Below are 55,636 nucleotides of genomic sequence, written 5' to 3' on the forward strand. Positions count from 1 at the left end.
TTGTGGGCAACTGTTCCGCCAGGGCGGAACGGATGGGCACAACCCCCGGAGACCACCACCGCGCACCAGGACCGGCCCGCCCCGGAGCGTCGCGCGGAACTCGGGGGCGGTCACGCCCCGGGGGCCCGCCGCCCCGGAGGGGGCGGGTGTCTCGGGGGCGGCCCGCCCCCGGAGTGTGGACCGGCTACGCGAGGAAGTCCCGGGCCAGGGACTCCGCCGCGCGTTCCAGCAGCGGCCCCGCCTGCGCCATCGACCGCGCCGGGTCCGGCTCCAGCGCCGAGAGCGCGTACGCGCGGCGGATCCCCGCCCGCCCCAGCGCCTCCGCCGGCAGCGCCAGCCGGCCGCAGACCGCCACGACCTCGATCCCCCGCGCCCGCGCCGCCGCCGCCACGCCGGCCGGCGCCTTCCCGTGCAGCGTCTGCTCGTCGAGCGAGCCCTCCCCCGTGATCACCAGCGTCGCCCGGTCCAGCGCCGCCTCGAAGCCCAGCACATCGAGCATCACCTCGATCCCGGGCCGGAAGCGCGCGCCGAGCGCCACGAGTGCCCCGTAACCGATGCCGCCCGCCGCGCCCGCCCCGGGCGCCTCCGCGAGCTCGGGTCCCAGCAGTGACGCGTAGTGCGCCAGCGCCTCGTCCAGCACCGCCACGTCGTCCTCGGTCGCGCCCTTCTGCGGCCCGTAGACCGCCGGTGCGCCCTTCGGCCCGGTGAGCGGGTTGTCGACGTCGCTGGCGAGCACCAGGTCCACGTCACCGAAGCGCGCGTCGATCCCGGAGAGGTCCGCCGTGGCCAGCGCGCGCAGCCCGCCGCCGCCCGGCGGCACCGGCTCGCCGTCCGCGTCCAGCAGCCGCGCCCCCAGCGCCGCGAGCATCCCCGCGCCGCCGTCGTTGGTCGCGCTGCCGCCGACGCCGAAGACGATCGTGCGCGCGCCCGCGTCCAGCGCCGCTCGCAGCAGTTCCCCGGTGCCGTACGTCGTGGCCGTGAGCGGGGCGAACACGCCGTCCGGCAGGTGCTGGAGCCCGGACGCCTCGGCCATCTCCACGACCGCCGTGCCGTCCCGCAACGCGTACGCCGCGGTGACGGGCTCGCCCAGCGGCCCCCGCACCCGCAGCTCGCGCCGCTCGAAGCCCGCGGCGACCGCCGCCGCGACCGTGCCGTCGCCGCCGTCGGCGACGGGCAGGGTGTCGACCTCCAGGCCGGGGACGACCCGCCGGAGCCCGGCCGTGACCCGCTCGGCGACCTCCACGGCCGTGAGCGAGCCCTTGAACTTGTCTGCCGCCACGAGCACCCGCGCCGGCTGAGTAACTGCGCCGTCCGTCACCTTGCATCCCTTGCTATCGAACAGGCAGTCGCGCCGTCCCCGACCCTATCCGCACCCCCGAGGCGCGGCCACCCCGCGTTCGCACAGCCCGCGCGCTCGCCGCCCGGCGATTCCGCCAGGCCCCGGCCGCCCCGGCGGACCCGCACGCCACGCCGAGACGCGCGGGCGCACCCGGCATCCGGTTCCGCTGACCGACCATCAGCTCATCGGCCCGCCCCCGGGCGGCCCGCCCCTCACGCGTCCTCCGGAGGCCCCATGCACTGGCACGCGCGCCGGCTCACCGCGGCGGCGACGGCACTGTCCGCCGCCCTCCTCGCCCTGACGGCGGCCACCGCCCGCGCGGCCCCCGCGCCCGACCCCGGCCCCGCCGCAACCCCCACCACCGCCGAACCACCACTCCCCGCCGTGATCGACGGCGGTGCCTGGCGCTCCGGGCACCTCCAGGGCACCGCCCTGGACCCGGAGGGCGGCTTCGTCTACTTCTCGTTCACGAACATGCTGGTCAAGACCGATCTCGACGGCCGTGTCCTCGGCTCGGTCACCGGCTTCACCGGCCACCTGGGCGATGTGGACGTCAACCCCGACGACGGCCGGGTCTACGGCTCGCTGGAGTACAAGGCCGCGAACGCCTTCCACATCGCGATCGTGGACGGGGCCCGCGTCGACCGGCTGAACCTGGACGCCGGGACGAGCGGTGTGGTGACCACGGTCCACCTCCAGGAGGTCGCCGAGGACTACACCGCCGACATGGACGGCGACGGCGTCTTCGACGGCAACACCGCCCGGACCGCCGACCACCGCTACGGGTGCAGCGGCATCGACGGCCTCGCCTTCGGCCCCGCGTTCGGCCGCCGGGACGGGCCGCTTCGCCTGACCGTCGCGTACGGCGTCTACGCCAACGCCGACCGCCGGGACAACGACCACCAGGTGCTCCTCCAGTACGACATCGGCGCCTGGCGCGCCCTGGAACGCCCGCCGCCCGAGTCCGCCCCGCACCTGAGCGGCCCAAGGGAGCCGGTCGGGAAGTTCTTCGTGTACACGGGCAACACCACGTACGGGGTGCAGAACCTGGAGTACGACGCGCACCGCGGCGACTGGCTGATGGCCGTCTACCGGGGCACCAAGCCCGCGTTCCCCAACCACTCGCTGTACGTGGTGGACGGCACCGCACCGCCCGTCCGGGGCCCCCTCCGGGGTCAGCCGCGCCCGGAGACGGGGCTGCTGCTGCCGCTGCGCGCCGAGGGGCTGCACCACGAGGCGACGGGCGTGTACGGCTGGGAGTCCCCCGGCCAGTACGGCCTGACCTCCCTCGACGACGGCCGCTTCTATCTGGCGGAGGCGTCGAGGACGGACGACGGCGGGGTGCTGAAGGAGACCGGCCGGACCGTCCTGCACCGCTGGACGGGCACGGTCCCCACCCCGTTCACGCGCGTCAGCGAGCCCTGAGACCGGGCGCACGGGCGGGGGCGCGGACGGGCGGGCCGGGGCCGGCGGAAACCGGTCGCCCCGGCCCGCCGGCCCTGCGTACGCTCGCGGTATGACTCTCGTCGCGATCCTCAGCGGCGCCGGTGTGTCCACCGACTCCGGCATCCCCGACTACCGCGGACCGAACGGCCTGTGGCGGCGCGACCCCGAGGCGGAGAAGCTCGTCACCTACGACTACTACATGTCCGATCCGGACATCCGGCGCCGGTCCTGGCAGATGCGCCGGACCAGCGCCACCTGGAACGCCGAGCCGAACGCGGCACACCGGGCGGTCGCGGCGCTGGACCGGCGCCCGGGCGTCGCGGTGCGGGTGATCACCCAGAACGTGGACGGGCTGCACCAGCTCGGCGGCATGCCCGCCCGCAAGGTCCTCGAACTGCACGGCACCGCGCGGACGGTGGTGTGCACCCGCTGCGACGCCCGCTCCCCCATGGCCGAGGCGCTGGCCCGGGTGGAGGCCGGCGAGGACGATCCGGCGTGCCTGGCCTGCGGCGGCATCCTGAAGTCGGCGACGGTCATGTTCGGCGAGCGTCTGGACCCGGGGGTGCTGGGCGAGGCGATGTCCGTGGCGAAGGCGTGCGAGGTGTTCGTCGCCGTGGGCACGACCCTCCAGGTGCAGCCCGCCGCCTCCCTCGCCGGGATCGCGGCGGAGCACGGCGCCCGTCTCCTGGTGGTGAACGCGGAGCCGACGCCGTACGACGAACTCGCGGACGAGGTGGTCCGCGAGCCCATCGGCACCGCGCTGCCGGCCGTGCTGGACCGGCTGGCCGAGGGCGCCGACGCGTCCTGAGCGGACGTCAGAAGAGGGCGCCCGTCCCGCCGTCGGCGCGCCCGCTCTCGAAGGCGAGCAGCCGCTGCTTGCGGTCGAGTCCGCCGCCGTAGCCGACCAGGCCGCCGGTGGAGCCGACCACCCGGTGGCAGGGGACGACGATGCCGACGGGGTTCCTCCCGTTGGCGAGGCCGACGGCCCGGGACGCGCCCCGGTTGCCGAGGAGTCCGGCGAGTTCGCCGTAGGTGCGGGTCTCGCCGTAGGGGATGCGGAGGAGTTCCGTCCAGACTCGGCGCTGGAACGGGGTGCCGGCGAGGTGGAGCGGGAGGTCGAAGGCGGTGAGTTCGCGGGCGAAGTAGGCGTCGAGCTGCCGGGCGGTCTCCGCGAAGGGGCGCGCGTCCGGGTCGTCGCGGTCGCCGAAGGTCTCCTCGGCGGGCCGGTGGCGCTGCGCCGTCATGTAGAGGCCGCTCAGGCAGCCGTCCGTGGCGACGAGGGTGAGGAGGCCGTAGGGGCTGTCGACGACGGTGTGCCGCCGGGTGCCCGGGGTCGCGGTGGTGGTCATGGCGGGGGTCCTCACGTGGGCAGGTGGTTGATCGGGTGGTCGTCGGTGGCCCAGAGGTACTGGACCGCGTAGGACCGCCAGGGCCGCCAGGCCGCGGCGCGGGCGGTGAGCGCCGCGGGGGTGGACGGGAGGTCCAGGGCCGCGGCGGCGCGGCGGATGCCGAGGTCGGTGGGGAGGAAGGCGTCGGGGTCGCCGAGGGCGCGCATGGCGATGACCTCGGTGGTCCAGGGGCCGAACCCGGGCAGCTCGGCGAGGACCGCGCGGGCCCGTTCCCAGTCGCTGCCGGGGTCCAGGCGCAGTGCGCCGTCGGCCAGCGCGGCGACCAGCCGGGTCAGAGTGGTGCGGCGGCTGCGGGGCAGGGCCAGGGTCTCCGGGTCGAGGGCGGCCAGGGCCCCGGGGGCGGGGAAGAGGTGGGTCAGGCCGCCCTCGGGGTCGTCCACCGGGGTGCCGTGGGCGGTGACGAGCCGGGCCGCGTGGGTGCGGGCGGCGGCGGTGGAGACCTGCTGGCCGAGGACCGCGCGGACGGCGAACTCGGCGGCGTCCACGGTGCGCGGCACCCGCCGCCCGGGGGCCTTGTCGACGAGGGGCGCGAGGTGCGGGTCGGCGCGGAGCTGGTCGTCCACGGCCACGGGGTCGGCGTCGAGGTCGAGCAGCCACCGGCAGCGGCTGATGGCGATGGTGAGGTCGCGCAGGTCGGTGAGGAAGAGCCGGCAGGCGATGTGGTCGGACCGGGGGGCGAGGGAGACGATGCCGTGGCCGTACGGCAGGGCGAGGGTGCGCCGGTAGGCCCCGTCCCGCCACTCCTCGACCCCCGGGACGGCGGTCGCCGCGAGGTGGCCGAAGAGGTTGCCGGGCTCCAGTGGGGCACGGTACGGGAGCCGCAGGACGGTGACGCCGGGGCTCGGGGAGGCGGTGGTGCGTGGGGAGCGGGCCGCGCGGGCGCGGAGTTCGCCGGGCGGCAGGGCGAAGACCTCGCGCACGGTCTCGTTGAAGGTGCGCACGGAGGAGAAGCCGGCGGCGAAAGCGATGCCGGCCATCGGCAGGGTGGTGGTCTCGATCAGCAGCCGCGCGGTCTGGGCGCGCTGGGCGCGGGCCAGGGCGAGCGGTCCGGCGCCGAGTTCGGCGAGGAGCTGGCGTTCGATCTGGCGGGTCGAGTAGCCGAGGCGGGCGGCGAGGCCGGGGACGCCTTCGCGGTCGACGACGCCGTCGCCGATGAGGCGCATGGCGCGGGCCACCGAGTCGGCGCGGGTGTTCCACGCAGGGGAGCCGGGGGTGGTGTCGGGGCGGCAGCGCTTGCAGGCCCGGAAGCCGGCCTGCTGGCAGGCGGCCGCGCTCGGGTAGAAGGTCATGTTCTCGGCCTTCGGCGACACGGCCGGGCAGCTCGGGCGGCAGTAGATGCGGGTGGTCAGCACGGCGGTGAAGAACCAGCCGTCGAACCGCGCGTCCTTGGAGCGGACGGCGCGGACACAGCGCTCGGTGTCGGTGTGCATGCCTCCAGGATGCTGCACCGGACCGGGCGGGTCTGGCGGAAATCCGACAGTGATGTTCCGCTGCCTGGGGCGGGACGCGCCCCGGGAGCCCCCGGCGCCGGTCAGCCCGCCGCGGCGATGGCGACCTCGACGTCCTTCACCGGCGGCTGCCCTCGGCTTGGGGGTCCGCCCGGTGCTCCAGCCGGTCGTCACCGTTCGGGGAGGCGCTCACGGCTCTCGTCCACGGCTCTCGTCCTCTCGCCGCCGGATGCACGCCGCCGGGCTGGTGGAGCCGGGCCTCCGGGCCGGGCCGGGCGGGCGGGCTCAGCGCCCGTAGCGGGTGGGCGGGCTCAGCGCTCGCCGCCGGGCCTCCGGTCCGGGCCGGGCGGGCGGGCTCAGCGCCCGTAGCGGGTGGGCGGGAACGCGTCCCGCTCCCTGCGGGTGACTCCGGTGGCCATCTCACCTGCCCGTACCTGCCGTTCGACCTCGGCCCGTGCGTCGCGGTACACGGTGTCGGGGTCCTCGGGCGCCGCGGCGGGCAGGCCCATCTCCCGCCGGTCCCGGAGCGTCCGCCGCTCCAGCTCGCCCTCGTCGGGCCGCCGGGGCATGCCCCGGCCGTGGGCGGCCAGCGGGTCGCCCTCGACCGCGCGGTTGGGCTTGTGGTGGTGCGCCATACGTACCGCTCTCCTCGCGTAGGCGCCCGGGCGCGTCGCCGGCTCCGGGCGCGGCTGTGGTGTCAGGTGAGGAATCCCTCCGGCTTCTCGTCCGCGGAGCCCCCCGCCGCCGCTGCCGCCGGCTCCGCCTCGCCGCCGGGCAGCAGGGAGGGCGGGGACGACTTTGGCGACATGCCCAAGAACTTGTTCAGCATGCCGCTGAAGGGGTCGGACGAACCGAATCCGAACGAGGACATCGACATGGGCGCTCCCGGTGGGACGGCGGGGCCCGTCGCCGGCGGAGGAGATCACTGTCGGGTGCTCGTCCCGGACGACGGATCCCTACAACTCAAACGCGATGCCGACCGCCCCGCAAGTGGAGCGGATTCCAGGGGACGGCATTACGACGCCGCAACAAATCGCCTTTCCACAGGGCGAGTTGGGCGGCCGACCCGTCGCGCGGACGGCGCGCGGATCGCGGGCCGTCCCGAACTTCCGGTCACCGTGCGGAACGGGCCGGGCACAGAGTGGTGAGCAGTCGTCGCGACCCGGTCCACAGGGCCGGGGCGCGACGGGGACGAAGGCCGGTGGGGTCACGGCGATCCGGGCCCGCACCCCGGACCCCACATCGGCCGCGAGGCCGTCGCCCACACCGGCAGCGGCACCGGGGCCCACGGCTCCGGAGAGCCGGGGAACGGCGTTGAGCGGCCGAACGCTCGTGCACCACCACGGTAGTCGTGCCGCCACCGATCGGCCCGGCGGGGCGGGTGCCCCTGCGGGGCCGGGCCGGCGTGGGGTCCCGTCAGGCAGCGGCCCGGGCCGCGAACGCCTCGTACGCGGCCTCGTCGAAGAGCACGAACCGGACCTCCGCCACGTCCGTGTCCGCCTCCCGGACCGTGGTCACGGCGATCCGCGCCGCGTCGTCCATCGGCCAGCCGTAGATCCCGGCGGAGATCGCCGGGAACGCGACCGTCCGCGCGCCGAGTTCGTCGGCGACCCGCAGGGACTCGCGGTAGCAGGAGGCCAGCAGCTCGGAGCGGTCCTCGGAGGCGGAGTGGACCGGGCCGACCGTGTGGATGACGTGGCCCGCCCTGAGCCGGCCCGCCGTCGTGGCGACGGCCTGGCCCGTCGGCAGACCCTTGCCGTAGTGCCCGGCGCGCAGCTCCCGGCAGGCCGCCAGGATCTCCGGGCCGCCTCTGCGGTGGATGGCGCCGTCGACCCCTCCACCGCCCAGCAGGGAGGAGTTGGCCGCGTTGACGACGGCGTCGGTGTCCTGGTCGGTGATGTCGCCGCGCACAAGAGTGATCGTCGGTGTGCTGCTCATCCCTCCATCATGCGCGCCGCAGCGCGACGACGGCGCCGTGCCGTCACGCGCGCAGGGCGCGCCACACCGCCTTGGCCGCGTGGTGGCCGGACATCCCGTGCACGCCGGGGCCGGGCGGGGTGGCCGATGAGCAGAGGAACACGGCCGGATGGGTCGTCGCGTAGGGGACGCGGGCGAGGCGCGGCCGCAGCACGGTCTGGAGCCCGGCGAAGGCCCCGCAGGCGATGTCGCCGCCCACGTAGTTGGCGTTCCGCGCGGCCAGTCGGGGCGGTCCAGCGACGGCGCGGGCCAGCACCAGATCCCGGAACCCGGGTGCGAAGCGCTCGATCTGACGCTCGATCACCTCGGTGGCATCCCCCTCCCAGCCGGCCGGCACATGGCCGTACGCCCACAGGACGTGCTTGCCCTCGGGGGCGCGCGTGGGGTCGATCAGGCTGGGCTGGGCGGTGATCAGGAACGGCACGTCCGGGTCGCGGCCCTCGACGGCGGCGCGCAGGGCGGCGTCGATCTCGCCGGCCGTGGGGCCGATGTGCACGGTGCCGGCGGCCCGGGCCTCCTCGGCCGTCCACGGCACCGGCCCGGACAGGGCGTAGTCGACCTTGAACGCGGCGGCCCCGTACCGGTAGCGCCAGTACGCCTGGCCGAGACCGGCGATCCGGGCGAGGGCGGTGGGCGAGGTGTCGAAGACGTACGCCCGGGCCGGCGGCAGCTCGTCCAGCCGCCGCACCTCGACGCCGGTGTGGATCGTGCCGCCCAGCTCCCGGACGTACCCGGCCAGCGCGTCGGAGATCGCCTGCGAACCGCCGCGCGGCACGGGCCAGCCGACCTCGTGCGCGGCGAGGGCGAACATCAGCGCGATGCCGCCGGTGGCGACGCCGCTGGTGGGCGCGATCGCGTGGGCGGCCAGCCCGGCGAGCAGCGCCCGGCCCTTCTCGCCCCGGAAGCGGCGGGCCAGCCAGGACGCGGGCCGGATCGCGTCCAGTCCGAAGCGGGCGAAGCGGTACGGGTCGCGGGGCAGCCCGTCCCAGGGGGTGCGCAGGAAGTCGGCGGCGAGGGTGTCCCAGCGGCCCGCGTACGGCGCGAGGAGGCGGCGGTACGCGCCCGCGTCGGCGGCGCCGAGGGACATCGCCGTCTCGCCGATGGAGCGGGCGAGGACGGCGGCGGTGCCGTCCGGGAAGGGGTGCGCGAGGGGCAGTTCGGGGTGGATCCACTCCAGGCCGTGGCGGGCGAGCGGCATCCGCGCGAACGCCGGGGAGCCGACGCCGAGCGGGTGGACGGCGGAGCAGGGGTCGTGGCGGAAGCCGGGGAGGGTCAGCTCCTCGGTCCGCGCGCCGCCGCCGACGGTGTCCAGCGCCTCGAACACGGCGATGGAGAAGCCCCGGCGGGCCAGTTCGGCCGCGGCCGTCAGGCCGTTGGGGCCTGCCCCCACGACGACGGCATCGAGCATCGACGGCACCTTCGGACTCCTTTGTCAGCCGACGGCCAGGACCACCCAGGATATTCGGCGGCACCGACAGCCCGGTCCCGGGGCGTCGGACCCGGGGGCCGACGCCCCGGGACCGGGGCGCGTCAGGTCAGCAGGTCGCGGACGCGGCGCGCCGTCGCCTCGTCCCGGGCGGCGGTGAACGGCAGGGCGTTCCCGCCGGCGACGCCGAACGGGACGCCCGCCACCGTGACCTGGCAGCCGCCCGCCTCGGTGACGAGCAGCAGCCCGGCCGCGTGGTCCCAGGCGTACTCCCAGCTGAACGCCGTCGCGTCCAGCTCACCGCGCGCCACGCGCAGGTACTCCAGACCGGCCGAGCCGCAGGGCCGGGTCTCGACGCCGTCCGTGGCGAGTCCGAGGAGCAGGCGCTTCTCCTCGGGGGAGGAGAAGTCGGGGTGCGACATCGCGATCCGCAGCGGCGCTCCCGGCTCCGGTGAACCGGCGCGCAGGGCCGCCCCGTTCAGCCGCGCGCCCTCGCCTCGCACGGCGACGGCCATCTCGTCGGCGACGGGCGCGTACGTCCAGGAGGCGAGGAGTTCACCGTGGTGCGCGAGCGCGACGAGGGTGCAGAAGCCGTCGTCGCCGCGCACGAACTCCCGGGTGCCGTCGACCGGATCGACGATCCATACGGGCGCCTCCCCGCGCAGCGCGTCGTACACGGCCGGGTCCGCGTGGACGGACTCCTCCCCCACGACCACCGACCCGGGCAGCAGCGCGGTCAGCGACGCGGTCAGATGCTTCTCTGCGAGCCGGTCCGCGTCGGTCACCAGATCGTGCGGCCCGCGCTTCTCCACGACCTCGTGCGACGCCAGCCGCCGGAACCGCGGCATGACCTCGGCCTCGACCGCGGCCCGCACGGCCTCCTCGACAGCACCCGCTCCCCCGCCCACCATTCCATCGATCATGCCCCCACCCAACCACGCCCCACCGACACCCCGGCAGTCACCCAGGTCAACGGGGGGTGTGGGGCGGGTGACGGGTGGGGGGCGGGGAGGGGCCCCGCGCGGGCGGGGAGCAGGCTCGGCGAGCTGCGGTTTTGTCACGCGGGAGGGCTGGTTTCACACGCTTTCGCAGAATGCGACATACGCGACCTCCGTGACGAACGACCGGACCCCCCGCAGCTCATCGCGGCCCGGCGGGAGCCGACGGGCCCGTCAGCCTGCTCGTGAGCGCATCGGGCGCAGCCCCCGCCACGGCTAGAGTGCCCGTGCGCAGCACGACGACAGGAGGGGACCCGGTGGCCGAGGTCAGTGTCAGGCTGGATGCCGAGCTGGTGGTGGAGGTGATGGTCCTCGCCGGGATCAATTCGCCGCAGGACGCGGTGGAGGCTGTGGTGCGGGACTACATCGCGCGCGGGCACCGCACCGAGGCGCGAACCGAGCTCAAGGACGGGCGGCCGCGGGAGCGGGACGTGCGGCCGCAGGAGCCGCAGGGCTGAGCCGCGAGAGGTGACCGGCACCCGCTCAGGTGCCGTCCGCCGAGAAGTGCTGGTAGTCCGGGGGTGACCAGTGGCCGCCCCACGTCCAGCCCGCGTCCTCGATCGCGCCGGTGATCGCGTCGCCGTCCGTGAGCATGCCAGGGGCTGGCGGGTCGCGGTCCAGGGCAGCCTCCGTGCCCGGGGGGTGGACCTCGCCCGAGCGGTCGACGTACGGGTTCTCGCGCGGGTTGACGTCGACCGCGTCGCCGTAGGAGTGGCGCGAGAGGTGCCGGTCGTCACCCGTCACCCGTCGGCAGTTGAACGCGGAGGTGTTGTCGGCCGCCATGGCGCGCGCGTCGCTGCCCTCGAACGCCGCCATCGTCTCCATCCGCCGGATCGGGAAGCGGTCGTCGAAGGCCGCTCCGAAGATGCGCAGCACCGGGCGGACGGCGTCCTCGTGGACGACGAGTCCGCCCCGGTGGACGCGGCCGTCGAAGCCCCAGTGGTTCATCCGGATCAGCCGCAGGTCCTCGGGCGGGACGGGGCAGCCCGGGCGGTGGCTGGCGCCCAGGTCGGCGCGGGTGACCCCGCTGACTGTGGGCGAGAGGCGCGGGGCCGCGGCGGCGGGCTGCGGCACCGTCCCGAGGACGAGGCCCAGTGCCAGGCCCAGGACGGGTGCGGCGACGGCGGCCCGCCGTACGGTCCTCACCCGTTCAGGTTAAGGAGAGGCCCCCGGGGACGCATCAGCGGACGTCGGGAGCGGGCGGCCGGCACCCGCCCCCGTCGCGCCCCGCGCGAGCAGCAGCAGCGCGTCGACCAGGTCCTCGGCCGGGCCGCCGGTGGCCAGGCGGCGGAGCTGGAGGCCCATGACGAGGGCGACGGTGGCGCCCGCGTGCCGTTCGGCGTCCGGGACGCCCAGGCCGGTGAGTATCTGCGCCGCGAGGCGGTCGTACGCGGCGAACGCCTCCGACGCGGCCTCGCGCAGCCGCTCGTCCCGGCCCGCCTGGACGTAGAGCTCGAAGGGCGCGATGTGCTCGCTGTCGAAGCCGATGCCGCCGGCGACCTCGCCCGCGAGGGCCGCCGCGCCGGCGATGTCCACGTCGCCGGCGCGGCGGTGGGCCTCGGAGAGGTCGGTGAAGCGGCGGGTCTCGTCACGCACGAAGTGGAGCAGCGCCTCGCGCAGCAGCTCGTGCTGGGTGGCGAAGTGGTACGTGACCGAGCCGAGGGAGACGCCCGCCTCCGCCGCGATCCGCCGGTTGGTGACCGCCGCGACGCCGTCGCTGCCGATGATCCGCAGCACCGCGCCGATGATGCGCTGCCGGGTGGGCACGGAACGCCCGGACGAGGCAGGCCCGGTGGGCGCGGACCGCCCGGGCGGGACCGACCCGGCGGGTGCGGGTTCGCCGGACGTGGGTTCGCCGGTCGTGGGTTCGCCGGTCGTGGGGCGGTCGGTGGCGGAGGGGCCGGCGGTGGACATGGCGGTCATTCTCCCACCGGCGCGCTCCCTTCCACGACCGGCCCGGAGGGAGCGGACACACCGGGCGGCCCGGACGGAAGAGGCACCGCTTCCGGCGGACGCCGCTCGTACCACCGCAGTTCCGCCTCCAGTTGGGCCGCGAGCGAGATCAGCCGCTCCTCCGCGCCCTCCGGGCCGAGGAGCTGGGCGCCGACCGGCAGGCCGTCCGAGGTGAGCCCGGCGGGGACGCCGACGCCCGGCCAGCCCAGGACGTTCCACGGCCACGCGTACGGGCAGGCGGCGGCGATGCCGATGTCCGTACGCCCGGAGGACAGCCCGTCGAAGGCCCCGATCCGCGGCGGCGGCGCGGCCGTCGTCGGCGTCAGCAGGACGTCGTAGCGGTCGAAGAAGCCGCCGAGGCGGCGGTGCTGGGCGGACTCGCGGGCGCGGGCGGCGCGGACGATCCGGCCGCCGAGGCGGTGTCCGGACCGGGCGGCGGCCCGGGTGCGGGGGTCGAGCAGGACCGGATCGGGGTGGCGGCCGGCGTACTGGGCGATGCCGTTCGCGGCGCGGGGCAGGAAGCTCAGGCCGATGAGCCCGTAGCGCGGGCGGGCCTCCTCGACCTCGTGGCCGAGCCGCGCCAGGGTCTCGGCGAGGGAGGTGACCGCGCGTCGGACCTCGGGGTGGGGGCGGGCCCCGGTCAGGGTGAGCGGCGGGCGCAGCGCGAGGGCGATCCGCAGCCGCCCCGGCTCCCGGCGGGCCGCGGCGGAGGCGTCGACCGGGGCGGGCCGGAACCGCTCGCGGGGGTGCGCGCCGGCCGCGGCGTCCAGGAGGAGGGCCGCGTCGGCGACCGTCCGGGCGAGCGGCCCGTTCACGGTCAGGCCCTGGAAGCAGTCGTCGTACGGGTGGACGGAGACCCGCCCGCGCTGCGGCTTGATGCCGACGAGGTGGGTCCAGGCGGCGGGGATGCGGATGGACCCGGCACCGTCGGAGCCGAGCGCGGCGGGGACCAGCCCGGCGGCGACGGCGGCCGCCGAACCGCCCGAGGAGCCGCCGGGCGTGTGGGCGGGGGACCACGGGTTACGGGTCGCGCCGAAGGCCGGGCCCTCGGTGAACGGCCACTGGCCCAGTTCGCAGGAGTTGGTCTTGCCGACGATCACGGCCCCGGCGGCGCGCAGCCGGCGGACGGCCTCCCCGTCCTCGGCGGCGGGCGGGAGCTCGCCCGCGCAGCCGAAGTACGTGGGGACGCCGGCCACGTCGGTGTCGTCCTTGACCGCGACCGGGACGCCGAGCAGCGGCAGCCGCTCCCCCGCGGCCAGCCGCCGGTCGGCCTCGCGAGCCTCGGCGAGGGCGGCCTGCCCGCGTACGGTCCGGAAGGCGTTGAGTGTGCCCTGGGTCGCCTCGATCCGGGCCAACGCGCCGGCCACCAGGTCCTCGGACGTGGACGCGCCGGACGTGAGCGCCCGGATGTGCTCGGCCAGCCCGCCGGCCGAAGCTCCGGCACCGGTTGCGTCTGTGGACACGAAGCCCCGCCTCCTCCTTGTTCGTTCGAACGAACAGAACTGGAGAGTAACCAGCGGTACGAGGCCGGGGCAACCGCCCACGCGGGCCGAATCCCCGCGCGGGCGGGCCCGGTTGACCCGGATCGCCCCGCCGTGGACGGCCTGGGTGCCGGAGGCCACCCGCACCGACAGCAGGGCGAAAGCGCCGACAGCGGGGCGAAGAGGGTCACCGTGGTCGGCGGGCAGACCGCGCGTCCGGCCCCGCACCCGGGCGCGCGGGTCAGGAGAACGCGGGGATGATCTCCGCGCCGTACGCGTCGATCGTCGCTTCCTTCGCGTCGTGCATGTCGTACACGGCGAACTGGTCGACGCCCAGCTCCCGCAGGGCCGTGAGCTTCTCGATGTGGGCCGCGGGCGGGCCGAGGAGGCAGAAGCGGTCGACGATCTCGTCGGGGACGAAGTCGGTGGACGGGTTCCCGGCGCGGCCGTGGTGGCTGTAGTCGTAGCCGTGCCGCTCCTTGATGTACGCGGTCAGCGCCTCGGGAACCATCGCGGAGTGCTCGCCGTAGCGGGAGACCAGGTCGGCGACGTGGTTGCCCACCATCCCGCCGAACCAGCGGCACTGCTCCCGCGCGTGGGCGAGGGCCGCGTCCGAGGCGTCCTCGGTCACGTAGGCGGGGGCGGCGACGCAGATGGTGACGGCGGCGGGGTCGCGGCCCGCGTCGGCGGCGGCCTGCCGGACGGCCTTGATCATCCACTCGGTGAGGAAGGGGTCGGCGAGCTGGAGGATGAAGCCGTCCGCCTTCTCCCCGGCGAGGGCGAGGGCCTTGGGCCCGTACGCGGCCATCCAGACGGGCAGCTTCCCCTCGCGCACCCACGGCAGGCGCAGGGTCTGCCCGTCGACCTCGGCCTCCCGGCCCTCGGCGAGGTCGCGGATGACGCCGATCGCCTCGCCGAGCCGGGCGAGGGTGTTGGGCTTGCGCCCGGCGACGCGCATGGCGGAGTCGCCGCGTCCGATGCCGCACACCGTGCGGTTGCCGTACATCTCGTTGAGGGTGGCGAAGGTGGAGGCGGTGACCTCCCAGGTGCGGGTGCCCGGGTTGGTGACCATCGGCCCCACGACGAGCCCGGTGGTGTGCTCCAGGATGCGGCTGTAGATGACGAACGGCTCCTGCCAGAGCACGGCGGAGTCGAAGGTCCAGCCGTAGCGGAAGCCGTTGCGCTCCGCGCGCCGCATCAGCCCGACGACTTCCGAGGCCGGCGGGTCCGTCTGCAGGACGAGTCCGAAGTCCACGCGGCGTCCCTTCAGTTCAGGCCACTCGGGCCGGTGCGGTTCAGCCCAGGTACTGGCAGGTGGACCGGGGGGTGTAGACACCGTGCCCGGCGCGGCCGGTGTAGGTGCGCCGGTCGATGACGACCTCGCCGCGCGAGAGGACCGTCTCCACCTGGCCCGCGACCTTGCGGCCCTCGTAGGCCGAGTAGTCGACGTTCATGTGATGGGTCTCGGCGGAGAGGATCTGCTCGGCGTGCGGGTCGTAGACCACCACGTCGGCGTCCGAACCGGGGGCGAGGGTGCCCTTCTTCGGGTAGAGGCCGAACATCCGGGCCGGGGTGGCGCAGGCGATCTCGATCCAGCGGCGGCGGGAGATGTGCCCGTCGACCACGGCCTGGTGGAGGAGGTCCATCCGGTTCTCCACGCCGGGCAGACCGTTGGGGATCTTCGAGAAGTCGCCGCGGCCGAGGTCCTTCTGCCCGGTGAAGCAGAACGGGCAGTGGTCGGTGGAGACCACCTGGAGGTCGTTGGTGCGCAGCCCGCGCCACAGGGCGGCCTGGTGCTCCCGGGGCCGCAGCGGGGTGGAGCAGACGTACTTGGCGCCCTGGAAGTCCGGCTCGGCGAGGTTGTCGGTGGAGAGGAACAGGTACTGGGGGCAGGTCTCGCCGAAGACGGGCAGGCCCTTGTCGCGGGCGGCGGCGAGTTCGGCGACGGCCTCCTCGGCGGAGACGTGCACCACGTACAGCGGGGCCCCGGCGACCCGGGCGAGCTGGATGGCGCGGTGGGTGGCCTCGGCCTCCAGCAGGACCTTGCGGACCTCCCCGTGGTAGCGGGGGTCGGTCTCGCCCCGGGCGAGGGCCTGTTCGACGAGGACGTCGATGGCGATGCCGTTCTCCGCGTGCATCATGATCAGGCCGCCGTTGCCGGCGGAGCGCTGCATGGCGCGCAGGATCTGCCCGTCGTCGCTGTAGAAGACGCCCGGGTAGGCCATGAACAGCTTGAAGCTGGTGACGCCCTCCTCGACCAGGCGGTCCAGTTCCTTGAGCGAGGACTCGTTGACGTCGGCGAGGATCATGTGGAACGCGTAGTCGATGGCGCAGTTGCCGTCCGCCTTGGCGTACCAGGCGTCCAGGCCCTCGCGCAGGGAGCGGCCGACGGACTGGACGGCGAAGTCCACGATGGTGGTGGTGCCGCCCCAGGCGGCGGCCCGGGTGCCGGTCTCGAAGGTGTCGGAGGCGAAGGTGCCGCCGAACGGCAGTTCCATGTGGGTGTGCGCGTCGACACCGCCCGGGATGACGTACTTGCCGGTGGCGTCGATGGTGCGCCGGGCGGTCCAGGACTCGGCGGCGGCCGTGCCGTGGGCGGCGAGCGCGGCGATCCGGCCGTCGTCGATCAGCACATCGGCGTGGATCTCGTCGGCCGCGGTGACGACGAGACCGCCGCGGATCAGGGTGCGGGTGCTCATGGTCGGTCCCTCACATGTCCCTCACGTGCGGTCGGGTTCTCCGGTCACAGGGCGCGCAGGGCGCGTTCGAGGACGCCGGCGCCCTCCTCGGCCTCGGCGACGGTCAGGGTGAGCGGCGGGGCGATGCGCAGCACGCTGGTGCTGTGGCCCCCGCCCTTGCCGATGAGCAGCCCGGCCTCCCGGGTCGCCTCCAGGACCTGGGCGGCCGCCTTGGGGTCGGCCTCGTCGGTGCCGGGCCGGACCAGTTCGATGCCGATCATCAGGCCCCGGCCGCGGACCTCGCGGACGGCCGCGACCCCGGCGCCCACGGCGCGCAGCCGCTCCAGCAGCAGCCCGCCGACGCGCCGCGCGTTGCCCTGGAGGTCGTGCTCCAGGACGTAGCCGAGGTTGGCGAGGGAGGCGGCCATGGTGACGGGCGAACCGCCGAAGGTGGAGATGGAGTTGGCGTCCAGGCAGTTCATCACCTCGGCGCGGGCGACGACCCCGCCGACGGACATGCCGTTGCCGATGCCCTTGGCGAAGGTGAGGATGTCCGGCGGGCCGTTCTCGGCGTGTGCCTGCCAGCCCCAGAAGTGGTCGCCGGTGCGGCCCCAGCCGGTCTGCACCTCGTCGGAGATCCACAGCACCCCGTGCCGGTCCAGGACTTCGCGGAAGGCGGCGAACAGTCCGTCCGGCGGGGAGGTGAAGCCGCCGACGCCCTGCACGGGTTCGGCGATCAGCGCGGCGGGCGCACGGGTGTGGCCGAGCAGGTCCTCCAGGTCCGCGACGCAGGCGGCGGTGAACTCGGCGTCGGACAGGTGCGCGTAGGGGCCGCGGGTGCGGACCCCGCCGTGTACGTACAGGGTCTGGAGCGGCGAGAGGCCGGTCGGGGACCAGGCGCTGTTGCCGGTGACGGAGACGGTGGAGAAGGAGCGCCCGTGGTAGCTGTTGCGCATCGCCAGGACCTGGTGGGAGCGGCGGTACGCGGTGGCCAGCAGCAGAGCCGTGTCGTTGGCCTCGGTGCCGGAGGTGGTGAAGAAGACCCGGGCGTCCGGGATGCCGGAGAGGGCGGCGATCCGTTCGGCGAGTTCGACCATGGGGCGGTCGAGGTAGAGGGTCGAGGAGTGGATGATCCGCCCGGCCTGCTCGGCGACGGCCTTGGTCACCTCGGGGAGGGCGTGGGCGGTCATCGTGGTGAGGATGCCGCCGAAGAAGTCCAGGTAGCGGTTGCCGTCCGCGTCCCAGACGTGGCGGCCCTCGCCGTGGGTCAGCTCGACCGGGCGGTCGTAGTAGAGGGCGAGCCAGTCGGGCAGCACGGCCCGGTGCCGGCTGTGGAGGTCGCTCACGGGCGCACCAGCCCCTCGTAGGCGTCGGGGCGGCGGTCCCGGTAGAAGGCCCACTGCCGGCGGACGGTGTCGATGAGGTCGAAGTCCAGGTCGCGGACGAGGAGTTCCTCCTCCTTGTCGCTGGCCGGCTCCCCGACGAACTGGCCGCGCGGGTCCACGAAGTAGCTGGTGCCGTAGAAGTCGTTGTCGCCGTACTCCTCGATGCCGACGCGGTTGATGGCGGCGACGAAGTACTCGTTGGCGACGGCGGCGGCGGGCTGCTCCAGCTGCCAGAGGTAGGAGGAGAGGCCGCGGTGGGTGGCGGAGGGGTTGTAGACGAGCTGCGCCCCGCCGAGGCCGAGTTGGCGCCAGCCCTCGGGGAAGTGCCGGTCGTAGCAGATGTAGACGCCGACCTTGCCGACGGCGGTGTCGAAGACCGGCCAGCCGGCGTTGCCCGGGCGGAAGTAGTACTTCTCCCAGAAGCCCTTGACCTGCGGGATGTGGTGCTTGCGGTACTTGCCGAGGTAGCTGCCGTCGGCGTCGATCACGGCGGCGGTGTTGTAGTAGAAGCCGGCGCCCTCGATCTCGAAGACCGGGACCACGATCACCATGCCGGTCTCGCGGGCGAGGTCCTGCATCCGGCGGACGGTGGGCCCGTCCGGGACGGGCTCGGCCCAGCGGTAGTGCTCCGGTTCCTGCACCTGGCAGAAGTACGGGGCGTTGAAGACCTCCTGGAACCCGATCACCCCGGCGCCCTGCCGGGCGGCCTCGCGGGCGTGCTCCTCATGCTTGGCGATCATGGATTCCGTGTCGCCGGTCCAGGTCGCCTGGACGAGGGCGGCGCGTACGACTTGGGCCATGAGCTGCTCCTTCGACGGGACGCCAGAGAGCCTCTACGCACGTAGACGCGATACGCAGATGGAGAACGTAAGCCACGTCACACAGCGGGGCAAGACCATCGTCGTCAACCCGCGGAGTCGATCATGTTTCGCACCCGAGCGGTCGATTTCAGAAGGATTTCCGGGCGGGACCGGGCGCGCGGGCGCCGCGACGGGGGTGCCGGAGAGGGCCTCCCGGGGCCGCGGGGCGGCCGGTCAGGTACCGAGGTGGCCGGCGACGCGCAGGGCGTGCACCAGGTCGCGTTCCCGGGACGCGGAGACCTCGCGGGCCGCGTCCAGCAGCCGGGGCACCAGCCGCCCGGGGGCCCGCGCGCCGAGCCGGGCCGCGTCCTCCGCGCTGCGGGCGCGGACGTACGCGGCGAGCAGGGCGGCGGCACGGGACGGGCGGCCGTCGTCGTCCAGGGCCAGGACGGCGTCGGCGATCTCCTCCGCCGGGCGCACCACGCCCTGGTGCAGCAGTTGCCGGGCGTCCTCGGCGCGGCCGGAGGCGTCCAGGAGTTCCGCCGCCGCGGCGAGCCGGGTCGCGGGTTGCGAGGCGACCTCCCAGAGCAGGGTGGACCGATCGGCGGCGAGCCCGGCGCGGTCCAGCTCGTCCGCGAGCGGGGGCAGCCAGTCGGCGGGACGGGCGGCGGCCTCGCAGAGCACGACATGCGCCTCCCCGCCGAGCCCGGCGGACCGCAGGCTGCGCAGCGCGGCGACGGTCTCCCGGGCGGCGCGCAGCGCGACGTCCGGCGGCCCGGGGCTGGGCGCTGCCTCGGCGGGCCCGGCCGCGGCACCGCCGTAGCGCGCGCCCCGGGGCACGTCCCCGGCCTCCGGGACCGGCAGCACGGGCACGCCCGGCACGCCGTCCGCCGCACCCCCGTCGTCCTCCACCCCGGCGAACCGGGCCCCACCACGGCGGCGGCGCTTCTTCGGCGGCGGGGGCGGGGACGGGGTGGTGTCTGCGGCCGCCGTGGCGGCCGGGGCGGGGCGGTCTGCGTAGATGGGGGACGCGTGACTTGGGCCGGAGGCGTCCTGCGGCCGGCTGCGCCCGGGGGCGTCCCGCGCGGGGTCGTCACCGGGGACGTCCGGTGCGTGGCCGTACCCGGAGCCGTCCGGTGCGTGGCCGCGTGCGGGGGCGGCCGGTGCGTGGCCGCGTGCGGGGGCGGCCGGTGCGTGGCCGCGTGCGGGGGCGGCCGGTGCGGGGTGATCTGCTCCTCCGGGGCGCGCGTCTGACGGCGTGGCCGGGTCGGCGACCGGATCTCCGGTCCACGCGCCGCCGCCGGGCCGTCCGGCCTGCTCGGACGCCGACGCGGAGCGGGACTCGTCCCCGGACCGGGCGGGGTACCCCGCCGGGTCAGCCGGTGAACCGGCGGTGTCCTCCCCCGCCCAGGACCTGCAGGGGTCCGGCGCGGAACCGCTTCCGGAGGCGGTGCCTCGGCCGGACACGTCCGATGCGGCGGCCTGCGCGGGGTGGCTCGGCACGCCGTCCTCGACCGGACCGGCCGGGTGACCGGAACGGGTCCCGGCGGGCCATCCCGCGTGGTCGGACGCCGACGCGGAGCGCGGCCCGGGGCCAGGCCGGGCGGCCGGATCCCCGCTCAAGGCGCCGCCGGGCCGGGCCTGGCCCGCGGCGTGCCCGGCCGGGCCCTCCCCCGGCCAGGGGCGGTCCGGGTCCGGCGAGGTGCGCGGGCCGGCGGTCGCGGGGACCGGGGCGGGGCCCTGGTGCGGGGCGCCGTGGTCAGGGACCGGCGCCGCGCAGGGCGCGGGCCGGGCGGGCTGCCCCGGCCGGTCCGGGTCCGGTGGGGCCCATTCCGCCGCGGGCCGGGCCGCGAACGGCTGCGCCGGGCCCGGCGGCGGGAGTGCGGCGAGGCGGGTGGTGAGTTCCGTGACGCGGGCCATCGCGCGCGCGTGGTCGTCGCGCGTCCAGGCGAGTTCGTTGGTCAGGCGCTCGGCCTCGGGGCTGCGGGACGGGACCGCCGCAAGGAGGCGCAGGAGGCCCTCCGCGCGCGTCTTCGCGTGGATCTCCTCACGGAGCATCAGTTCCAGCCGCTCCTGGAGGGCGTCCCTCCCGCCCGGCAGCCGGTCGTGTGCCGCGGCCGCCGCCGAGTGCAGGGAGCGGGCGCGGGCGGCCTCCCGCTCGGTCCAGACCCCGCCCGCCACCGCCGCGAGGTCGTGGAGCAGGGACTCGACGACGTCCCAGGGCGGCACCTCGACCCCGTCGAGACAGGCGCGCATCCCGTCCGGGTCACGTCTCAGGAAGATCGCGTACCAGCCGTCCGCACGGTCGATCCGGCCGGTCAGTTCCGCGAGGTATCGCGCGAAAACCCCGGTCTCGGCCGGGAGTTGCTGCACCGTCATCGCCACCCTGCCAGTTGGGGAGGTTCAACCGGAAGGCATTCGACCGCAGTTGTGTTACGGCGCTGCTACGCACGGTTTTCGGGAGTCGACCGGGGGCGCGCGGCCGGGAAGGTGACCGGAACCCGTCCGCGGGGGCCGGAACCCGTCCGGAGGGCCGGAACCCGCCCCTCAGAAGGTGACCGCGATCCCCGTGTGCGGACGCTTCCCGAGCCGGGCGATCGTCGCGGGCAGGTCGACCAGCCAGAACTGCCAGGTGTACTTGCGCGCCAGCAGCTTCCGTACCGCCCGTGTACCGGCCTCGTCGAGCAGCCGGGCCGTCCCCTCCGCGCTCGGAGCGCCGTCCTCGATCCGGCCCTTGACGTCGCACACGGTGATCTTCACGCGGGGGTCGTTGCGCAGTCGCTTGACCTTCCAGGAGTCGGACCGCGTCCACACGAACAGTTCGCCGCCGTCGACGGCGAACCACACGGGCGTGGCGACCGGGGTCCCGTTCTTGCGGTAGGTGGTGACACTGACGTACCGGGCGCGGGCGAAGGTGTCTGCACTCATACCGGCGGAGACTACGCGCCGCCGGACCGCGCCGCTCAGGCGGCCGGGGCCGCCACGGGCGCCGGTACGGCCACCGGCGGGGCGGCGCAGCGCACCAGCACCTCGTCCAGGGATAGCCCCAGGGCGCCGGCGAGGGCGGCGACGGTGAAGAAGGCGGGGGTCGGGGCCCGGCCGGTCTCGATCTTGCGCAGGGTCTCGGCGGAGATCCCCGCCGCCGCGGCGACCTCGGTCATGCTCCGGCCGCCGCGCGCCTCGCGCAGCAGACGGCCCAGCCGCTCGCCGCGTTCGCGCTCTTCGGGGGTGAGGGGGGTACGCACCATGCCGTTATTCTAATCCCGCCCAGGCCGGTATTTGAATACCGATCCGACCGGTATAGTAATTGGCATGATGGAGATCAAGACAGACGCGTCCATGGACGCGATGCGCGAAGCGGGCCGGGTCGTGGCCCAAGCACTGACGGCCGTCCGGGAGGCTGCGGCCGTGGGCACGAGCCTGCGCGAACTGGACCGGACCGCCCGCACGGTCCTCGACAAGGCGGGCGCCGGCTCCCCGTTCCTCGGCTACCACCCGGACTGGGCCCCGGTCCCCTTCCCGGGCGTCCTCTGCGTGTCCGTCAACGACGCGATCGTGCACGGCATCCCGGGCGACCAGCGGCTCGCCGACGGGGACCTGGTGAGCGTGGACTGCGGCGCCCTGCTGGACGGCTGGGCCGGGGACGCGGCGACGAGCTTCACGGTCGGCCGCGCCCGCCCCGCCGACACCCGCCTCGTCCACACCGCCGAGGCCGCCCTCGCGGCGGGCATCGAGGCGGCCGTCGTCGGCAACCGCATCGGCGACATCGCCCACGCGATCGGCCGCGTCTGCCGCGACGCGGGGTACGGCATCCCGGACGGGTTCGGCGGCCACGGGATCGGCCGCCGGATGCACGAGGACCCGGGCGTCCCGAACGAGGGCCCGCCGGGCCGGGGCATGCGCCTGCGGCACGGCATGGTGCTCGCGATCGAGCCGATGGTGCTGGCGGGCGGCAAGGACGACTGGTGGACGGCGGGGGACGGCTGGACCATGCGCACGAACGACGGCAGCCGGGCCGCGCACGCGGAGCACACGGTCGCGATCACGGACGACGGGCCGCGGATCCTGACCCTGCTCTGACGGCCCGCGGCCCTTGTGCCCCGGTCTCAGGACGGGTCGTCCGCCGCGCCGACCAGCTTCCGGGCGAGGTCCTCGCCGAGGGAGCGCGCGGCCGAGCGGCTCTCGATCGGGGTGGCCCGGGTGCCGGGAAAGAGGATGTACGTGACGTCCTCGGCGGTGCCGCCGCGAGTGGGGTGCGGGTCGATGCCGAGGGCCTCGGCCGCGGCGTACGAGGCCTCGCCGATGACGTCGGCCGGGCCGCTGTCGCCCACGACCCCGTACACGACCCGGTCCTTGTGGACCATCGCGGCGACGGTCCCGCCCCGGATGCCGGAGGCCCAGTAGTTCCACCGGGCGCTCGCGGCGGGGACGACCACGAACGGCAGCTTCTCGGCGCTCAGATAGCGCCCGTCGGACTGCTGGAAGGCGGTCATGGGCTGGAAGTACGGGTCGGTGCGCCGGTTGCACCGGGCCGTCTCGCGGCCGTCGCAGTCGACGTCCAGGTCGGCGGTCCAGTGCACGATCCCGTCCCCGCCGCAGACGGGGACGTCCGCGGGCGCGGCGCGGTCGGTGCGGTACTTGCCCTTGGAGATCTGCGTGCAGCGGCCGAGGGCGGCACGCAGGGCGTCGGCGGTGACGGCCGCGCGGGGGGACGCCGCGGGGTCGTCGGCCGCGTCGGTGACGGTCCCGGCCGCGTCGGTGACGGTTCCGGCTTCCGGCTCGGGGACCGGGGCCGGTTCGGGGGTCCCGGCAGCGGTGTCGGGCCCGGCCTCCGGGAGGGGGCCGGTGGTCCCGGTGGCCGGCCCGGCCTCCGGGAGGGGGTCGGACAGGGGGCCCGGCTCCTCGCCCGACAGGGCCGCGAAGGCGGCGGCCCTGTCGGCGAGGCGGCCGCCGGGCGGGGGCGCCACGACGGGCTGGGCGGCGGCGGGCAGGGCCAGAGCGCCGAGGAGCACGGAACCGGCGGTGGCGGCCAGGACGGTGTATCGCTTGCGCACAGGGGAGCCTTTCTGTCGGGGGGCTCCCTACCCGTGCGCGCCACGACCGGCTCCGCCCCGGCCGCCGGACGGGCGACCCCGCGCGGGCCGCGCCGAGCGGTCCCCGCCGGACTGCCGGTCGCCGCCCCACACCCCGCCACCTGCCGCGACGCGGCGGGCACCGGCCCTCCCCACCGGGCCGGGGCGCCCGCCCCGACGATCCCCCGTACGGCCCCGGGCCCACGGCCTACGGCCCGCGGCCCGCGGTAGGGGCCATCGCTCCGCACGGGCGGCACCGGCGGGCAGCGCCGGAGCCGCACGCCCGGCAGCCCGCCGTTGCCCGGCGGGCTGCCGGGCCGCAGGGCCGGGGGGCCGCAGGGCCGGGGGGCCGCAGGGCCGGGGGGCCGCAGGGCCGGGGGGCCGCAGGGCCGGGGCCGGGGCGCAGCCTCGGCACGCCGCCACCCGGACGGGCCGGACGGGTGCCGGGCCGCAGGACCCGGGGGCCGCAGGACCCGGGGCCGAGGGCCGGGGCCGAGGGCCGGGGCCGGAGGCCGAGGGCCAGGGCCGGAGGCCGAGGGCCAGGGCCGGAGGCCGAGGGCCAGGGCCGGAGCCAGAGTCGGAGCACAACCCCGGCACGCCGCCACCCGGACGGGGTGGCGGCGGGGGTGCCGGACCGCAGGACCCGGAGGCGGCGGCCGGGCCCGAGACCTGAGGCCGAGGCCGGGGTCCGGCGCCGGACGGCCGGAGCCCGAGGCCGGAGCACAACCCCGGCACGCCGCCGCCCGGGCGGGGTGGCAGAATGCCGGCCGCCCGGATGGCCCCGGACCGCCGCGCGGTCAGCGCCGCCCAAGGGCCGCAGGGCCGGAGCCGGGTCAGGGACCGAAGCCGGAGGGCCACAGGGCCAGGGCCGGGGGGCCGGGACCCGACGCCGGGGCCGGGCCCGAGGCCCGGGTGCAGCCCCGGCAGGCCGCCGCCCGGGCGGGGTGGCAGAACCCCGACCCGGATGGCCCCGGACCGCCGCGCGGTCAGCGCGCCTCGCGCACCACCATCGCCGAGCCGCCGCCGCGGCGGGTCTTCTCCGCCGCGGCGAGCCAGCGGCCGTCCGGGAGGCGCTGGACGCCGGTCGCCGCGCCGATCTCCGGGTTCTGGCGGAACGCGTGGCCCAGGGACTCCAGTTCCTTGCGCAGCGGGCTGTTCCACAGACCCGGTTCCAGTTCCGTGGTCGCCTGGTTGCGCTGGCTCGCGCGCGGCGCGGCGATCGCGTCGACGAGCGGAAGTCCCCGGTCCAGATGGCCGGTCAGGGTCTGGAGGACGGTGGTGATGATGGTCGCCCCGCCCGGGGAGCCGAGGGCCAGCACCGGCCGGTCGCGCTCGTCCAGGACGATCGTCGGCGCCATCGAGGACCGGGGCCGCTTCCCCGGGCCGGGCAGGTTCGGGTCGTGGACCGCCGGGTCGGCCGGTGCGAAGGAGAAGTCGGTCAGTTCGTTGTTGAGCAGGAAGCCCCGGCCGGGGACGGTGATCCCGCTGCCGCCGGTCTGCTCGATGGTGAGGGTGTAGGCGACGACGTTGCCCCACTTGTCGGCCGTCGTCAGATGGGTGGTGCTCTCGACCGCGTGCGTGGTCGGCACGGCCCGGCCGCCGCTGCGGCAGGCGGCGGGCCTGCGTGGGTCGCCGGGCGCGAGCGGGCTGGTGAGGACGGCGTCGTCGCGGATCAGGCAGCCCCGGGAGTCGGCGTACCGCTGGGAGAGCAGGCCGCGGGTGGGCACGTCCTCGAAGGCCGGGTCGCCGACCCAGCGGCCCCGGTCGGCGAAGGCGATACGGCTCGCCTCGATGAGCCGGTGGAGGTAGCGGGCCTGGGAGGCGCGCGGAAGGTCGGTCCGCTCCAGGATGTTGAGGGCCTCGCCGACGCTGGTGCCGCCCGAGGAGGAGGGCGCCATGCCGTAGACGTCCAGGCCCCGGTAGGAGACCTTCGTGGGCGCGCGGCGAATCGTTTCGTAGGACCGCAGGTCCCGGCGGCTGAGGTCGCCGGGGCGGACGGTGCGGGTGGCGGACGGGTCGACCGGCGGGCGGCGGACCGTGCGCACGATGTCGTCGGCGATCGGGCCCCGGTAGAGCGCGTCAGCGCCCTTGCGGCCCAGTTCGGCGTAGGTGCGGGCCAGGTCGGGGTTTTTCATCGTCGAGCCGACGACCGGGAGTCTCCCGCCCGGCAGGAAGAGTTCGGCACTGGCCGGGAAGTCCTTGAACCGGGCCTGGTTGGCCTCCGTCTGCGCGCGGAAGGTGGCGTCCACGGTGAAGCCCCGCGAGGCCAGCCGTTCGGCGGGCTTGAGGAGTTGGCCCAGCGAGCGGGTCCCCCAGGCGTCGAGGGCGGCCTCCCAGGTGGCGGGTGTCCCCGGGGTGCCGACGCCGAGGCCCGAGGTGACGGCCTGGTCGAACGGGATCGGCTTGCCGTTCTCCAGGAAGAGCGAGGCGTCCGCCGAACGCGGCGCGGTCTCCCGGCCGTCGATGGTGCGCACGCTCCGGGTCCTGGCGTCGTAGTGGACGAAGTAGCCGCCTCCGCCGATGCCCGCCGAGTACGGCTCGGTGACACCGAGGGCGGCGGCCGTCGCCACCGCCGCGTCCACGGCGTTGCCGCCCTGTCGCAGCACCTCGATACCGGCGGCGGAGGCGTCGGCGTCGACGCTGGCGACCGCTCCCCCGTACCCGACGGCCACGGGCGACTTCACGGTCGGCTTCACGGGTGCGGCGGGGGCGCTTGCCTGCCCGGGCGGCGCGCCCGCGCCGATCGAGACGACGGCCGCGACGACGGCGGGAACCGTCACCATCCGAACGGCACTACGGCGCATGCGTACCTCCAGTGTGCGGGTGTCGGCGCAGCGTAACTTTCGCGACCGCCGCGCGTCAGGACCGTCTCGGCGCGGCACCGCCGGCCCGCACCGCCGCCGACGGGGTCCGGCGCGCCCGCTAGCATGCGCGCCCATGACGGACGACATACGCAACATCGTGCTCGGTGTGCTGGCCGCGGGACTCAGCGCCGCGATCGGCTGGACGGCCCGCACCTACCTCTGGCGGCGCCGGCTCCGCCGCAAGCAGGCGTTCTTCGGTATGCCGACGGCCTCCGAGTGCCTGCTGGTCGTCAACCGGGAGGCCGGGCGGGACGGTTCGGTGCACCGCTTCGACGTGTTCGCGCTGCTGGAGCTGTCGGCCCTGGTCAAGGACTGCGGGGCGCACGGGCAGGTCGTCTGGCACGACACGGCGCGCCAGGGGTTCGGCGAGCGGACGGAGTTCTGCGTGGGCGGTCCCGTCAGCAACCGGCGCACCGCGGCCCACCTCCAGTCGATGCTGCCCGGGGTGCGGGTGAACACGGACGCCGAACCGGGTCCGGAGCAGGGCGCGTTCCAGATCGGGGCCGAGCACTACCGGATGGAGCCGGGGGCGGCCGAGTACGTGATCCTGGCGCGGCTGACCGCCGGTCAGGAGGCCCGGCCGGTCTTCCTGTTCTGCGGGCAGCGGGCGATCACCAACCAGGCGGCGACCCGGTATCTCGCGCGTCATCACGAGAAGCTGGCCCGCAAGCACGGGGGCGGCTCGTTCGTGCTGCTGCTGAAGGTCGTCAACTCCCAGGCGTACGGGCCCGACGTGGTCGAGGTGGTGGCGGATGTGACGCGGGCGGCGCAGGCTCCGCTGCCGGGACCGCGGGCCTCGCAACGCGCCTCCGCCTGAACGCGGCGGGGTGCGGTCGGACCGCGAAAGGGACCGCACCGGCACCGGAGCGGAACCGGTATGGCACCAGGCCCGGATCCGCGTCCGGGTCCGGACGGAAAAAGGAGCGGCGCCCCCGTCGCACGCGCGGCGACGGGGGCCCGCCCGGCATCGGGCACGGCCCCTACGGTGGAGCTGACCTTCTCCCCGGCCACGGCGGTCCGGCGTCTCCGTCGGTCCCGCGGCGCGAGAAGTGATCACCGGCTGCCACCGGCCCCTGCCCGGGCAGGGTAGGACGATGCCCCATGAGCTGCTGCCCCCTCCGTTTTCCCTCCACCGGGGCCGGGGGCGGCCGCACCATCACCACGGGGATGAACGGCACAGCGTAGTCCAGATCCCGGGCGGGAGGCGCGCGGGCGGACCGGGACCCCTCGGACGTGGCATCCGCCGTGCCCTTCAGTGCTTCAGGATCTTGGAGAGGAAGTCCCGCGCCCGGTCGCTCTCCGGGGCGGTGAAGAACGCCTCGGGGACCCGGTCCTCCAGGATTCTCCCGTCCGCCATGAAGACCACACGGTTGGCGGCGGACCGGGCGAAGCCCATCTCGTGGGTCACCACGATCATCGTCATCCCCTCCGCGGCCAGACTCTGCATCACCTCCAGGACCTCGTTGATCATCTCCGGGTCGAGGGCCGAGGTGGGCTCGTCGAACAGCATCGCCTTGGGGTCCATCGCGAGTGCCCGGGCGATGGCGACGCGCTGCTGCTGCCCGCCGGAGAGCTGGGCGGGAAACTTGCCGGCCTGGTCGGCGAGACCGACCCGGTCGAGGAGTTCACGGGCCCGCCGCTCGGCGTCCTCCTTCTTCCGGGAGCGGACCTTGACCGGGCCCAGGGCGACGTTGGCGAGGACGGTCTTGTGCGCGAAGAGGTTGAACGACTGGAAGACCATGCCCACGTCCGCGCGCAGCCGGGCCAGTTCGCGCCCCTCCGGGGGCAGCGGCTTCCCGTCGATCGCGATGGTGCCGGACTCGATCTGCTCCAGCCCGTTGATCGCCCGGCACAGGGTCGACTTGCCGGAACCGGAGGGGCCGATGACGACGACCACCTCGCCGCGGCCGACGCTGAGATCGATGTCCCGCAGCACATGGAGGGAGCCGAAGTGCTTGTTGACGTCACGCAGCTCGATCAGCGGATCGACGGCCATACGATGCCCTGCTCCTGTTCGCCGTGTCGCGGTGATCGCAAACTATCCAGCCGGGAAAGGCACTTCGCCCCGACACGCATAAGTGAGGGATAAACCGTATTGTCGAGCCGTCGGCCCGAACATGCGCCCGGGCCGGGGCGGGGGCTGCGGCCCTCAGGCCTCGGCGGCCTCCGCGTAGACCTGGGAGAGTTCCGGCGCGCCGTTGACCGCCCACTCCAGCCCGGCCTCCACGACCCGGATCTCGCGCCCCGAGACCAGCCGCACGACGGGCTGGCCGCCGGGCCAGATGTGCCAGACCGCGCCGGGGACGGTGCGCACGATCACGGTGCCGAGGTAGAGGCCCGCGTCATTGCCCAGCCAGGGCAGTTCCTCCGGGTCGTCCCGCCAGCGGGGCGGCAGCTGGTCCAGGGCGCTCAACGAGGCCGGGGAGTCGTCCAGTTCCAGCCCCGCGTCGGCGGCGCGGGCGCGCAGCAGCTCGCATTCCGAGAGCAGGGAGGCGATCGCCTCGGCCCGCTCCGGGTCGCGGTCCCCCGTCCCGGGGCCGCCGGCGTGCTCGGACGCCTCGTCGTGGCGCCGCAGCCAATTGTCCAGGAAGGGGATGTTCATACCGCCCAGCGTCGCATCCCGGGGGTGGTACGCACCACAGGGCACGCGACGCCGGTCCCGGGCCGGACCCGGCGGCCCCTACACGTCCAGGTCGACGACGACCGGCGCGTGGTCGGAGGCGCCCTTGCCCTTGCGCTCCTCGCGGTCCACGTACGCGTCCTTCGCGGCGCCGGCGAAGGCCGCGTTGCCGTACACCAGGTCGATGCGCATACCGCGGTTCTTGGGGAAACAGAGCTGGCGGTAGTCCCAGTACGTGAACGGGTGGGCGTACTTCAGGGGCCGCGGGACGACGTCGGACAGCCCGCGCTCGCGCAGGGCCTCCAGCGCGGCGCGCTCGGGGGCGGTGACATGGGTCAGGCCCTCGAAGGCGGCGGTGTCCCAGACGTCGTCGTCGGTGGGGGCGATGTTGTAGTCGCCGAGGACGGCGAAGGGCCGCTCCCCCGCCGCGTCCTCGGCGACGGCGGCGGAGAGGGCCTCCAGCCAGCGCAGCTTGTAGCCGTAGTGGTCGTGGGCGACCTCACGGCCGTTCGGCACGTAGACCGACCAGACGCGGACCGGGCCGCAGGTCGCGGAGATCGCCCGGGGCTCCTGGACACCCTCGTACTCGGGGCCGCCGGGCAGGCCCTTGACGACGTCCGCCAGGCCGACGCGGGAGAGGAGGGCGACGCCGTTCCACCGGCCGGTGGCGAGCACGGCGGACTCGTAGCCCAGCTCGCGCAGGGCGTCCGCCGGGAACTGCTCCTCGGTGCACTTGGTCTCCTGGACGCAGAGCACATCGGTGCCGCTGCTCTCCAGCCAGGCCAGCAGCCTCGGCAGCCGGGCGGTGATCGAGTTGACGTTCCAGGTGGCGATACGCATGCGGCCAAGACTAACGGCGGGGTCGGACAGTGCCCGGCGGGCCCGCGAGCGGGAAGGGGCCCTCACAGCTCGCGGGCGGTCCCCGGTTCCAGGCGGCCGTGGTCCGCGCCGCCGAGGGCGCCGATCTGGCGGTCGTAGATGGGGCGGGCCAGGTCGGTGAGGAGGGCGTCGTGGATGTCGATGGCGCGGCGGGGCTTCACCTCGCGCACGTAGTCGATCACTTCGGAGATCTTGTTCCACGGCGCGTGCACGGGCAGCAGCAGGGTGTCGACCGGCTGGTCCGGCACGGTGAGCGCGTCGCCGGGGTGGAAGAGCGAACCGTCCACCAGGTAGCCGACGTTGGTGACGCGCGGGATGTCCGGGTGGATCACCGCGTGCAGCTCACCGTGGACACGCACCTCGAAACCGGCCGCCTCGAAGGCGTCCCCGTGCCCGACGGTGTGGACCCGGCCGGGGAAGGCGGGCGCCAGCTGCTCGGCGACGCTGCGCAGGGTCCACAGCCGGGCGTCCGGGTTCGCCTCCAGGGCGGCCCTCAGCCGCCCCTCGTCGAAGTGGTCCGGATGCTCGTGCGTGACCAGCAGGGCGTCCGCCCCGGCGGCCGCGTCCTGCTCGCTGAAGCCGCCCGGGTCGATGACGAGCGTGCGTCCGTCCTTCTCCAGCCGGACGCAGGAGTGGGTCTTCTTGACGATCCTCATGTCCCCATCCTGCTACGGGACCTCCCCCGGCGGGACCGGGCGGCGGGGGCCCGGCGGCGCGGCCGGCCCGGCGGTGGGGGCTACGCGCCCGGGGCGGTCTCCTCCCGGATGACGGTGCGGGCGACCCGGAACGCGGCGTTGGCGGCCGGCACCCCGCAGTACACGGCGGCCTGGACGAAGACCTCGCGGATCTCGGCCGGGGTGAGGCCGTTGCGCAGGGCGGCCCGGGTGTGGAAGGCGAGTTCGTCGAGGTGGCCGCCGGCCAGCAGCGCGGTGAGGGTGACACAGCTGCGGGTGCGTCTGTCGAGCCCTTCGCGGGACCAGACCTCGCCCCAGGCGTAGCGGGTGATGAGTTCCTGGAAGTCGCCGGTGAACTCGTCGGCGCCGGCGGTGGCCGCGTCCACATGCGCGTCGCCGAGCACCTCGCGGCGGATGCGCATGCCCGCGTGGTAAGGGTCGGGACGGCCGCCGGGGTGGACGGCCTGCGGCTGCTCGGGCGCGGCCGGGCCGATCTCGGCGACCGGGGCGACGGGCGCGGAGCCCACGGGCACGACCGGCGCCGCGTGCTGCGCGGGGATGCCCGTGAGGGTGTCGTGGCGGGTGCTGCCGAAGTGGTGGGCGAGCAGGTCGGTGACGGCGGCCGGCTGCTCGACGGGGGCGAGGTGGGCCGCGCCGGGGACCAGGGCGAGCCGCGCGTCCGGGATGCCGGCGACCAGCGTGCGGGCCTCGGCGGGCCCGGTGACCTGGTCCTCGGAGCCGACGACCACCAGGGTCGGCACGCCGAGGCGGGCCAGCTCGGCACGGACGTCGAAGGCGGCCAGCGCCTCGCAGGCGGCGATGTAGCAGCCCGGGTCGGTGGTGCGCACCATCTGGACGGCCCACTCCACGATCGCGGGCTGCGCGGCGGCGAAGGGCCCGGTGAACCACTGCTCGGGGGCGCTGCGGGCGATCGGGTCCAGCCCGTTGGTGCGGACGACGACGCCCCGGCGGCGGAAGTCGTCCGCGGATCCGAAGCGGGGTGAGGTGCCGACCAGGGCGAGGGTGGTGACGCGGTGGGGGTGGCGCAGGGCGAGGTCGACGCCGATCGCGCCGCCGAGGGAGCAGCCCGCGTAGCCGAAGCGCTGCACGCCGAGGCCGTCGAGGGTGGCGAGGAGACGGTCGGCCAGCTCGCCGACGGAGCCCGCGGGGTGGGCGGGCGCGCCGCCGTGGCCCGGCAGGTCGAAGCGGACCAGGCGCCAGCGGCCCGCGAGCTCGGCGATCTGGCGGTCCCACATGTGCCAGGTGGTGCCCAGCGAGGGGCCCAGGACGAGCACCGGTGCGTCGTCCGGGCCGTCGATCCGGTACTGCAGGGTCTTCGGGGGCGTCTGCGTCTGACTCACGGCGTCCACCGTAGTGACTGGAACCACTCGCTCCGGTCACCGGGGGTGGGCCCTCCACGCCTCGTTCACGGGACGGCCGGGCGGGGACCACGGACGGCACGCGCCCGGTCGCGCGGCGACGCGCCCCGTCGCACCGCCGTGCCCGCCGGCGCCGCCGCCCCGGTGGGCACGGCGGTGCCCTGCGGGCGGGCCGCGGAGCCGGGGGCGGGACCCCGACACGGGGGCCGGGGAGGCCGGACGGGCCGAGGTCCCGGGGGCCCGGGGGTCCCCGGGACCTCGGGACCTCAGGACCTCAGGAAGCCGAGACGCCCGCGAAGGCCGCGAAGGCCGCGAAGGCCGCGAATGGGAGCATATTTCGTGTCCTGTCCGCCGCCACCCTGCCGCTCGTGGTTGGTTGAAGGCATGCTCAGCCGTGTTCGCGCTCTTGTGCTGCCCGCCTCCCAGCGCCGCTCGCTGGACGAACTGGCGGAGGATCTGGATCTGTCCTCCGGGGACTCCAGGTCCAAACGGTCGGCCTTCTGGATCATGCTGACCCTGTCCTCGGTCATCGCGACCGGCGGGGTGCTGACCGACTCCACCGCCACCGTCATCGGCGCGATGATCATCGCGCCGCTCTCGACTCCGATCATGGGGATCGCCCTGGGCTCGGTCCAGCAGCGGCGGACCGGGTCGGTCAAGGTCGTCCTGGCCGCCGCCCTCCTGGTGATCGCGGTCGGCGGCCTCTTCTCCCTCCTGCTCCCCAGTGACTACGACCTGCTCTCCAACAGCCAGATCTCGTCCCGCACCTCTCCGGGGCTGATGGATCTGGTCGCCGCCCTCGCGACCGGCTTCGCCGGTTCCGTGGCACTCGCCCGCCGGGACGTCGGCGCCGTGCTGCCCGGGGTCGCGATCGCCATCTCCCTCGTCCCGCCGCTGGTGGTGGTCGGTGTCTGCCTGGCGAACCTGGCAGGCTGGTTCGCCCTGGGCGCGCTGGTGCTGTTCGTGTCCAACTTCTTCGCCCTGGTCTTCGGCGGTGTGGTGACCTTCGGGGCGCTCAGCTACGGCTCCCGCACCGACCGGGCCGCCGGCCGGCCCGGGCGCCGCGCCTACAGCGCCCTGGCGCTGCTGTTCCTCGTCGTGGTCGTCCCGCTGTCGGCCAACACGGCACTGACCTTCCTGGTCGACACCTGGACCAAACGGACCAAGGACGCGGCCGAGCAGTGGCTCGCGGACTCGCCCGGCGCCTCGGTCACCAGTGTCGAGGCGGTGTCCCGGACGATGCGGATCCACGTCCGCTCCCCCGACGACCTGCCGCCGGTGCGATCCCTGCTCGACAGTCTGGAGGGCCGGATCCCGAACGGCGTCCCGGTCGTGGTGGACAGCGACCGCGGCCGGCGCATCGAGGCCGGGACCGTCGGCGGCTGAACCGTGGCAGCAGGGCAGCGAGGCGTCAGAGCGGCGGAACCGGGGAAAGCCGAGGACGGCTGCCGGGGGCCGGCCGGGCGTCAGGTCCGGTGGAGCATCAGCAGGGCCGTGTCGTCCTGCGGGGGGCCGTCGGCGTGCTGGAGAAGATCGTGGCGCAGCGTCCGCAGCGCTGTCTCCGGGTCGCGGCCCCTGAGCAGGTGGGCGCGTTCGGCGAGCGGGTAGAAACGGCCCTCGGCGTCACGTGCCTCGGTGAGGCCGTCGGTGTAGAGCAGAAGATCGTCGCCGGGAAGGAAGCCGGCGCGGTACGGCTGCGGCGGAGCCGTGTCGTGGCCGGCCAGGCCGAGCGGCAGGGCGTAGGAGTCCGGCTCGGGCCAGACCAGGGTGCCGTCCGGGCGCATGAGCAGCGGCGGCGGATGGCCGTAGTTGACGAACGTGACCTCACCGTCGGCCACCTCGGCCAGGACGGCGGTGACGAACTTCTCGCCGTCCAGCTGCCGCTCGACGGCGCGCTCCAGTCTGGTCCCCACGGCCACGAGGTCGGCCTCGTCGAGGCACGCCTCTCGGAAGGCCCCCAGGACGACGGCCGCCGTCTCCACGGCTTCCAGCCCTTTGCCCTGGACATCGCCCACGATCGCCCGCACCCCGTGCGGTGAGGCGACGACTTCGTAGAGGTCGCCGCCGATGTGTGCCTCGGCGACGGCGGACATGTAGCTGACGGCCAGTCGGACACCGCCGGCCGAACGCGGAACCGGTTTCAGCAGCGCCCGCTGCGCGGCCTCGGCGATGGAGCGCACATGGTCCAGCTCCGCCTCCCGCTGCCGGCGCAGGGACACCGCGAGAAGCCCCGCCGCGGTGACACCCAGGACGGAGACGACGCTCATCCAGCCGCGGGGCGTGTGGAGCAGGTCGTTGTACCAGGCGAGAGCGGCGCACAGCAGCAGCGCGATCCCGCCGACGCCCGCGGTGCGCCGCCAGCCGCCCACGAGGGGGGCGAACGCGGGCCCCAGGGACAGCAGTGGCAGGAACACGACCGCGGGACCGCCCACGAGGTCGGCCACGGTGACGACGGCCATGACGAGGAACGGCAGTGCGGACAGCAGAGTGGCCCGGTGATCCTCCGGCCTCATGCCGCGTCCCCTTCCCTTGCCACGGCCGGATCCTCGTCCGCACCGGCAGCCTCCGGCCCGGGCCTCCGGTTGTGCGGACCCGCCCCGGCATACGGGAAAGGGGGCCACCATCGGCCGGTTTCCCGTCCCGGGTCACGATATGTGTCCGGAGCCCCGCAGTCTCGCTCCGGCGGGGCCGAGGTCCGGCCCCGCGCATGTGGGACGGCCGCCGGCCCGGCCGCCGGCGGGAGCCGACGCCCGCTCGGGCGGTGCGGGCGCGGTCGCCGGGCGTGCCCGCGGGGCGCGAAGGGGCACCGCTCCGGCGGCTGCGGCACGGACGGCTGTGGCCCGCGGCTACGGTGTGGCGGCCGAGACCACGTAGACCCAGGGCTTGAGCGGTTCGGTCAGGTCGACGGTGATGTCCTGTCGGGGCCTGGGGGCCTTGTTGGTGTGGGTCGTGCCGGCCCAGTCGCGGCCGGGGAGGGCGAAGTTCCAGCCGACCGTGCGGGCGTCGCGCTCGCCGATGGTGACCTTGCCGCCCTTGAGGGCGGCCCGGTCGGTGCCGACGTCCTCGAGGAACTCGTCCAGGCCGTCGGGCGTGGTGCGGAACTGGACGTAGAGCCGGCTGGTCTTCCAGTTGCTGGTCTCGTAATAGCCGACCCGCCAGGAGCCCTCCGGGATCGGCACCTCGAAGATCCGGCGCTTCATCAGGGACGGCCACCGCTCCCGCAGCCCGTCCGCCGAGGACTCGGCCTCCTTGTCGCGCCCGCTGTCGCGGCTCTGCTCGGCGGAGACCAGCAGGTAACCGGCCGGAATGCCGATCAGGAGCACGATGGTGAGCGCGGTGAGGAAGCGTCGCACCAGCATGCGGCGGCGCCCCTCGGGGGGCGGCGGGGTCGGAGCCGGCCGGTGGGTCAGCGTGGTCATGACGGGGGTTCCTGGGTCGGTCGGACGGAGCCGGGGTTGCGCAGGGCCTGCGCGTAGCGCTCGTAGCGTTCGTGCCGCTCCACCCGGCGCCGGTTGGCCCGGCGGAAGCGCCGGGCGACCAGCCGGGCGAGGTCGGCCGCTCCGACCATACCGGCCTCGGGACCGAGCTGGGCCTTGGCGATGCGGGCCTCGGGGCGGTAGCCGCGGCCGGTCAGATGTCGGCGGAAGGCGTCCCGGGCGGGGCCGATCAGCAGGTCGTCGGCCGCGCTCACCCCGCCGCCGATGACGAAGCAGGAGGGGTCCAGGGCGGCGGCCAGATTGGCGATGCCGACACCGAGCCACTGGCCGATGTCCTGGAGGAGTTCCACGCACATCGCGTCGCCCTCACGGGCGAGTTCGGTGATCAGCGGCCCGGTGATGTCCCGGACGTTGCCGCCGACCCGGTCGATGATGCCGTACGCGACCGGGGAGTCCGCGGCGGCCAGCTCCCGGGCCTCGCGGACCAGCGCGTTGCCCGAGCTGTACTGCTCCCAGCAGCCGCGGTTGCCACAGGGGCAGCGGTGTCCGCCCGGCACCACCTGCATATGGCCGAACTCACCCGCGACGCCGTACTTGCCGCGCTTGACCCGGCCGTCCTCCAGGATCGCGCCGCCGATGCCGGTGCCGAGGGTGATCATGACGAGGTGGTCCTCGCCGCGTCCGGCGCCGAAGCGCCACTCGGCCCAGGCGGCGGTGTTGGCGTCGTTGTCGACCAGGACGGGCACCGCGAGGCGGGCGGCAAGGGCGTCGCGCAGGGGCTCGTTGCGCCAGGCCAGATGGGGGGCGAACAGGACGTTGGCCCGGTCGGCGTCGACCCAGCCGGCCGCGCCGATGCCGACCGCGTGCACGTCGTGCCGGTCGGACAGGTCGAGGACCAGCTCGCAGATGGTGTCCTCGACGACCTTGGGGCTCTTGGACTTGTCCGGGGTCTCGGTGCGGACCTTCTCCAGGATGACGCCGTCCGCGTCGACCACCCCGGCCATCACCTTGGTGCCGCCGATGTCGATCCCGACGGTGGGGACCCGGGGCGCGGAGAGGTGCGAGCGCCGCTCCCGGGTGCCGACGGTCCGCAGGACCGTGGCGCGGGCTGCGCCTCGCTGGGTGAAGTCGCGGTACGTGCTCACGTCGTCCCTGCGGGTGGTGGGGGGCCGGGTCCGGTGGGCCGGGGCGGACGGTGCCCGCCGTCGACGATGCTAGTCGGGCGTGTCCCTGCCCGGGGCGGGCCCGGGCAGGGCCCGCCGCACGTCGGCGCTCACCCCTCGGCCGTGTCCGGGCCGCCGAGGTGGGCCGGGGCGGGGGCCCGCTCCAGCTCGTGGCGCAGGTCCTCCAGCTCGCTGCCGCCCGCCATCTGCCGGGTCAGCTCGTCCAGCGTCACCGTCTCCCGGGTGTGTCCCGCCGCCATCGCACCCCGCTTGAGCAGCACGAACCGGTCACCGACGAGATAGGCGTGGTGCGGATTGTGGGTGATCAGGACCACGCCGAGCCCGGCGTCGCGTGCGGCGGCCACGTACTTGAGGACCACCCCGGACTGCTTGACGCCCAGCGCGGCCGTCGGCTCGTCGAGGACCAGCACCTTCGCGCCGAAGTGGACGGCGCGGGCGATGGCCACGCACTGGCGCTCGCCGCCGGAGAGGGTACCGATGGGCTGGTCCACGTCCCGCAGGTCGATGCCCATGCGCAGCAGCTCGGCGCGGGTGGTGGCGCGCATGGTCTCCACGTCCAGGCGCCGGAAGGGGCCCCTGCCCCTGGTCGGCTCGGAGCCGAGGAAGAAGTTCCGCCACACCGGCATCAGGGGCACCACGGCCAGGTCCTGGTAGACGGTGGCGATCCCCCGGTTCAGCGCCTCGCGCGGGTTGCCGAGAAAGACCTCCTCGCCCTCGATCCGGAAGCTGCCCGCGTCGTGCCGGTGCAGCCCCGCGATGATCTTGATGAGGGTGGACTTGCCCGCGCCGTTGTCGCCGAGGACGCAGGTGATCTGGCCGGCGGAGACGGAGAGGGAGACGCCCTCCAGGGCGCGGATGTTGCCGTAGTACTTGCTGACGTCGTCCAGCTCGACCAGGGGCACGGCCGGGCCGGCGCCGCCCGGGCCCTCGCCTGTCGCCTTGCTCTCGCCCGTGGCCCTGTCTGCGCCCGTGGCCCTGTCCTCGCCCGTCGCCTTGTTCTCGTCGGTCGTCATCGTGTCGCCTCCGCCCGCTTGCGGACCCATGCGTTCAGCAGGGCGGCCAGCAGCAGCATCGCTCCCAGGAAGAACTTGAACCACTCCGGGTCCCACTCCGCGTAGACGATGCCCTTGCTCGTCATGCCGAAGATGAACGCGCCGACGGCCGCGCCGATCGCGGAACCGTAGCCGCCGGTGATCAGGCAGCCGCCGATGACCGCCGCAACGATGTAGATCAGCTCGTTGCCGACGCCCTCGCCGGACTGCACCACGTCGTAGGAGAACAGCAGGTGCTGGCCGGAGATCCAGGCGCCGAAGGCGACGCCCATGTAGAGGAGGATCTTGGTCCGGCCGACCGGGACGCCGACCGCGCGGGCCGCCTCCGCGCCGCCGCCGACCGCGAAGATCCAGTTGCCGAAGCGGGTGCGCAGCAGGATCCACGTGGCCACGGCGATCAGCACGGCCCACCACAGGATGGTGGACTTCACCGTCGCGCCGAACAGGGGCGTCTCGGCGAACACCGTGCGGGCGGAGGGGAAGCCCTCCATGTCGGCGATCGACTTGGTGGAGACGGTGCCGCTGATCAGCTTGGTGAAGCCCAGGTTCAGACCGGTCAGCATCAGGAAGGTGCCCAGCGTGATGATGAAGCTGGGCAGCCCGGTGCGGGTGAGCATGAAGCCGTTGAACGCGCCGATGGCCAGGGTGACCAGCAGCGAGACGCCCGCGCCGACCCAGACGTTCGCGGTCATCTGATAGCTGAACATCGAGGAGACCAGCGCGGAGCTGGTCACCAGCACACCGGCCGAGAGGTCGAACTCGCCGCCGATCATCAGCAGCGCCACCGGCACGGCCATCACACCGAGCGTGGAGGCCGCGTAGAGGACGGTGTTCAGGCTGGACGGCTGGAGGAAGGAGTCGGCGACCAGCGAGAAGAAGACGAACACGGCCAGGGCTCCGACGACCGATCCCAGCTCGGGACGGCCCATCAGGCGCCGCAGCAGCGAGGTGCGCAGCAGCCGTTCGTCGCCCGCGCCGGGTCCGCCGCCGGGCGCGGACGCCTGACCGGGGGCGTTGCCGGGGGCTCCGGGCGGGCCGGGGGTTCCCGGGCCGGGGGTGGCGGAAGCCGCCGGGGAGGCCGCCTCGCTCATCGGGTCCCCCGGTCCGTGTACTCCCTGAGCGCGCCCGCGTCCTTCTCGGTGATGATCTGCGGCCCGGTAAGGACGGGCAGACCGCCGCCGAGGACGTCCGCGTTGTACTTGTAGAGCCACAGCAGGTCGACGGCCTCGTAGCCCTGGAGGTAGGGCTGCTGGTCGACGGCGAAGCCCAGGGTCCTGTCCGCGAGACCGGCCGCGACCTTGGCGTTCAGGTCGAAGGTGCCGACCTCGGCCCGGGACCCGGCGGACTTCTTCGCCTGCACGGCCGCGTCGGCGAAGGGGGCCCCGAGGGTGACCACCGCGTCGATGGAGTCGTCGGTCTGGAGCTTGGCCTCGATGGACGCCTGGACGTCGGGCATGTTGGTGCCGTCGACGTACAGGTTCTGCATGTCCCCGCCGAAGGTCTCGGCGGCCCCGGCGCAGCGCTGCTCGTGGCCGACGTTGCCCTGCTCGTGCAGGACGCACAGGGCCTTCTTGCGGCCCCGGTCGTTCAGCTCCTCGCCGACGGCCTCGCCGGCCACGGACTCGTCCTGGCCGATGTGGGTGAGGGCGCCGAAGCTCTTGGACTGCTCGGAGCCGGAGTTCACCGTGACCACGGGGATGCCCGCCTCGACCGCCTTGGCGACGACGCCCTTCATGGCGTCGGGCTTGGCGAGGGTGACGATGAGGGCGTCGACCTTCTTGGCGATGTAGGAGTCGACGAGCTGGGCCTGCTGCTGGCCCTCGTCGCTGTGCGCGTAGAGGAAGTTGATGTTGTCCTTGGCGGCCGCCTCCTTGGCGCCGCGCTGGACGATGTCCCAGAAGGTGTCGCCGTCCCCGGAGTGGGTGACCATCGCGAAGGTCCAGCGCGGGGTGGTGACCGCGGCCTTGCCCCGGGCGTTCTCCGCGGCCTTGCGCGCGTCCTCGGCGCGCTTGCCGCCGGTGCTGCTGCATCCGGCGAGCGTGGCCGCGAGCACCACCGCCAGCAGCGCGCCCACTGCGCGTACACCTGTTCCTGCCCGTACCACGAAGCCGTGCCCTTCTCGCTGTGCCGTCCGGTCCGGCCGGGATGCGGCGGTCCGGGCCCTCGGACCCGGACCGGACCCCTGCCCGGCCGCCCAAGTATCCGTCACGCCCTCCGTCCGGGCAGGTGGCGGGGTGGGGCAGGAGCGCGGGGCGGGGTTCGAGCCGGGGGCGGGGCCGGGGGGCGGGCCGGGGGTTCTGCGGCGGCTTCGCCGGGGGAATCGCATGGGTGTGTCCGCCTCCTGTCCCGGGCCGCCGGGTTGCGGCTGGGAGCGTTTCTACGGCGGGGGCGCGGGGGCGTCAAGGGTTTGTCCGAACATTCTGACCGGGCCCCGAGAGTCGGGTCCCCGGGAGTGGGGATCTCCGGCTCGGGCGGCCGGAGACGGCTCAGGTGTCGAGCGCGTGTCCGGTCGTCGCGTCCACATGGTCCGGGATCTCGTCGTGGCGGTCGCCCACGGTCGGTGTCCCGGTGGGCTCGAACAGGAGGATCGCGGCGCCGGACGGGGCGTACGGCCGGTGCTCCGTACCGCGTGTGACGGTGAAGACGGAGCCCCGGGGGAGCAGGACCGTGCGCTCCCCGCCGGGCTCGCGCAGGGAGATCCGCAGCTCTCCGTCGAGGACCAGGAAGAACTCGTCGGTGTCGTCGTGGACGTGCCAGACGTGGTCGCCCTCGACCTTGGCGAGGCGGACGTCGTAGTCGTTGACACGCGTGACGATGCGGGGGCTCCACAGGGCTTCGAAGGAGGCGAGGGCCGTGGCGAGGGAGATGGGTTCATTGCTCACGGGCTCATCCTGGGCCGTGCCCCGGGGTCCCGGGGAGTGCCAGGAATCGCATATGGCGAAAGATTCCTCGCATCCCCACGCGGATGCGGATGCGGATGGGCGTCCCGTCGCGGGCGCGGCCGCTGGCCCGCACCGGGTCGTCGTGATCGTGGACGAGAACTCCAACCCCTTCGAACTCGGCTGCGCGACCGAGATCTTCGGCCTGCGGCGGCCGGAGCTCGGTCGTGACCTCTACGACTTCCGGCTCTGCTCCCCCGAGCCCCGCACCCTGATGCGGGACGGGTTCTTCACGCTCACGGGGGTCGCGGGCCTGGAGGCGGCCGAGACGGCGGACACCCTGATCGTCCCCAACCGCCCGGACACCGAGGTGCCCCGCCGCCCGGCCGTGCTCGACGCCGTCCGCCGGGCGCACGCCCGGGGCGCGCGCCTGATCGGCTTCTGCAGCGGTGCCTTCACCCTGGCCGAGGCCGGTGTCCTCGACGGCCGCCGGGCCACCGCGCACTGGCAGTGGGCCAACTCCTTCCGGGCCCGCTTCCCCGCCGTCGACCTCGCGGCGGACGCGCTGTTCGTGGACGACGGCGACATCCTCACCGCGGCGGGCAGCGCGGCCGCCCTCGATCTCGGGCTCCATGTGGTCCGGCGCGATTACGGCGCGGAGGTCGCGGGCTCCGTCAGCCGCCGCCTGGTCTTCGCCGCGCACCGGGACGGCGGGCAGCGGCAGTTCGTGGAACGCCCGGTTCCCGACGTACCGGACGAGTCCCTGGCCCCGCTCCTGGCCTGGGCACAGGAGCGCCTGGACACCACCCTCACCGTCGCCGCCCTCGCGGCGCGCGCGGCGGTCAGCCCGGCCACCCTCCACCGCCGCTTCCGCGCACAGCTCGGCACCACACCGCTGGCCTGGCTCACCGGCGAACGCCTCGCCCTGGCCTGCCGGCTGATCGAACGCGGCGAGCACCGCCTCGACGTGGTCGCCCACCGCAGCGGCATCGGCACCGCCGCCCACCTGCGCACGCTGATGCGCCGCGAGACGGGCATCTCACCCTCGGCGTACCGGGCGCGGTTCGGACCACGGGCGGGGTGACGGGGGGCCGGCGGGCGGGAGCGGGGGCCGCGCGTCCGGCAGCGGCAGTCCGGGGCCCGCCCGCGGGCCGGCGCCCGCCCGGCGGTCAGGGGCGGACGAGGAGCTGGAACTCGAAGGCGTACCGGGTCGCGCGGTAGACGTGCGCGCCGTACTCGACCGCGCGGCCGGTGTCGTCGAAGGTCGTGCGCGCCATGGTCAGCAGCGGCGCGCCCGGGCGTTCGCCGAGGAGTTCCGCTTCCGGGCCCTCGGCCGCGCGCGCGCCGACCGTCTGGCGGGCGCTGTGCAGGGTGATGCCCGCGCCGCGCATCATCCGGTACAGGCCGGTCGCCTCCAGCCGCTCGGTGCGGCACTCCAGCAGGTGCGCCGGGAGGTGGTTGCGCAGCCGGGCCATGGGCTCCCCGTGGGCGTAGCGCAGCCGCTCGATGCGGCGGACCTCGCTGCCCTCGGCGACGCCGAGCGCGGCGGCGACCTCGGCGTCCGCGGGCTCCACGGCGTTGACCAGGACGGTGGTGGCCGGGCGCTGGCCCGCGGCCTCCAGGTCGTCGTAGAGGCTGCTCAGCTCCAGCGGGCGCCGGACCTGGCTGTGCACCACCTGGGTCCCCACGCCCCTGCGCCGCACCAGCAGTCCCTTGTCGACCAGGGACTGGATGGCCTGGCGGACGGTGGGTCGGGACAGCCCGAGACGCCCGGCCAGCTCGATCTCGTTGCCGAGAAGGCTGCCGGGAGTGAGGGTGCCGTGCTCGATGGCCGATTCCAGCTGCTGGGCGAGCTGGAAGTACAGCGGGACCGGGCTGGTGCGGTCGACGCCGAGGTGGAGCTCCGGGGGATCCGAGCGCTCCGGGGGCTCCGGTGGCACGTCCTTCTCTCGTCTGGGCTGCTTGGACACGAAGGGGAGCGTAGTCCCACGCCATGTTGACGGGAAGTCGCGAGGTTCGGTTGTCAGGACAAATGCTTGACACCGTGGCGGGGCGACCTCCACCTTTGGGGCCATGCGCATCGGACTGATCGGGACCGGCCGTATCGGCAGCTTCCACGCGGGCATCCTGAGCCGCCACCGCGAGGTGGGATCCCTGGTCGTGGCGGACACGGACGCGGCGCGGGCCGTACGGACCGCCGAACGCTACGGGGCCACCGCCGCCCCGAGCGCGAACGAGATCTTCGCCTGGGGCGTGGACGCGGTGGTGATCGCCTCGGCGACCTCCGCGCACGCCGAGCTCATCGGCCGGGCCGCCCGCGCCGGGCTGCCGGCCTTCTGCGAGAAGCCCATCGCCCTGGACCTGGCGGGCACCCTCGCCGCCCTCCGGGACGTCGACGAGGCGGGCACGGTCCTCCAGCTCGGCTTCATGCGCCGCTTCGACGCCGGGTACACGGCCGCCCGGGAGCTGGTCCGCTCCGGGCGCCTCGGCCGGCTGCACACCGTCCGCGCGATCACCTCCGACCCCGCTCCCCCGCCGGCCGACTACCTGCCGCTGTCCGGCGGGCTGTTCCGGGACTGCCTGGTGCACGACTTCGACATCCTGCGCTGGGTGACGGGCCGCGAGATCACCGAGGTGTACGCGACCGGCTCGGACGGCGGCGACCCGATGTTCCGCGAGGCGGGCGACGTGGACACCGCCGCCGCCGTCCTGACCCTGGACGACGGCACCCTCGCCACCGCCACGGCCACCCGGTGCAACGGCGCGGGCTACGACGTGCGCATGGAGCTGTCCGGCGAGCTGGACCAGGTCTCCGTGGGCCTGGACGACCGCACCCCGATCAGTTCCACCGAGCCCAAGGGCATCCCCCCGGTCGACAACCCCTGGCCGGGCTTCATGGAACGCTTCGCCCCGGCGTACGAGGCCGAGCTGGACGCCTTCGTCCGCCTGGTCACGGGCGAGGCGGAGAACCCGTGCGACGGCCGTGAGGCGCTGACCGCGCTGCGCGTCGCGGAGGCGTGCGAACTCTCCCGCCGCGAGCGGCGCCCGGTCCGGCTGGCGGAGATCCCCTCGCAGTAGCGGCCCGCCGGGGCCGGACCGGTGGCCGGTTCACCAGCGCACCGGGAGGCGTTCCACGCCGCGGATCAGCATGCCTCCGCGCCAGGGGAGGGCGGCCGGGTGGGCGTCCAGGCGCAGCTCGGGGCAGCGGGTGAGCAGGGTGGTGATCGCTACGCGGGCCTCCAGACGGGCCAGGGGTGCGCCCAGGCAGTAGTGGAGGCCGTGGCCGAAGGCGAGGTGGCCGCGGGTGTCGCGGCGGATGTCGAAGCGGGACGGGTCCGGGAAGCGGGCGGGGTCGCGGTTGGCGTCGGCGAGGGCTATCAGGAGGAGTTGGCCGCCGCCGGGGACGGTCGTGCCGCCGACCTCGTAGGGGGTGGTGGTGAAGCGGTAGGTGGGTGTCTCGACGGGCCCGTCCCAGCGGAGCATCTCCTCGACCGCGCCGTCGATCAGTGCCGGATCGGCGCGCAGGGCGGCGAGTTGGTCCGGGTGGGTGAGGAGGGCGAGGACGCCGTTGCCGATGAGGTTGACGGTGGTCTCGTGGCCCGCGACCAGGAGCAGCCAGGCCATGCCCATGAGTTCGCCCGGGGTGAGGCGGTCGCCGTCGGCGTCCTCGGCGCCCGGGCCGGCGGAGGCGTCGGGGCCGGCGGAGGCGTCCGGGCCGCCCTCTGCGTCGGGGCCGGCGGAGGCGTCCTCACCGTCCTCACCGTCGTCGCCGTCCGGGCCGGCGGAGGCGTGGATCAGGGCGCTCATCAGGTCGTCGCCGGGCCGGTCGCGCTTCTCCGCGAGGAGCCCGGCGAGATACTGCGTCAACTGGGCCGCGGCCGACTCGCGTTCGGCCCGGTCCGGTGAGGAGAGCGCGGTGCCCGACCAGGCGCGGAAGGAGTCCCGGGCGAGGAAGGGGACGCCGAGCAGCTCGCAGATGACGGTGATCGGCAGCGGGAACGCGAAGGCGTCCACCAGGTCCGCGCGGCCCTGCGGCACCATCCGGTCCAGCAGCTCGTCGGTGATCTCCTGGACGCGGGGCGCCAGGCGCTCCACCCGGCGCATGGTGAACTCCCGTGCCACCAGCTTCCGCAGCCGGGTGTGCAGGGGCGGGTCGGCGCTGAGCATGGTGATACCGGAGGACAGCTGGCGGGCGCCCAGGTCGGGCGCCGCGTTGCGCCACTCCTTGGAGAGCGAGGGGTCCGCGAGTGCGGCGCGCCCCGCCTCGTGTCCGACGACGAGCCAGGCGTCGTGCCCCTCGGGGAGGCGGACGCGGTGGACGGGCCCCCGGGCGCGCAGGGCCTCGTACACGGGGTAGGGGTCGCGGGTGAAGTCCTCGCCGAGGGCGGCGAGATCGACGGCGGTCATCGTCCGACCCTACGGACCGGGCGGGGCCCCGTCATCGTCCGCGAGTCCCGCGTCGTGGACGAGGAGCGCGATCTGGACACGGTTGTTGAGGCCCAACTTGGCCAGGATCCGCGAGACATGGGTCTTCACCGTCGGCACGCTCATGTACAGATCCGACGCGATCTCGGCGTTGGAGCGGCCCCGGCCGACCGCCACGGCGACCTCCCGCTCGCGTTCGGCGAGGGCGTCGAGCCGCCGGGCCGCTGCCGGGCGGCGGGTGTCCCCGGCGCTGCCCGCCGCGTGGGCCATCAGCTGGCGGGTGACGGCGGGCGAGAGCACGGGGTCGCCCGCGGCGACCCGGCGGACGGCGGCGACGATCTCGGCGGGCGGGGTGTCCTTGAGGACGAACCCGGCCGCGCCCGCCCGCATGGCGCGCAGCACCTGCTCGTCGGCGTGGAAGGTGGTCAGCACGACGACCTGGGGCGCGCCGGGCCGGGCGCGCAGTGCCTCGGTGGCGGTCAGACCGTCCGTCACGGGCATCCGGATGTCCATGAGGACGACGTCGGGGGCGAGCCGGTCGACCAGGTCGGGCACCTCGGAGCCGTCCGCCGCCTCCCCCACGATCTCGATGTCCTCGGCGCCGCCGAGCATGAGGGAGAGCCCGGCGCGGACGAGGGGGTCGTCGTCGACGACGATCAGGCGGATGGTCATGGGGGCCACGGTAGCCAGGCCGAGACCCGGAACCCACCGTCGCCGGTCCTGCCGTGCTCCAGGCGCCCGCCCGCGAGGACGGCCCGCTCGGTGAGGCCGATCAGGCCCTGGCCGGATCCGGGGACGCGGGGGACGTCGCCCCGCGGCGGCGGGTTGAGCACCTCCACGGTCAGTCCGTCGCCGGGCCGCCCGCGGAGGGTGATCCGGACCTCCGCGCCGGGGGCGTGCTTGCGGGCGTTGGTCAGGCCCTCCTGGGCGATCCGGTACACGGTCCGGCCGGTCGCGGCGGGCACGGCGGAGGGGTCGTCGATGGTGTCGTCCAGCTCGACGGTCATCCCGGCCTCCCGGGACTCGGCGACCAGCGCGTCCAGGGTGGCGAGGGTGGGCTGGGGCCGGTCCGCGGCGCCCTCGCCCTCGCCGGGGGCGCGGAGGACGCCGATGATCTGGCGCAGGTCCTGGAGGGCCTCGTGGGCGCTGTCGCGGATGACGCCGGCGGCGCGGGCGACCTCGGCGGGCGGGGCGTCCGGCCGGAACTCCAGGGCCCCGGCGTGCACGGAGAGCAGGGTGAGGCGGTGGGCGAGGACGTCGTGCATCTCCCGTGCGATGGCCTCCCGGGCGAGCCGCTGGGCCTGCTCGGCGCGGAGCACGGCCTCCGCCTCGGCCCGGAGGGCGCGCTCGCGCAGGGCGACGTAGAGCTGCCGGCGGGAGCGGACGAGCATGCCCCAGCCGACCACCAGCAGGACGAGGACGAGCCCGGCGATGACGCCGACCAGGTAGGTGGTCGACGGCTCCGGGCGGACAAGAGGCTGCACCACGGCCGTGAGCAGGGCGAGGGCGCCGACGGCGGCGACCGGCCGGAAGGGGCGGTGCACGGCCAGGCTGAACAGGCTGAGCATGGCGGCCCCGCCCGCGACGGGCGAGACGGTGCTCACGACCAGCAGCACCACCGCGAGCCCCACCGGCCAGCGCCGCCGCACCCAGAGCGCGCAGCAGGCGGCGGCGCCGAGGAGCTGGTCCACGAGAACGACGACCTCGGCGTTGCCGGCCTCCTGGGACGCCTCACCGGCGGCCACCCCGATGGCGGCCGCGAGCAGGAAGACGAGGGTGTCCACGACCCAGTCCCGCAGCGTCCGGCGCGGCCGCGCCCCCCGGCGCCCGCCGGGCCGGTGCTCGGCGTCGGGGTCGGGGCTCTCGGCCATGGCGGAGGGCAGCAGCCATGGGTACTCCGTGCGCGTCATGCCGACAACGCTAGGCACCCGGGGGCCGGGCGGGGGGCCACCGGGCCGGACGCGCTACCGAAGTCGCGCGGTCTCAGACTTTCGACACCCCCACCGCACCCGACGACCGACGTGCGCGGACGCCCTCGCGCGCCACGCTCGCCCCATGAAGAAGATCCTCAGCGCCGCGGGCTGCCTCCCGTTCGTCTTCGGCGCGGCGGGCGTGGCCCACGAGTTCGCCGACTGGTTCCGCCTCTGGGGCCTCGTCCACCGCCTCCCGTTCCTCGACGGCCACGAACTCTTCGCGAGCATCGTCCTCGCGGCCACCGGCGCGACGATCATGGTGGCGGCCGACCGGTTGCGGGAGTAGGGGGCGGGGCGGGCGGCCGGCAGGGTCCGACGGTGGCGGCGGGCCCGCCCCGGCCCGTAGGCTCCCCGGCCCATGAGGATCCTGATCTCTGTCGACATGGAGGGCGTCTCGGGGATCGTGCATCCCGCCGAGACCAACGCCGAACGCTTCGACTACGAGCGCGGCCGGGCGCTGATGACGGCGGAGGCGAACGCCGTGGTCGCGGGCGTCCTGGACGCCGAGCCCGGCGCGGAGGTCCTGGTCGCCGACGCGCACGGGACCTTCCGCAACCTGCTGCCGGGGTCCCTGGACCGGCGGGCGCGGCTGGTGCGCGGGCGGCCCCGCTCGCTGGGCATGCTCGCCGGGCTCGACGAGGAGACCGGCGCGGTCCTGTGCGTCGGCTGCCACGCCCGGGCCGGCCAGGGCCCGGCCGTGCTGGCGCACTCGATGAGCGACGGCATCCTCGATGTGCGCCTGGACGGGCTGTCCGTGGGCGAGATCGGGCTGAACGCCGCGATGGCCGGGCACCTGGGCGCACCGGTCGTTTTCCTCAGCGGGGACGACGCCGCGTGCGCGGAGCTGCGGGAACTGGTCCCGGCGGCGGTGACAGTGGCCGTGAAAGAGGCCCTCGGCCAGGGCGCGGCCGTCGCGCTGCACCCCGAGGAGGCCCGGGAGCGGTTGCGCCGGGGCGCCGCCGAGGCGGTCGAACGGCGCGACGCCGTCGCGCCGTTCGTGCTTGCCGGGCCACTGGACGTCGAGGTGGACCTCGCCGCTCCGCACACCGTGGATCTGGCGACGCTGGTCCCGGGAGTCTCCCGTACCGGTGGCGCCCGCACCGTCGCGTTCGCGGCAGCCGACACCGCCGAGGCGTACCGGCTGGTGCTGCTGCTGGTGCAACTCGCCTCGATCCGGCCCGCGTAGCGAGGCGCGACCCGAGCCCGGTCAGGGCCCGGTCAGGATTACCAGATGGCGGGTGGCGCGGATTTTAAGACGTAGCGGTCGACGGCGCCCTCGGTGCCAGTGCCGAAGGAGTCGGGGTCGACGAGGACGACCAGTCCCCCTCGGCCCCTCTCTCCCGATCGACCGTCGCTCCAAAGGCCGTCGCCCCCCGGCGTTACTCCCCCACCGTGCCGAACTGCGGCTGCCCCGCGTACCGGTACGACAGGATCGCGACGCCCTGGGAGGTGGTGCGGCTGCCGGTGAGGGTGAAGGCCGTGGGGGCGGTGCCCGCGCCGAAGAGGCGCATGCCCTTGCCGAGGGCGACCGGGGCGACGATCAGGTGGAGGACGTCCACGAGGTTCTGCTTCAGCAGCTGCCCGAGGAGGGCGCCGCTGCCGTGGACCTGGATCTCGCCCTCGGTGCTCTTCTTGAGCGCGGCGACCTCCTTGACCAGGTCCTCGCGGCCGATGACGGTGGTGCCGGCCCACTCCGGGTTCTCCAGGGTGGTGGAGGCGACGTACTTGGGGAGGGCGTTGAGCTTCCCTGCGACCGGGTCGCCGGGGTCGGTCTGCTTCGGCCAGTAGGAGGCGAAGATCTCGTAGGTGCGCCGGCCGAGGAGGAAGGCGGTGGGGTGGCGGAAGTTCTCGTCGACGAAGGCACCGAAGTCGTCGTCGACGAGCGGGGCCAGCCAGCCGCCGAGGTCGAACCCGCCGGTGGTGTCCTCCTCCGGACCGCCGGGGGCCTGGTAGACGCCGTCGAGGGTGAGGAACAGGGTGGCGCTGAGCTGGGCCATGACGCACCTTCTCTGTCGGAGCCCGTCCGGGGTCGGTCCGGGGCTCGTTGGGGTGGCTCTCGGTACATCAGGGCAGACGGTCGCGGGGGCGGCAACTCATCGGTCCGGGCGGAAGTCGGTCGGTCCGGGCAGAAGTCGGTCGGTCCGGGCGGGCCTCGGTCGGGTCGGGCCCGCAAACCCGGCGGGCCGGGGCGGGGGGCGGACCCGGTGCGGGCATGCACGTGGGGCGCACCGTTGCTGTCGGCCGGTGCGCCCCACGGGGGTGGGAGGGTGTCGTGCCTCCCGGTCCCGGGGCGGAGGGCGGGCTGCCGTCCCGGGAGGTCTCTCGTGCGGAAGGAGTCCCCGGGTCAGCCGCCGAGTTCCTGGTGGCGGGCGGTGAGCCGGGCCGAGCCCTGGGCGGTCAGCGAGCCGAAGAGGCGAAGCCGGGAGATGCCGCCGTCGGGGAAGATGTCGATCCGGACATGGGTGCCGGTGGCCGGCGCGTCCAGGACGAAGCGGTGGTTGGTGTCGGGCTGGAGGCGGGTGCGCGGCAGGATCTCGCGCCACTCGCCGTCCTCGCCGTCGCGTACCGAGAGCGCCGCCCAGCCGGCGCTGTTGCCCTTGAGGTAGGCCGTGTCGATCTCGACCGCGCGGATCTCGGACTGCTCGACGAGGCGGTAGCGGATCCAGTCGTTGCCCTTGTCGCGGCGGCGGCGGGTCTCCCAGCCGTCGTCCATCTTGCGGGAGCGGCCGGGCTGGACGGTGTTGGTGGCCGGGGAGTAGAAGCGGTCGGAGGCGTCCTCGACCTGTCCGCCGTTCTCCAGGGCGACCACGTCGAAGGTGCCGAGCGCGGCGAGCCACGCGGGGTCGGGGGCGACCTCGCCGTGGACGCGCAGCCGGGCGATGCCGCCGTCGGGGTGCTGGTTGACGCGGAGGTGGGTGAAGCGCTGCTCGTTCTCGACGGCGAAGCCATTGGCCGCGTGGCCGCCGACGGCGGTGCGGGGGACGAGGGTCGTCCACTTCACGTCGGCGCCGAGGAGTTCCTCGGGGGACGGCGAGCCGGGTACACAGGCGCCCTCGACGGAGACGGCCTGCGGGTAGTTGCCGCGGAAGTGGGCGGTGTCGACGACGATGCCGCGCACCACGCCCGGGGCGCCGAGGCGGACCAGGGCCCAGTCGTGGTCGTCCTCGGCGGGGTGCGGCACCTCGGCGGAGACGCCCCGGCGGCGGCGGGTCTCCCAGCCGTCCATGACCTTGCCCTTGTGCCCGAAGTGCTCGGGGTCGAAGTGGGCGGCCTCGGGCTTGAGCAGGTTCTCGCGCTCGGCGAAGAACTCGTCGTTGGCGGCGACCACTCCGGCGCCGAGGCGGCGGTCGGCGAGGTCGGCGTACTGCGCGAAGGGGAAGCCGGCCGGGCCCGGGCCGCGGTAGTCGGCGTACGGGTCACCGCCGCCGTAGGGGCTGGCGTCGCCCGTGTAGGACGGGATGCCGGGGGTGGCGGAGGAGGAAGCGGATGCGGACACGGTGTCAGTGGTTCCTTTCCAGCAGTCGGCCCGTCGGCTCGGCCAGGTCGCCGTCGGCCGCGATCCGGACGCCGCGCAGCCAGGTGGAGCGGACCACGCCCGCGAGGGTGCGCCCCGCGTAGGCGGTCACCTGGTTGCGGTGGTGCAGGCGGGCCGGGTCGACGGTGAAGGTCTCGTCCGGCGCGAGGATCGCGAAGTCGGCGTCGCGTCCGGCCTCGATCGCGCCCTTGCGGTGCAGGCCCGCGAGCTTCGCGGGGGCCGTGGACATCCAGCGGGCGACGTCGTCGAGGGTGTGGCCGCGGCGGCGGGCCTCGGTCCAGACGGCGGGCAGGCCGAGCTGGAGGGAGGAGATGCCGCCCCAGGCGGAGGCGAAGTCGGGGGTCTTGAGGTCGGTGGTGCACGGGGAGTGGTCGGAGACGATGCAGTCGATCGTGCCGTCGGCGAGGCCCTGCCAGAGCAGGTCCTGGTTGGCGGCCTCCCGGATCGGCGGGCAGCACTTGAACTCGGTGGCGCCGTCCGGGACCTCCTCGGCGGTGAGGGTCAGGAAGTGGGGGCAGGACTCGACGGTGACGGCGACGCCACGGCGGCGGGCGTCGGCGATCAGCGGCAGGGCGTCGCTGGAGGACAGGTGCAGCACGTGCACCCGGGCGCCCAGCCGCTCGGCCTGCGCGATCAGGTTCCCGATCGCGGTGTTCTCGGCGTCGCGCGGCCGGGAGGCGAGGAAGTCCGCGTACCGGGGGCCCGGCTGCTGGGGGGCGGCGGCGAGGTGGTGCGGGTCCTCGGCGTGCACGATGAGCAGTCCGCCGAAGCCGGCGATCTCGGCGAGGGAGCGGGCGAGCTGCTCCTGGTCGAGTTCCGGGAACTCCTCGACGCCGGAGGGCGAGAGGAAGCACTTGAAGCCGAAGACGCCCGCGTCGTGCAGGGGGCGCAGGTCCTTGACGTTGCCGGGCAGCGCGCCGCCCCAGAAACCGGTGTCCACGTGCGCCTTGGGGCGGGCGACCTCCTGCTTGACGCGCAGGTTCTCCACGGTGGTGGTCGGCGGGAGGGAGTTGAGCGGCATGTCGAGCAGGGTGGTGATCCCGCCGGCCGCGGCGGCGCGGGTGGCGGTCCAGAAGCCCTCCCAGGCGGTGCGGCCGGGGTCGTTGACATGGACGTGGGTGTCGACGAGACCGGGAAGGACGACGTCGTCGCCCGCGTCCACGAGCCGGGCGCCGGCGGGCACGGGGGCGTCGTGGTCCCCGACCTCGGCGATCCGACCGCCGGCGACGGCGATGCTCGCGGGGCGCGTGCCCTCCGGGGTGACGACGCGCGTCGAGCGCAGCACCAGGGTCACGCCAGCCGGCTCCGTCTGCTCGGTCGGCTCCGCCTGCGTCCGTACGGGTTCGGCACCGTCCACCTCGGACACCCGCTCACCTCATCTCTTTCACGTCCCCGGCTCTCCACCGGGCAGAAATTCAACGAACTGTTGAAGCAATCAGGAGTCTTCCCCTCGGGCACACCCTCGTCAAGACCCGCCCGGGGCGCACGGAGCGACTCGCACCCGAATTGGATGTTTCCACAAAGTGGAAGTAGAATTCCGCACAGCGGTTGGGGTGCTTCACCAGAGAAGGCCCCGGAGGCACCCGTGCACCGCGGCGGACACCGGGACAAACAGGCCCTGACCGGCAGATACGGCCGGGCCGGAGCCGTGTGCCCCGGACGTGCGCCCGGTAGGCTGCTGCCTTGCCCTGCCTGCCCGAAAGGACCGCCGACGTGCCGACGTCCAACGCCAGCACCACCGACGCAGCCAAGCCCGCGAACAGCGGCGGCGTGCAGTCCCTGGAGCGCGCCTTCGACCTGCTGGAACGCATGGCCGACGCCGGTGGCGAAGTCGGGCTCAGCGAACTGTCGGCGGCCAGCGGCCTGCCCCTGCCGACCATCCACCGCCTGATGCGCACCCTGGTGGCCTGCGGCTACGTCCGCCAGCAGCCGAACCGGCGCTACGCCCTCGGCCCCCGGCTCATCCGCCTCGGCGAGTCCGCCTCCCGGCTGCTGGGCACCTGGGCCCGCCCGTACCTGGCCCGCCTCGTCGAGGAGACCGGCGAGACGGCGAACATGGCACTCCTCGACGGGGACGAGATCGTGTACGTCGCGCAGGTGCCGTCCAAGCACTCGATGCGGATGTTCACCGAAGTGGGCCGCCGGGTCCTGCCGCACTCCACGGGCGTGGGCAAGGCCCTCCTCGCCCACACGCCGGCCGACGAGGTCCGCGCCCTGCTGGCCCGTACCGGTATGCCGGCGGCGACGGAGAAGACCATCACCACCCCCGAGGGCTTCCTGGCCGCGCTGGAGCAGGTCCGCCGCACGGGGTACGCGGTCGACGACAACGAGCAGGAGATCGGCGTCCGCTGCCTCGCGGTCCCGGTGCCCGACTCCCCCACCGCCGCCGCCGTCTCGATCTCCGGCCCGGCGGGCCGGGTCACCGAGGCGGCGACGGAGAAAATCGTCCCCATCCTCCACGAGGTCGCCCGCGACCTCTCCTCGGCCCTGGCGAACACGGGGGCGGGGCAGGGGCAGGTCTGACGGCGGCGGGATGCGCGAGGCGCGCTTGGCGCGCAGGCGCGGGGCGCGGGCAGGCGTGTGGTGGTGGGGGCCGGCCGCGCGGCCGGGGCCCGGGGACGGCTTGGGTGCCCACCGCCGCCCCCGAAGGGGTCCCCGCGCCGGGGCGCGGACGGAGGACCGGAACCACGGCGTCCGGCTCCGCCGAAGGCCGGGTCGGCCCCCGGCCGGGGCGACGGGCCAAGAAGGGGCCACCAGCCCCCCGCCCGGGCCCCGGCACGGCGGCCGGGCCCGCGGTGCCTGCGGGTGGCTCAGGGGCGGGGGTCCGAGGCGCCCGCGCCGGGCACGGCGGGGCCCGGGGGCGGTGCGCCGAAGAGGTCCACCGCATACAGGTCCACAGCACGGCGGACCTGCATCAGGGCGGGCGATAGGGCGCTGACCGACCCGATCGCCGCCGCGATCAGCAGCAGGGACCGGCGCATCCGCCGGATTTCGGGGTCGCCGCCCGCGACCATCGCCGCGAGGACCGCGAGTTCGTCCTCGGCGATCTCCCGGTCGCCGAAATCGGCAGGATGACCGGCCAGTTCGCGGCGGAGCCGGGCCACGGTGGCACGTAACTCCGCCGCCCTCGGGTCCTCACCGCTCTCCGTCACCCGCGTCTGCCCCACGCTCCGCAACAAAGCCCAGCCCCTCGCATGTCTTTCCGCCCCACCTGCGCCCCCACGGGCAGGTGAGCAACGCCCGCGGGGTGCGGGACAGTTAACGCCATCGGCCCCGGACGCGCCACAGGCACGACGGAATTCAGGCCACGACCCCGGCGGCACGCCGGGAACACGGCGGCGGATCCGGGGTGCACGCTGTCGGAGACGGCCGCGCGCTCCCGCCGCGCTGCGGCCGCGCTCCGGCGGCGAACCGCCGGACACCGCACGAGCCGCGAACCGGCGCAAGTCAGGAACGAGCACGAGCCGCGAACCGGCACGAGCCAGGAACCGGCACGGGCCGCGAACCAGGAGGAGTCCCATGACACAGCCCCTCTCCCCCGAGCCACCCCCGCAGCCCGGCCCGGCCCCGGGCCCCGGATCCGGGGACCCTCGCCCGCCCCGGCCCGTCGTCGCCGGGCTGCTGCTGGCGGCAGGTGGCGGGCGGCGGCTCGGCGGGCGGGCGAAGGCGCTGCTCCCGTACCGGGGGCGGCCCCTCGTGGAGCACGCCGTACGGATCCTGCGGGACGGCGGCTGCGGACCGGTGCACGTGGTGACCGGCGCGGCGGCCGACCGGGTTTCGGCGGAGGCGGACCTCACAGGCTGCACGGTGGTGGTGAATCCGGAGTGGGCGTCGGGCATGGGCTCGTCCCTCCGCGCGGGCCTCGCCTCCCTGCGGGCCCCCGGGCCGGAGCACACCGCCCCCGACGCCGTCCTCGTCCTCCTCGTCGACCAGCCCGGCATCGGCGCGGCGGCGGTGGCCCGGGTCCGCGAGGCGTACACCTCGCGCGACTCGCTGGTCACGGCCGCGTACGACGGGCGGCGCGGGCATCCGGTGCTGTTCGGGGCGGACCGGTGGGCGGACATCGCGGCGAGCGCCACGGGCGACCGGGGCGCCCGGGACCATCTGGCCGCCCACGCCGCCGCGATCCGGCTCGTGGAGTGCGGGGACATCGCCGCCGACCACGACATCGACACCCCCGACGACCTGCGCCACCTCAGGTGAACGGCGTGGCACGCTGCGCCACGTTCTGTCGACCCGGAGAATCTCGATATCAACAAACCATTGAACTTCCACCATGCGGTAACTACTATCCACTGTTCAGAAGCGCTTGATCCATCGGACGGCGCCCGCCGCCGTACCTCGGAGCCCCTGGCACCGAGTGCCGCCCGGCGACCCGGCGGACGGCCGGCACCGACCGATGACATCTGCGAAGCCTGTGAAGCTCGCTGAAGGAAGTGACAGCTCATGTCCGCACCAGCGCCGTCCCCGCTGGCCATCGTCGAAGCCGAGCCCCTGCCCCGGCAGGAAGAGGTCCTGACGGACGCGGCCCTCGCGTTCGTGGCCGAGCTGCACCGCCGGTTCACCCCCCGGCGCGACGAGCTGCTCGCCCGCCGCGCCGAGCGCCGTGCCGAGATCGCCCGCACGTCCACGCTGGACTTCCTCCCGGAGACGGCGGCGATCCGCGCGGACGACTCCTGGCGGGTCGCCCCCGCGCCCGAGGCGCTGAACGACCGCCGCGTGGAGATCACCGGGCCGACGGACCGCAAGATGACCATCAACGCGCTGAACTCCGGCGCCAGGGTCTGGCTCGCCGACTTCGAGGACGCCTCCGCTCCCACCTGGGAGAACGTCGTCCTCGGCCAGCTCAATCTGATCGACGCCTACGAGCGCCGCATCGACTTCACCGACCCCCGGTCGGGCAAGTCCTACGCGCTGCGCCCCGCCGGGGAACTCGCCACCGTGGTGATGCGCCCGCGCGGCTGGCACCTCGCCGAGCGCCACCTCACCGTGGACGGCACTCCCGTCCCCGGCGCCCTGGTCGACTTCGGCCTGTACTTCTTCCACAACGCCCGCCGACTGCTGGAGGCCGGCAAGGGCCCCTACTTCTACCTCCCGAAGACGGAGTCGCACCTGGAGGCCCGCCTCTGGAACGACATCTTCGTCTTCGCGCAGGAATACGTGGGTGTCCCGCAGGGCTCCGTCCGGGCAACCGTCCTCATCGAGACGATCACGGCCGCGTACGAGATGGAGGAGATCCTCTACGAGCTGCGCGACCACGCCTCGGGCCTCAACGCCGGCCGCTGGGACTACCTCTTCTCCATCGTGAAGAACTTCCGTGACG

At 74.8% G+C, this 55,636-nt stretch carries 53 protein-coding genes (1 of these 53 cut by a window edge); 13 read left to right on the forward strand and 40 right to left on the reverse strand.

The features are described from left to right. Positions 1-184: 184 nt before the first annotated feature. Positions 185-1,318: a glycerate kinase family protein gene (locus tag C593_RS0112825; protein ID WP_078521466.1), complete on the reverse strand. Its 1,134-nt coding sequence runs from the start codon at positions 1,316-1,318 to the stop codon at positions 185-187. 255 nt (positions 1,319-1,573) lie between these two features. Here C593_RS0112825 and C593_RS0112830 point away from each other — a divergent pair, with 255 nt between their 5' ends. Further along, on the forward strand, positions 1,574-2,764 hold the full coding sequence (locus tag C593_RS0112830) for a hypothetical protein (RefSeq protein WP_018847689.1): 1,191 nt from the start codon (positions 1,574-1,576) through the stop codon (positions 2,762-2,764). A 91-nt stretch (positions 2,765-2,855) separates the two neighbouring features. After that, positions 2,856-3,593 carry a Sir2 family NAD-dependent protein deacetylase gene (locus tag C593_RS0112835; protein WP_018847690.1) on the forward strand — a complete coding sequence of 246 codons (738 nt, stop codon included), beginning with the start codon at positions 2,856-2,858 and terminating at the stop codon, positions 3,591-3,593. 7 nt (positions 3,594-3,600) lie between these two features. On the opposite strand, the gene C593_RS0112840 is transcribed toward C593_RS0112835, so the two are convergent. From C593_RS0112840 to C593_RS0112870, 7 genes are all read right to left on the reverse strand, one after another. After that, positions 3,601-4,134 (reverse strand): methylated-DNA--[protein]-cysteine S-methyltransferase, encoded by a 534-nt coding sequence (locus C593_RS0112840; protein ID WP_018847691.1) that lies wholly within the window; start codon positions 4,132-4,134, stop codon positions 3,601-3,603. Between the two features lie 11 nt (positions 4,135-4,145). After that, the gene (locus C593_RS0112845; RefSeq protein WP_018847692.1) at positions 4,146-5,624 is read right to left on the reverse strand and encodes an AlkA N-terminal domain-containing protein; all 1,479 of its coding nucleotides are present in this window, start codon (positions 5,622-5,624) and stop codon (positions 4,146-4,148) included. A 374-nt stretch (positions 5,625-5,998) separates the two neighbouring features. Beyond that, positions 5,999-6,277, reverse strand: coding sequence for a hypothetical protein (locus tag C593_RS0112850; protein ID WP_018847693.1), 279 nt, complete (start codon positions 6,275-6,277; stop codon positions 5,999-6,001). Between the two features lie 62 nt (positions 6,278-6,339). Beyond that, positions 6,340-6,519 carry a hypothetical protein gene (locus tag C593_RS0112855; protein ID WP_018847694.1) on the reverse strand — a complete coding sequence of 60 codons (180 nt, stop codon included), beginning with the start codon at positions 6,517-6,519 and terminating at the stop codon, positions 6,340-6,342. 539 nt (positions 6,520-7,058) lie between these two features. Continuing rightward, the gene (locus C593_RS0112860; RefSeq protein WP_026277636.1) at positions 7,059-7,580 is read right to left on the reverse strand and encodes an O-acetyl-ADP-ribose deacetylase; all 522 of its coding nucleotides are present in this window, start codon (positions 7,578-7,580) and stop codon (positions 7,059-7,061) included. 43 nt (positions 7,581-7,623) lie between these two features. After that, complete coding sequence (locus C593_RS0112865; RefSeq protein ID WP_018847696.1) at positions 7,624-9,036, reverse strand: phytoene desaturase family protein; 1,413 nt, start codon at positions 9,034-9,036, stop codon at positions 7,624-7,626. A 113-nt stretch (positions 9,037-9,149) separates the two neighbouring features. Further along, positions 9,150-9,968, reverse strand: a complete 819-nt coding sequence (locus tag C593_RS0112870; RefSeq protein WP_026277637.1) for an inositol monophosphatase family protein — start codon at positions 9,966-9,968, stop codon at positions 9,150-9,152. A gap of 380 nt (positions 9,969-10,348) precedes the next feature. Here C593_RS0112870 and C593_RS0112875 point away from each other — a divergent pair, with 380 nt between their 5' ends. Continuing rightward, complete coding sequence (locus tag C593_RS0112875; RefSeq protein ID WP_486591133.1) at positions 10,349-10,501, forward strand: DUF2191 domain-containing protein; 153 nt, start codon at positions 10,349-10,351, stop codon at positions 10,499-10,501. A 25-nt stretch (positions 10,502-10,526) separates the two neighbouring features. Here C593_RS0112875 and C593_RS0112880 read toward each other — a convergent pair whose 3' ends face one another. From C593_RS0112880 to C593_RS0112925, 10 genes are all read right to left on the reverse strand, one after another. Then, positions 10,527-11,189, reverse strand: coding sequence for a M15 family metallopeptidase (locus tag C593_RS0112880; RefSeq protein ID WP_018847699.1), 663 nt, complete (start codon positions 11,187-11,189; stop codon positions 10,527-10,529). 9 nt (positions 11,190-11,198) lie between these two features. Then, the gene (locus C593_RS29550) at positions 11,199-11,957 is read right to left on the reverse strand and encodes a TetR family transcriptional regulator (protein WP_078521524.1); all 759 of its coding nucleotides are present in this window, start codon (positions 11,955-11,957) and stop codon (positions 11,199-11,201) included. Positions 11,958-11,962: 5 nt separating this feature from the next. Then, on the reverse strand, positions 11,963-13,459 hold the full coding sequence (locus C593_RS0112890) for an amidase (RefSeq protein ID WP_018847701.1): 1,497 nt from the start codon (positions 13,457-13,459) through the stop codon (positions 11,963-11,965). 259 nt (positions 13,460-13,718) lie between these two features. Beyond that, the gene (locus C593_RS0112895; RefSeq protein WP_018847702.1) at positions 13,719-14,732 is read right to left on the reverse strand and encodes a TIGR03842 family LLM class F420-dependent oxidoreductase; all 1,014 of its coding nucleotides are present in this window, start codon (positions 14,730-14,732) and stop codon (positions 13,719-13,721) included. A gap of 40 nt (positions 14,733-14,772) precedes the next feature. Beyond that, positions 14,773-16,176: a dihydropyrimidinase gene (gene hydA, locus C593_RS0112900; protein WP_018847703.1), complete on the reverse strand. Its 1,404-nt coding sequence runs from the start codon at positions 16,174-16,176 to the stop codon at positions 14,773-14,775. Positions 16,177-16,220: 44 nt separating this feature from the next. Further along, positions 16,221-17,501 carry a class-III pyridoxal-phosphate-dependent aminotransferase gene (locus C593_RS0112905; RefSeq protein ID WP_018847704.1) on the reverse strand — a complete coding sequence of 427 codons (1,281 nt, stop codon included), beginning with the start codon at positions 17,499-17,501 and terminating at the stop codon, positions 16,221-16,223. Next, positions 17,498-18,340, reverse strand: coding sequence for a nitrilase-related carbon-nitrogen hydrolase (locus C593_RS0112910; protein WP_018847705.1), 843 nt, complete (start codon positions 18,338-18,340; stop codon positions 17,498-17,500). The genes C593_RS0112905 and C593_RS0112910 overlap by 4 nt, the downstream gene beginning before the upstream one ends. A gap of 234 nt (positions 18,341-18,574) precedes the next feature. Beyond that, a complete protein-coding gene (locus tag C593_RS33330; RefSeq protein ID WP_018847706.1) occupies positions 18,575-20,719 on the reverse strand; it encodes a hypothetical protein in 2,145 nt (714 codons plus the stop codon). A 168-nt stretch (positions 20,720-20,887) separates the two neighbouring features. Beyond that, complete coding sequence (locus C593_RS0112920) at positions 20,888-21,268, reverse strand: PPOX class F420-dependent oxidoreductase (protein ID WP_018847707.1); 381 nt, start codon at positions 21,266-21,268, stop codon at positions 20,888-20,890. Between the two features lie 35 nt (positions 21,269-21,303). Then, on the reverse strand, positions 21,304-21,588 hold the full coding sequence (locus C593_RS0112925; RefSeq protein ID WP_018847708.1) for a helix-turn-helix domain-containing protein: 285 nt from the start codon (positions 21,586-21,588) through the stop codon (positions 21,304-21,306). 64 nt (positions 21,589-21,652) lie between these two features. Here C593_RS0112925 and map point away from each other — a divergent pair, with 64 nt between their 5' ends. Then, positions 21,653-22,420 (forward strand): type I methionyl aminopeptidase, encoded by a 768-nt coding sequence (gene map / locus C593_RS0112930; RefSeq protein ID WP_018847709.1) that lies wholly within the window; start codon positions 21,653-21,655, stop codon positions 22,418-22,420. A gap of 26 nt (positions 22,421-22,446) precedes the next feature. Here map and C593_RS0112935 read toward each other — a convergent pair whose 3' ends face one another. Both C593_RS0112935 and ggt read right to left on the reverse strand, forming a co-directional pair. Then, positions 22,447-23,394 carry a glycoside hydrolase family 75 protein gene (locus tag C593_RS0112935; protein ID WP_018847710.1) on the reverse strand — a complete coding sequence of 316 codons (948 nt, stop codon included), beginning with the start codon at positions 23,392-23,394 and terminating at the stop codon, positions 22,447-22,449. A gap of 1,004 nt (positions 23,395-24,398) precedes the next feature. Continuing rightward, positions 24,399-26,216 carry a gamma-glutamyltransferase gene (gene ggt, locus C593_RS0112940; protein WP_026277638.1) on the reverse strand — a complete coding sequence of 606 codons (1,818 nt, stop codon included), beginning with the start codon at positions 26,214-26,216 and terminating at the stop codon, positions 24,399-24,401. A gap of 133 nt (positions 26,217-26,349) precedes the next feature. Between ggt and C593_RS0112945 the strand changes: the two genes are divergently transcribed. After that, a complete protein-coding gene (locus tag C593_RS0112945) occupies positions 26,350-27,093 on the forward strand; it encodes a hypothetical protein (RefSeq protein WP_018847712.1) in 744 nt (247 codons plus the stop codon). Positions 27,094-27,528: 435 nt separating this feature from the next. On the opposite strand, the gene C593_RS0112950 is transcribed toward C593_RS0112945, so the two are convergent. The 5 genes from C593_RS0112950 to pcaDC all read right to left on the reverse strand — a co-directional run bounded on the left by C593_RS0112950 (position 27,529) and on the right by pcaDC (position 31,819). Next, entirely contained in the window at positions 27,529-28,272 is a 744-nt protein-coding gene (locus tag C593_RS0112950) for an amino acid ABC transporter ATP-binding protein (RefSeq protein ID WP_018847713.1), read from the reverse strand. Positions 28,273-28,425: 153 nt separating this feature from the next. Beyond that, a complete protein-coding gene (locus C593_RS0112955; protein ID WP_018847714.1) occupies positions 28,426-28,878 on the reverse strand; it encodes a DUF6278 family protein in 453 nt (150 codons plus the stop codon). 78 nt (positions 28,879-28,956) lie between these two features. Next, positions 28,957-29,736 (reverse strand): exodeoxyribonuclease III, encoded by a 780-nt coding sequence (locus C593_RS0112960; RefSeq protein WP_018847715.1) that lies wholly within the window; start codon positions 29,734-29,736, stop codon positions 28,957-28,959. Between the two features lie 62 nt (positions 29,737-29,798). Then, entirely contained in the window at positions 29,799-30,431 is a 633-nt protein-coding gene (locus C593_RS0112965; RefSeq protein WP_018847716.1) for an MBL fold metallo-hydrolase, read from the reverse strand. 80 nt (positions 30,432-30,511) lie between these two features. Then, positions 30,512-31,819, reverse strand: a complete 1,308-nt coding sequence (gene pcaDC / locus C593_RS0112970) for a bifunctional 3-oxoadipate enol-lactonase/4-carboxymuconolactone decarboxylase PcaDC (RefSeq protein ID WP_018847717.1) — start codon at positions 31,817-31,819, stop codon at positions 30,512-30,514. Between the two features lie 393 nt (positions 31,820-32,212). Between pcaDC and C593_RS0112975 the strand changes: the two genes are divergently transcribed. Next, complete coding sequence (locus C593_RS0112975) at positions 32,213-33,214, forward strand: TIGR00341 family protein (protein WP_026277639.1); 1,002 nt, start codon at positions 32,213-32,215, stop codon at positions 33,212-33,214. An 80-nt stretch (positions 33,215-33,294) separates the two neighbouring features. Here C593_RS0112975 and C593_RS0112980 read toward each other — a convergent pair whose 3' ends face one another. The 7 genes from C593_RS0112980 to C593_RS0113010 all read right to left on the reverse strand — a co-directional run bounded on the left by C593_RS0112980 (position 33,295) and on the right by C593_RS0113010 (position 40,383). Further along, entirely contained in the window at positions 33,295-34,341 is a 1,047-nt protein-coding gene (locus tag C593_RS0112980; protein ID WP_018847719.1) for a PP2C family protein-serine/threonine phosphatase, read from the reverse strand. Positions 34,342-34,674: 333 nt separating this feature from the next. Further along, positions 34,675-35,247 carry a hypothetical protein gene (locus C593_RS0112985; protein WP_018847720.1) on the reverse strand — a complete coding sequence of 191 codons (573 nt, stop codon included), beginning with the start codon at positions 35,245-35,247 and terminating at the stop codon, positions 34,675-34,677. Next, on the reverse strand, positions 35,244-36,410 hold the full coding sequence (locus C593_RS0112990) for an ROK family glucokinase (protein ID WP_018847721.1): 1,167 nt from the start codon (positions 36,408-36,410) through the stop codon (positions 35,244-35,246). Before C593_RS0112990 ends, C593_RS0112985 begins: the two co-directional genes overlap by 4 nt. Positions 36,411-36,538: 128 nt before the next feature. After that, a complete protein-coding gene (locus tag C593_RS0112995) occupies positions 36,539-37,462 on the reverse strand; it encodes a sugar ABC transporter ATP-binding protein (protein ID WP_018847722.1) in 924 nt (307 codons plus the stop codon). Then, positions 37,459-38,592 carry an ABC transporter permease gene (locus C593_RS0113000; RefSeq protein ID WP_018847723.1) on the reverse strand — a complete coding sequence of 378 codons (1,134 nt, stop codon included), beginning with the start codon at positions 38,590-38,592 and terminating at the stop codon, positions 37,459-37,461. Before C593_RS0113000 ends, C593_RS0112995 begins: the two co-directional genes overlap by 4 nt. Continuing rightward, positions 38,589-39,605 carry a sugar ABC transporter substrate-binding protein gene (locus tag C593_RS0113005; protein ID WP_078521468.1) on the reverse strand — a complete coding sequence of 339 codons (1,017 nt, stop codon included), beginning with the start codon at positions 39,603-39,605 and terminating at the stop codon, positions 38,589-38,591. The genes C593_RS0113000 and C593_RS0113005 overlap by 4 nt, the downstream gene beginning before the upstream one ends. 382 nt (positions 39,606-39,987) lie before the next feature. Next, positions 39,988-40,383, reverse strand: a complete 396-nt coding sequence (locus C593_RS0113010; RefSeq protein ID WP_018847725.1) for a cupin domain-containing protein — start codon at positions 40,381-40,383, stop codon at positions 39,988-39,990. 52 nt (positions 40,384-40,435) lie between these two features. Between C593_RS0113010 and C593_RS0113015 the strand changes: the two genes are divergently transcribed. Beyond that, positions 40,436-41,464, forward strand: a complete 1,029-nt coding sequence (locus C593_RS0113015; protein WP_078521470.1) for a helix-turn-helix domain-containing protein — start codon at positions 40,436-40,438, stop codon at positions 41,462-41,464. Between the two features lie 85 nt (positions 41,465-41,549). Here C593_RS0113015 and C593_RS0113020 read toward each other — a convergent pair whose 3' ends face one another. Beyond that, positions 41,550-42,320 carry a GntR family transcriptional regulator gene (locus tag C593_RS0113020; protein WP_018847727.1) on the reverse strand — a complete coding sequence of 257 codons (771 nt, stop codon included), beginning with the start codon at positions 42,318-42,320 and terminating at the stop codon, positions 41,550-41,552. Between the two features lie 133 nt (positions 42,321-42,453). On the opposite strand from C593_RS0113020, the gene C593_RS0113025 reads away from it, so the two are divergent. Next, positions 42,454-43,458: a Gfo/Idh/MocA family protein gene (locus C593_RS0113025; protein WP_018847728.1), complete on the forward strand. Its 1,005-nt coding sequence runs from the start codon at positions 42,454-42,456 to the stop codon at positions 43,456-43,458. A 30-nt stretch (positions 43,459-43,488) separates the two neighbouring features. Here the strand turns inward: C593_RS0113025 and C593_RS33730 are convergent, their stop codons facing one another. The 3 genes from C593_RS33730 to C593_RS0113040 are packed head-to-tail and all read right to left on the reverse strand — an operon-like array spanning position 43,489 to position 46,715. Next, positions 43,489-44,787: a cytochrome P450 gene (locus tag C593_RS33730; RefSeq protein WP_018847729.1), complete on the reverse strand. Its 1,299-nt coding sequence runs from the start codon at positions 44,785-44,787 to the stop codon at positions 43,489-43,491. Positions 44,788-44,796: 9 nt separating this feature from the next. Beyond that, the gene (locus C593_RS0113035; RefSeq protein WP_037745772.1) at positions 44,797-45,477 is read right to left on the reverse strand and encodes a response regulator transcription factor; all 681 of its coding nucleotides are present in this window, start codon (positions 45,475-45,477) and stop codon (positions 44,797-44,799) included. Then, positions 45,474-46,715 (reverse strand): histidine kinase, encoded by a 1,242-nt coding sequence (locus C593_RS0113040; protein ID WP_018847731.1) that lies wholly within the window; start codon positions 46,713-46,715, stop codon positions 45,474-45,476. Before C593_RS0113040 ends, C593_RS0113035 begins: the two co-directional genes overlap by 4 nt. Before the next feature lie 145 nt (positions 46,716-46,860). On the opposite strand from C593_RS0113040, the gene C593_RS0113045 reads away from it, so the two are divergent. Beyond that, positions 46,861-47,064, forward strand: coding sequence for a hypothetical protein (locus C593_RS0113045; protein ID WP_018847732.1), 204 nt, complete (start codon positions 46,861-46,863; stop codon positions 47,062-47,064). 72 nt (positions 47,065-47,136) lie between these two features. After that, entirely contained in the window at positions 47,137-47,964 is an 828-nt protein-coding gene (locus C593_RS0113050) for a M55 family metallopeptidase (protein WP_026277643.1), read from the forward strand. Positions 47,965-48,157: 193 nt separating this feature from the next. Here C593_RS0113050 and C593_RS0113055 read toward each other — a convergent pair whose 3' ends face one another. From C593_RS0113055 to allB, 3 genes are all read right to left on the reverse strand, one after another. After that, positions 48,158-48,775 carry a dihydrofolate reductase family protein gene (locus C593_RS0113055; RefSeq protein ID WP_018847734.1) on the reverse strand — a complete coding sequence of 206 codons (618 nt, stop codon included), beginning with the start codon at positions 48,773-48,775 and terminating at the stop codon, positions 48,158-48,160. A 347-nt stretch (positions 48,776-49,122) separates the two neighbouring features. Then, positions 49,123-50,274, reverse strand: coding sequence for an allantoicase (gene alc / locus C593_RS0113060; RefSeq protein ID WP_018847735.1), 1,152 nt, complete (start codon positions 50,272-50,274; stop codon positions 49,123-49,125). Between the two features lie 4 nt (positions 50,275-50,278). Then, positions 50,279-51,607, reverse strand: coding sequence for an allantoinase AllB (gene allB / locus C593_RS0113065; protein WP_026277645.1), 1,329 nt, complete (start codon positions 51,605-51,607; stop codon positions 50,279-50,281). A gap of 419 nt (positions 51,608-52,026) precedes the next feature. On the opposite strand from allB, the gene C593_RS0113070 reads away from it, so the two are divergent. Continuing rightward, positions 52,027-52,836, forward strand: a complete 810-nt coding sequence (locus tag C593_RS0113070) for an IclR family transcriptional regulator (RefSeq protein ID WP_018847737.1) — start codon at positions 52,027-52,029, stop codon at positions 52,834-52,836. A 287-nt stretch (positions 52,837-53,123) separates the two neighbouring features. Here C593_RS0113070 and C593_RS0113075 read toward each other — a convergent pair whose 3' ends face one another. After that, positions 53,124-53,480 (reverse strand): DUF5955 family protein, encoded by a 357-nt coding sequence (locus C593_RS0113075; RefSeq protein WP_486591124.1) that lies wholly within the window; start codon positions 53,478-53,480, stop codon positions 53,124-53,126. A gap of 352 nt (positions 53,481-53,832) precedes the next feature. Between C593_RS0113075 and C593_RS0113080 the strand changes: the two genes are divergently transcribed. After that, entirely contained in the window at positions 53,833-54,516 is a 684-nt protein-coding gene (locus C593_RS0113080) for a nucleotidyltransferase family protein (RefSeq protein ID WP_018847739.1), read from the forward strand. Between the two features lie 243 nt (positions 54,517-54,759). Next, a protein-coding gene (gene aceB, locus C593_RS0113085; protein ID WP_018847740.1) for a malate synthase A crosses the window boundary here: on the forward strand, positions 54,760-55,636 show its 5' portion. 746 nt of this gene lie beyond the right edge of the window; 877 of the gene's 1,623 nt are visible here — the first part of the coding sequence; the start codon lies at positions 54,760-54,762; the stop codon falls past the right edge of the window.

This window comes from Streptomyces sp. CNT372, assembly GCF_000377145.1.

What these genes read in the sequence shown, in the direction of transcription:
- C593_RS0112830 (WP_018847689.1), top strand. Translation starts at nt 1,574, where the DNA reads ATGCACTGGCACGCGCGCCGGCTCACCGCGGCGGCGACGGCACTGTCC.
- C593_RS0112835 (WP_018847690.1), top strand. Translation starts at nt 2,856, where the DNA reads ATGACTCTCGTCGCGATCCTCAGCGGCGCCGGTGTGTCCACCGACTCC.
- C593_RS0112840 (WP_018847691.1), bottom strand. Translation starts at nt 4,134, where the DNA reads ATGACCACCACCGCGACCCCGGGCACCCGGCGGCACACCGTCGTCGAC.
- C593_RS0112845 (WP_018847692.1), bottom strand. Translation starts at nt 5,624, where the DNA reads ATGCACACCGACACCGAGCGCTGTGTCCGCGCCGTCCGCTCCAAGGAC.
- C593_RS0112850 (WP_018847693.1), bottom strand. Translation starts at nt 6,277, where the DNA reads ATGGCGCACCACCACAAGCCCAACCGCGCGGTCGAGGGCGACCCGCTG.
- C593_RS0112855 (WP_018847694.1), bottom strand. Translation starts at nt 6,519, where the DNA reads ATGTCGATGTCCTCGTTCGGATTCGGTTCGTCCGACCCCTTCAGCGGC.
- C593_RS0112860 (WP_026277636.1), bottom strand. Translation starts at nt 7,580, where the DNA reads ATGAGCAGCACACCGACGATCACTCTTGTGCGCGGCGACATCACCGAC.
- C593_RS0112870 (WP_026277637.1), bottom strand. Translation starts at nt 9,968, where the DNA reads ATGATCGATGGAATGGTGGGCGGGGGAGCGGGTGCTGTCGAGGAGGCC.
- C593_RS0112875 (WP_486591133.1), top strand. Translation starts at nt 10,349, where the DNA reads ATGGTCCTCGCCGGGATCAATTCGCCGCAGGACGCGGTGGAGGCTGTG.
- C593_RS29550 (WP_078521524.1), bottom strand. Translation starts at nt 11,957, where the DNA reads ATGTCCACCGCCGGCCCCTCCGCCACCGACCGCCCCACGACCGGCGAA.
- hydA (WP_018847703.1), bottom strand. Translation starts at nt 16,176, where the DNA reads ATGAGCACCCGCACCCTGATCCGCGGCGGTCTCGTCGTCACCGCGGCC.
- C593_RS0112910 (WP_018847705.1), bottom strand. Translation starts at nt 18,340, where the DNA reads ATGGCCCAAGTCGTACGCGCCGCCCTCGTCCAGGCGACCTGGACCGGC.
- C593_RS33330 (WP_018847706.1), bottom strand. Translation starts at nt 20,719, where the DNA reads ATGACGGTGCAGCAACTCCCGGCCGAGACCGGGGTTTTCGCGCGATAC.
- C593_RS0112920 (WP_018847707.1), bottom strand. Translation starts at nt 21,268, where the DNA reads ATGAGTGCAGACACCTTCGCCCGCGCCCGGTACGTCAGTGTCACCACC.
- C593_RS0112925 (WP_018847708.1), bottom strand. Translation starts at nt 21,588, where the DNA reads ATGGTGCGTACCCCCCTCACCCCCGAAGAGCGCGAACGCGGCGAGCGG.
- map (WP_018847709.1), top strand. Translation starts at nt 21,653, where the DNA reads ATGATGGAGATCAAGACAGACGCGTCCATGGACGCGATGCGCGAAGCG.
- ggt (WP_026277638.1), bottom strand. Translation starts at nt 26,216, where the DNA reads ATGCGCCGTAGTGCCGTTCGGATGGTGACGGTTCCCGCCGTCGTCGCG.
- C593_RS0112945 (WP_018847712.1), top strand. Translation starts at nt 26,350, where the DNA reads ATGACGGACGACATACGCAACATCGTGCTCGGTGTGCTGGCCGCGGGA.
- C593_RS0112950 (WP_018847713.1), bottom strand. Translation starts at nt 28,272, where the DNA reads ATGGCCGTCGATCCGCTGATCGAGCTGCGTGACGTCAACAAGCACTTC.
- C593_RS0112955 (WP_018847714.1), bottom strand. Translation starts at nt 28,878, where the DNA reads ATGAACATCCCCTTCCTGGACAATTGGCTGCGGCGCCACGACGAGGCG.
- C593_RS0112960 (WP_018847715.1), bottom strand. Translation starts at nt 29,736, where the DNA reads ATGCGTATCGCCACCTGGAACGTCAACTCGATCACCGCCCGGCTGCCG.
- C593_RS0112965 (WP_018847716.1), bottom strand. Translation starts at nt 30,431, where the DNA reads ATGAGGATCGTCAAGAAGACCCACTCCTGCGTCCGGCTGGAGAAGGAC.
- C593_RS0112975 (WP_026277639.1), top strand. Translation starts at nt 32,213, where the DNA reads ATGCTCAGCCGTGTTCGCGCTCTTGTGCTGCCCGCCTCCCAGCGCCGC.
- C593_RS0112980 (WP_018847719.1), bottom strand. Translation starts at nt 34,341, where the DNA reads ATGAGGCCGGAGGATCACCGGGCCACTCTGCTGTCCGCACTGCCGTTC.
- C593_RS0112985 (WP_018847720.1), bottom strand. Translation starts at nt 35,247, where the DNA reads ATGACCACGCTGACCCACCGGCCGGCTCCGACCCCGCCGCCCCCCGAG.
- C593_RS0112995 (WP_018847722.1), bottom strand. Translation starts at nt 37,462, where the DNA reads ATGACGACCGACGAGAACAAGGCGACGGGCGAGGACAGGGCCACGGGC.
- C593_RS0113000 (WP_018847723.1), bottom strand. Translation starts at nt 38,592, where the DNA reads ATGAGCGAGGCGGCCTCCCCGGCGGCTTCCGCCACCCCCGGCCCGGGA.
- C593_RS0113015 (WP_078521470.1), top strand. Translation starts at nt 40,436, where the DNA reads ATGGCGAAAGATTCCTCGCATCCCCACGCGGATGCGGATGCGGATGGG.
- C593_RS0113025 (WP_018847728.1), top strand. Translation starts at nt 42,454, where the DNA reads ATGCGCATCGGACTGATCGGGACCGGCCGTATCGGCAGCTTCCACGCG.
- C593_RS33730 (WP_018847729.1), bottom strand. Translation starts at nt 44,787, where the DNA reads ATGACCGCCGTCGATCTCGCCGCCCTCGGCGAGGACTTCACCCGCGAC.
- C593_RS0113035 (WP_037745772.1), bottom strand. Translation starts at nt 45,477, where the DNA reads ATGACCATCCGCCTGATCGTCGTCGACGACGACCCCCTCGTCCGCGCC.
- C593_RS0113040 (WP_018847731.1), bottom strand. Translation starts at nt 46,715, where the DNA reads ATGACGCGCACGGAGTACCCATGGCTGCTGCCCTCCGCCATGGCCGAG.
- C593_RS0113045 (WP_018847732.1), top strand. Translation starts at nt 46,861, where the DNA reads ATGAAGAAGATCCTCAGCGCCGCGGGCTGCCTCCCGTTCGTCTTCGGC.
- C593_RS0113050 (WP_026277643.1), top strand. Translation starts at nt 47,137, where the DNA reads ATGAGGATCCTGATCTCTGTCGACATGGAGGGCGTCTCGGGGATCGTG.
- C593_RS0113055 (WP_018847734.1), bottom strand. Translation starts at nt 48,775, where the DNA reads ATGGCCCAGCTCAGCGCCACCCTGTTCCTCACCCTCGACGGCGTCTAC.
- C593_RS0113080 (WP_018847739.1), top strand. Translation starts at nt 53,833, where the DNA reads ATGACACAGCCCCTCTCCCCCGAGCCACCCCCGCAGCCCGGCCCGGCC.